Here is a 57,671-nt window from a genome sequence, read left to right on the forward strand (position 1 = left end):
GGCGCTGCGCGACCTGGTCGCCGCCTGCCGTAAGCGCGGCGTCAAAACCGTCTTCTGGCACTCGGGCGGATCGGTCTCGCGGGCGTTCCCGGCGGCCGAGCACTTCGAGTACGTGCTGACCACCTCCGAGGCCCGGGCCCGCGAGTGGCGGGCCGCGCTGCGGCACGACCGGGTGGGCATCCTCACCCACGCGATCCAGCCGCGCGTGCACAACCCGATCCCCGCGGTCGGCGGCCGCTCCGGGGATGTGGTGACGCTCGGCACGGTCGCCGCGCCCCCAGCGGCCTCCTGGGTGGTGCTGGCCGGACAGGACGAAGCCGACGAGACGTCCTACGACGATGTGCTGACGGCCTACCGGCGGCCTGCGCTGGTGGTCGCGGGCCCCGACGCCGACCCCAGGGCGATCGCCGAGGTCGCGGCCTGCGGGACGCCGGTGCTCCAGGTGCGGGCGGGCGCCCGTGGCGAGGAGATCGCCGCGGCCGCCGAGGTGTTGCTGGCCGATCCCGCCCGGCTGGCCCGTGAGGCGCACCTGGCGTGGCGGGCCCGAACGAGTGCGACCCCGCTGTTCGACCCGATCCTGGACACTCTCGGTGTGCCGAGCGTGCGCAACAACGCCGTGATCACCGCGGTCACCGCCGTCGCGAGCCGGGCCGAGCTCGATCACCTGCTCGCCCAGGTCGCCCGCCAGCGTCGCCGGCCGGGGCAGCTCGTCATCGTCGCCGACGGCCTCGACGCCGCCCTGGTCGAGAAGGCCGCCCGCGAGGCGCTCTCGAACCCCGACGCGGCGCCGCAGGCCGAGCCCGACCTCGTGATCCGCGCCGCGGACGGGCCCGTCACCCTCGGCGCCGGACTCGACCGCGCGCTGCGGCTCGCCGACGGCGACTACGTCGCGGTCCTCGATCCCCGCGACGTGTACGGCGAGCACTATCTGGCCGACCTGGTCCGGCATTTCGCCTCGACCGAGGCCGAGGTGCTCGGGAAGGCCGCGTTCTACGCCCACCTGCCGGAGGCGGGCGCCACGCTGCTGCGCCAACCGGAGGCCGAGCACCGTTTCCTGCCCGAGGTGGCCGGGGGGACGCTGCTGGCCCGCCGCCAGATCCTCACCGAGTTGGGGCTGGCCGACGTCTCCGAGGAGTGGGGCGAGGTCTTCATGCGGCAGTGCCGCACCGACGGCATCGGCGTCTACTCGGCCGATCGGTACTCCTATGTCTGCGTACGCGACTCCGCCGAAAGCCGGCTGCTCCGCTCGGCTCACCTGGCGGGATACGTGCCCGCCGAACCGCTCGCACTGATCTGAACCGATGCGCCCGGACCTGCCCTAGGCTGCCGGGATGACGCCCGTCCGGCTCGCGGAGATCCTCGGTGAGCTCCTCGGCATGCCGCCGAGAGAGCCGCCGGCGCCGTACGGATCCTGGGAGCGCGAGGCGGTGTACGCCTCACCGATCGCCCTGCGCGGTGCGCGCGGAACCGCACCGGCGACCAGGCAGGCCCGGGAGGTCGCGGAGGATCTGGCGGTACGGCTCCGCGCCCATGACGGCGTCGCCGGCGTACGGGTGCGGCCCGATGGTCTCCTCCTGATAGCCGTGACCTGCCCCGGCGAGGTGGTGCGGGAGATCGTGCAGGCGAACGGCATGCCCCGGTGGGCGGCGGTGACCGAGCCCGGCCGCGCGGCTCCGGATTTCCCCCGGACCTGGGACAACCCGGGCTTCGTCGTCAGGTACGCGCACGTGCGCGCCGTCGCCGTACGGCGCTGGGCTCGGGATCTGGGCGTGCCGGAGACGGGGCTGCGGCCCGAGGCGCTGGACGATCCGTACGACCGGGCGGTGCTCCGGCTGCTCGCCGAACTGCCCAGCCGGGCGGCGAGCCGCGCTCCCTCCTGGGAGACGTACGCCGAGCACCTCGCGCTCGCCTTCCACGACGCCCACGAACACGCGCCGGCCGTGCCGCGGGCGGACCAGCCGGTGACGGCCGTCCATACCGCCCGTCTCTGGCTCGCCATGGCCGTGCGAACCGTGCTCTCCGGAGTGCTGTCGACCCCACTTCCCGCCAGATTGTGAGCCGCCCGCAACTTTTTGGCCATTTCTTCCGCTGGAATCACCTGATTTCCGGATTTAATGTTGTCGTTGTCTCGCCAGATGGTCAGCTGTCTCTCGTGGGTGGCGAGGTCGGATAGCCTCGTTCGGGTGAGTCGCTTCGCCCACACCGCCGCGTCAGATGACGGACAGGCGGCCCCCGTCGCCGCGACGCCGGAAGGCCCGCCGCACGCTCCCGTCGACCTCAACGCGCTCGATCTCAACGCGCTCGACCCGGCGATCTGGCCCCGAACGTCCGGCCGGATCGACGGCGCCGTCGCGATCGGCGGCGTCGACGTCCGGGAGTTGGCGAAAGACCACGGCACGCCGCTCTACGTCGTCGACGAGGAAGATTTCCGCTCCCGCTGCCGCGACTACCGGTCCGCCTTCCACGACGGCGAGGTCCACTACGCCGGCAAGGCGTTCCTGTGCCGCGAGATCGCCCGCTGGGTCGACCAGGAAGGGCTCGGCCTCGACGTGTGCAGCGCGGGCGAGCTCGCGGTCGCGCTCAGCGTCGGGTTCCCGCCCGAGCGGATCACGATGCACGGCAACAACAAGTCGGTCGCCGAGCTGGAGAAGGCGGTCGAGGTCGGCGTCGGTCACATCGTGGTCGACTCGTTCGAGGAGATCGCCCGGCTCGGACGGCTCGCCGAGCGGTACGGCGCCCGCCCCAAGGTCATGATCAGGGTGACCGTGGGGGTGGAGGCGCACACCCACGAGTTCATCGCCACCGCGCACGACGACCAGAAGTTCGGCCTGTCGCTGAACAGCGGCGCCGCGGCGGAGGCCGTACGGCGCATCCTCGCGCTGCCGAGCCTCGAACTGGTCGGCCTGCACTCCCACATCGGATCGCAGATCACCGACACGGCCGGATTCGAGGTGGCGGCCCGCCGCCTCGCCGGCCTGCTCGTGGAGATCAAGGACGAGCACGGTGTGATCCTTCCCGAGCTGGACCTCGGCGGCGGCTACGGCATTCCGTACGTGGCGGGGGACGAGGCACCGGACATCAAGGTCATCGCGGACAGTCTCCACGAGATCGTCACCAAGGTGTGCGGGGCGGCCGGCCTGCCCGTACCGCGACTCACCGTCGAACCCGGCCGCTCGATCGCGGGACTCGCGGGCGTGACGGTCTACGAGGTCGGTACCGTCAAGGACGTGGAGGGCCTGCGGACCTACGTGAGCGTCGACGGCGGAATGAGCGACAATATCCGCACCGCGCTGTACGGCGCGCAGTACACGGCGGCCCTGGCCTCCCGGGAGAGCCGGGCCGAGCCCATGCTGTCGCGTCTGGTCGGCAAGCACTGCGAGAGCGGCGACATGGTGATCCGCGACCTGTGGCTGCCGGGTGATCTGACGCCCGGCGACCTGATCGCGGTTGCGGGCACCGGCGCCTACTGCCGCTCTCTGGCCAACAACTACAACTACCTGCCCAAGCCCGCCGTGGTCGCGGTGTCAGCGGGCCGCTCGCGGGTTATCGTGCGCCGGGAGACCGAGGACGACCTGCTGCGGGGCCAGCTGTGAGCATCAGCCGGGGAAATCGGCGGTGGGCGAAGCGAGGAGGACTCGTGGGTCGAGTCGAGGAGGGCTCGTGAGTAACGCTGGCGGTAAACCGGCGCTCAAAGTGGCGTTGCTGGGCTGCGGTGTCGTCGGATCGCAGGTCGTGCGCCTGCTGCGAGAGCAGGCCGATGACCTGGCCGCCCGGGTCGGCGCGCCCCTGGAGTTGGCCGGCGTGGCCGTGCGGAGGCTCGGACGCAAACGCGACACCGAGGTCGACCCCGCGCTGCTCACGACGGACGCCGAAGCCCTCGTCACCCGTGACGACGTGGACATCGTCGTCGAGGTGATCGGTGGCATCGAGCCCGCCAGGTCGCTGATCCTCGCCGCGATGGCGCGCGGCAAGTCCGTGGTGACCGCCAACAAGGCCCTGCTGGCCGAGGACGGCGCGACCATCCACGGTGCGGCCCGGGACAACGGCGCGGACCTCTACTTCGAGGCGAGCGTGGCCGGTGCGATCCCGCTGCTGCGTCCGCTGCGCGAGTCGCTGGCCGGCGACCGGGTACGCCGCGTGCTCGGCATCGTCAACGGCACCACCAACTACATCCTCGACAGGATGGACTCCTCGGGCGCGTCGTTCACCGAAGCGCTGGAGGAGGCGCAGGCGCTGGGGTACGCCGAGGCGGACCCGACCGCAGACGTGGAGGGCTTCGACGCCGCGGCCAAGGCCGCGATCCTCGCCGGGATCGCCTTCCACAGCAGGGTCACCGCCGCCGACGTCCACCGTGAGGGCATCACGGAGATCACCGCGGCGGACGTCGACTCCGCCAGGGGCATGGGTTATGTGATCAAGCTGCTGGCCATCTGCGCCCGTTCCGACGACGGGCGGTCGATCGGCGTCCGGGTGCATCCCGCGATGATCCCGAGGTCGCACCCGCTGGCCGGGGTCCGGGAGGCGTACAACGCGGTGTTCGTCGAGGCCGAGTCGGCCGGACGGCTGATGTTCTACGGCGCGGGCGCGGGCGGTGCGCCCACGGCCTCGGCGGTCCTCGGGGACATCGTCGCGGTGGCGCGCAACCGGCTCGCCGGCACCCGCGGCCCGGAGGAGTCGACCTACGCCGACCTGAAGGTCCACCCGATGGGCGACACGGTCACCCGCTACCACATCTCGGTCGACGTGGCGGACAAGCCCGGCGTGCTCGCCCGGGTCGCGGACATCTTCGCCAAGCACGACGTGTCCATCCAGACGGTCCTGCAGGAGGGGCGCGGCGACGACGCGCAGCTCGTCCTGGTCACCCACCGGGCGAGCGACGCCGCCCTGTCGGCCACCATCGAGGAGCTGCGCGACCTCGACATCGTGCGCGCGGTGGCGAGTGTGATGCGCGTCGAGGGTGACGAAACGCCCTGATCAGAAGAAACTGCATGACTCGACGGACCCGGTCGGCGATCACGGCCGGGCCTGTTGAATCGTGGAGTTCGATCGCGCCGCCTTGACCTTGTGCTCCTGGCTGGAGACACCGGCGGGATGGATGCCACCGGATGATTCGTTTCGGTAACAACGTCACCGTTTGCGGTTGAGCAAGGCGAAGTGTTTCCTTAGCCTGCCGGGATGGTCACTCTTGCGGGGGAGGGGTCGGCGGCCGTCCGTCACGGTTCCCATCGGCGCAGCCGGCCGGGGGATCGGGAGCCGGACGGGAAGCGCGGTCGGCGACGGCTCCCAAGATGGACCCCGGTGGCCGCCGGGGCCGTGGTCACCGGCGTGGCGATCTCCGGGACGTCCGCGTCGCTGTCCGGTGACGAACTGGCGACGTACAGCGCGGTGACCCGCTCGCTGAGCGGGCTCTGGCTGCTCGTGCAGCACATCGATGGGCATTTCCTGCCCTACTACCTGTTCATGCACTTCTGGGCGATGCTGAGCGACGCGGAGTGGTGGCTGCGGCTGCCTTCGGCGCTCGCCCTGGGCGTCGCGGCCGGGTTCCTGGCCGATCTCGGGCGCCGGCTGCACAGCGCGCGTGCCGGGCTGCTCGGCGCCGCGCTGTTCGCCGTGCTGCCCTCGGTGTCGTACCACGGCGCGAACGCCCGGCCGTACGCGTTCGCCGCGGCGGCCGCGGTGATCTCCGCATGGGCGCTGCACCGGCTGGTCGAGGCGCCGACCACCCGGAGGGCCTGCTGGTATGCGGGCGGCGTGGCCCTGCTCGGATGCACGCACCTGTTCTCGGTGCTGGTGCTTCCCGCGCAGCTTCTGGCCGCGGCCTGGCTGCTGCCGCGCCGCGAGATCCTGACCAGGGCGCTGCCCGCGATGGCCGCCGGGTGCCTGCCCGTGGCGGTCCTCGGACTGGTCGGGTGGGGTGAGCGCCACGCCATCAGCTGGATCAAGCCGCACGGCCCCGACGTGCTGCTCAAGTTCCCGAAGATGGTGACGGGATCGCCCACCCTGGGGCCGGCGTTGTTCGCGGTCGCCGTGGCCGGCGTCGTGATCCTGCTGCGACGCCCCGCAGACCGGGCCGACCGGGCCGACCGGACTGGCCGGACTGGCCGGGCCTGGGGGGCGCTGCTGGGCGGCTGGCTCGTGTTCCCGCCCGTTCTCCTGCTGCTCGTCTCGGCGGTGCTCACGCCGGCGTACGTGGACCGGTACCTTTTCGTGGCCGCGCCCGCGCTGGCCCTTACAGCGGGAGTCACGCTGGCCGCCGGCTACGACCTGCTGCGTTCCGGAGTCCTGATCCCCAGGCTCACCGCATGGGGAGCCGTGCTGATCGCCGCGGTGCTGGGCATGCCGGATCAGATCGACTACCGGCAGCAGAACGGCCACTACGACGATTTCCCCGGAGCGGTGCGGGTCGTCCAGTCGAAGGCCCGGCAGCGTGACGCGATCCTGTACGGCCAGAGCTGGTTGCGTACCGGATTCGGTTACTACGGCCGGGGCGTTCTCCCTGATGACGTCATGCGGGTGGGTACGGCCTCGGGCACGGCCTTCGAATATCCGGAACGTTCCGACGTCGCCGCCGCGTTGAAGGGCCGCACCCGGGTCTGGATCGTCTGGCGCGGCACCAAGCAGTCCGGCCTCACAGGCTCGAAGTTTCCCGAGGTCACGGCGGTGCGGGCGGTCGGATTCCGGCTCTCCTCCGCGTGGCACTCCGCGGAGCTTCCCGGCCTGACGGTGGCCCTGTTCTCCCGGACTGTTCCAAACCCGTGACGCTCTCCCGGAACCGGAGAGAACGAGGAAGCCATCCTGAACGGTTGCTGACAACGGAGTTAACCGGTTTGATCTGACAAGGGTCCACCACGACTCGAATGATCTTTGTGGGCGCGGGAGGTGCGGTGGCGACGGACATCTGCTCGCCGGTGGGGTTCACCCGATCTCCGGCCGAGGGAACCGCTGAGCTGTCCTGGAACGCCGGACAATGGATCGCCGATGGATTCTTGGAGCGCGCCCCGAAGGGCCCGGAAGGAGTGGAGCGCTCCGCTGGGCGGTCGCCGGGCCACCGGGTGACCAGGGAGGAGATCGACGCGCTCCGGCCGCTGCGCGGGCTGCGGGTCGGCTGGCCCGCCACGCCCACCCGCCAGGCGGAGGAGGCGCTGGCGGCCGTCACCGACCTCGCCGCCGCGGGAGTGCCGCTCACCTCCGGCCCGCCGCCGCCCTGGGTCCGCCGAGCCGATCCCGTCCTGGCCGACCTGGTCGCCAACTGGACCCCGGAGCCGGACGAGGGCACGCCGGACTCGGTCGGTGATCTGCGCAGGGAGGAGCACAGCGTGCGGCTGCGCCGGCACGCGCTGCGCGCGAGCGGCGTCGGCCGTACGGCACCGGCGGTGACGGTGGTCATGGCGACGCGCCGGCCGCACCTGCTGGACGCCGCGCTGCGGCAGATCGCCCGCCAGCGCGGGGCGGACCTCGAGGTGATCGTCGCCTCGCACGGTTTCTCCGCCGCGCTCGCCGAAAGGGCGGTGGCGGGCTTCCCCTGGCCCGTCATCGTGCTGGAGTCGGACCGGGCCACGCCGTTCGGGGAGGTGCTCAATCTGGCGGCGTCCCACGCCACGACCGACACCATCCTCAAGTGGGACGACGACGATTGGTACGGCCCCGAGCACATCGCCGATCTCCTGCTCGCCAAGGCGTACTCCGGCGCCGACGTGGTGGGCACCGCCCAGGAGTTCTTCTACCTGGAGCCGCTCGACGTCACGGTCCGGCGGACCGACTACGGCAGCGAGAGGTGGACCGACCACGTCGCCGGGGGCACGATCATGATCGGCAGCGAGCTCTTCCGGGAGGTCGGCGGTTTCGGACCGTACCCCCGGGGTGAGGACGCCCACCTGCTGCGCGCGGTCGTCGCCCGGGGCGGGCGGATCTACCGCACGCATGGGCTCGGGTACGTCCTGCGGCGCTCGCTGAGCGGCGAGAACACCTGGCAGCGGCCACTTGCGCACTTCCTGAGAGTTTCGGGCAAACAGTGGCGAGGCTTCCGGCCCAGTGTGATCCTGGAGGACGGTCAGGTCGCGGGGGACGGCGAGAGCGTGGAGGCGGGATGACGCCGCGAATCCGGGGAAACGACTACACCGTCCTCGACCCGCCCGCGCTGGGATCGTCGTGGACGCCACGGCTCCGGGTGAGCCTCGTCGTGCCGGCCCATGCGAACCAGTCCAAGCTCGACCTCACGCTGGCGGGTCTCGCCGTCCAGACATATCCGGCGGACCTGATCGAGGTCATCGTCGTCGACAACGGCAGCGAGCCGCCGCTGCGCCTGCCGGACATCCGGCCGGAGAACACCCGCCTGCTGGTCTGCCCGACCCCCGGCCGCGCCGCGGCGCGGAACATGGGGTTGGCCGCGGCCATCGGCGACGTCATCCACTGGATGGACTCCGACATCGTGCCGGAGCGGGAAGAGGTGGAGGCGCACATGCGCTGGCACCACCTCGCGCCCTACCTGTCTGTCACGTCCTATCTGCGCTTCACCACCGCGCCGCTTCCCGACGCGAAGGAGGTGGCCGAGGCCGAGGACCTCGCGAAGTTCTTCGAGCCGACCGAGCCGCACGCGTGGATCGAGGACATGGTCGACCGGACGGACGGGCTGACCCGCACCCACAGGGCGTTCAGCATCCATATCGGCGGGGCCACCTCGGTCGGGGCGCGGCTGTTCGAACGGGCCGGACCCATGGATCCCGACATGGTCCTCGGCCAGGACACGGAGATGGGATACCGCCTGGCTCAGGCCGGGGCGGTGTTCATCCCCGATCCCGAGGCGCGGGCCTATCACCTCGGCCCGTCGATGCGGATGCGGGACGCCGAGTCGATCAGCCGGGTCAGCCACCCGCTCGTGGCCGACCGCGTCCCCGTCTACCGGTGGCTGCGCAAACACCCCACCCGGCAGTGGAAGGTCCCCCTGCTGGAGGTGGTGGTCGACGCCGCCGGCGCATCGTGTGACGACGTCATGGCGACCGTGGACGCGGTCCTGGCCGGTACGCTGACCGACCTGTCGGTGCTCGTGACCGGTCCGTGGGACGAGGTCAGGCCGGAGCAGCGCGCACCGCTCACCGATCCCCATCTCGATCTCGTCCTGCTGCGCGCGCACTACGGTCACGAGGGCCGGGTCCGGCTGGTCTCCGGGCTCTCCGACAGCGTCGCGCCGTTCCGCCTGCGCCTGCCGCCGGGCTGGGCGCCCGGCGAGGACACCCTGTCCCAGATCCTCGGGCTGGCACAGGAGCAGGACCTCGGGCTGGTCAGCATCCTGCTGGCCGAGGACCCGGAGGGCATCACCGGGGCACGTCTGGAGAGCACCCAGGCGTTCGCCCGCGCCGCCCTGCTCGTCTCCCCGCACGAAGCGGACGGTGAGGGGGAGACCATGGCGCACGGTGACGGCGGTGACGGCGGGGACGTCGACGCCTTCGTCGACGAGGTCTTCGGCACGTTCTGGGCCGACGGCGAGACGTACGGTTTCACCTCGGGGTCCGAGGCCGGACCGTTCCCGAGCGTCCGGGCCGCCTACCGGGCCCGGGTGCAGGCACAGGCCGAGGTCGAGCGGCTCACCAAGGAGGTCGAGCGGATCCGCGGCCAGGTCGCCAAGTGGCGCGAGGAGGCCGGCCGGTGGCGCAGAACGGCCGTCGGCTACCGCCGGGAGGTCGGCGCTCTCCGGCGGCAGGTCTCGACGCTCCGGCGCACCCAGAGCCGGCGTGGCCTGCGGAGCCTCAGGCGAATCAAGGTCCTCGCCCGGGGCCTCACCCGCACGTTCAACGGCAGGAAGTCCTAAGTCGCTCCCTGGGGGAAACGACCTGAGTCACGAGCGGCGGAACAGGCCGCCGAGGCGCTGCCGCGGCCGCTCGGGTTGAGTCACGGGCGGTTGAGCCACGGGCTGCTGAACAGGCCGAGACGCTGGGGGAGTCGCCGGGGCAGGCTGCCGTTGGGGCGCAGTGAGGAACTCCTTCTCCGCGGCGTGCCGTATGCCGTGGGTCTCCTCGATGACGGCGGAGAGATCTTCACCGGGGCGGGCGAGCAGGCGGGCCCGGGCGGCGGCCTCCGTCCGTTCGAGGGCGGCGGTGCGGCCGTCCGGCAGTTCGACGACCAGCAGGCCGAGTCGCTCCTCCAGCATCGTCTTGGTCATCCGCTCCAGTTCGTCCGCGGCCGGAGGCGAGTCGATCGGCGTGGTGTAGCGGAAGGGCGCGGGAGCCGCGGTCGGCGCCGCCCGCTCGGCGAAGCGAACCCGCTGATCGTGGCGGAATGCCTCCCGCACCAGGGCGAGATCGAACGCCCTGCTCCCCGGCGCCTGGCTCGCCCGGTCGGAAAGGCCCGGCCAGGGCCCCACAAGCGTGATGGCGATGTCGGTGAGCCCGGCATCGGTTCCGGTGAGGATCGCGTCGACGGACGTGCGGATCAGCGTCTCGTCCGCGCCGGTCACGTCGAGCACGATCTCCACGTACGGCACCGGCCGCCGCCGGTCGCGCTCCTTGCGGAGATCCCGCCGCAGCGGCACCTTCTGCGCCAGATGGGTCTCGACCAGCCGGACGATCGCCTTGCCGTGCTCACCGCGCTGGGCCGGCAGCCCGAGATGCACGGCCCGCGCCGTCATGTCCGGCACGAACACCGCCCCGGCCTGGGCGAGCCGATAGGCGAACTCGGTGTCCTGGCCGCGCACGACCTCCGGGTCGAAGCCGCGCACCTCACGCAGCAGGGCACGGCGCAGCGAGACGGTGGGCCCGGTGCAGACCTGGTAGGGATTGCGGCTGGCCCGCAGCCCGCCGAGGCGGCGGATCGTCTCCTCGGTCGAGCTCGACACGAGCGCCGCCGGGTCGAACAGCGTTTCCGGCGTGCCGTGCCGCACCGCGTCGTACACCTGCTCGGGAGTCAGAGCGGGCTCCTCGGCGAACTTCTTGCCGCCGATCGTCACGAGATAGTCCGTGAGGTGGTGCCAGCGGAAGAGCGCCTCCAGGTGCTCCCGGCAGATCACCATGTCGGCGTCCAGACGTTGGACGATCTCGCCCGTCGCGACCTCGACGCCCGCGTTCATCGCGTGTCCGGCACCCCAGCCTCCTGGCGGGCTGGAGATGATCCGCGTGTTGTCCGGGCGGATCTCCGGGAGCCGCAGCGGCGGATCGCTGCCGTCGTCGACGACGATGACCTCGGTGAGGGAGGCGGGGTAGGTCTGCGCGGCGAGCGCGGCCAGCGTCAGGTTCAGACGGTGCTGCCGGCCGTGCGCGGGGATGACGACGCTGGCGGGCAGCGTCGGGACCCACTCCCCGACGGGCGGCGGGGCCAGCGGGGAATAGTCGTTGTGCCGGATCCTCGGCCTGACGTGGCCTCCCGTCACGATCGCCGCTCCTCACCTTGCGATACCTCGCGAGACCTTGCGATCTCCATCGGACGCCGTTCACCCTAACCAAGCCGGCCGACGGTTTCGCGGGGCGAGCGTGGGAATCCCCTGGAAACGGCGATGCCCGCCCAGATGTCCACCAGTTGGACGGCGCATCCCGGACGTCAGGCGGATGGCCGTAGACTCGTTGCCCGATACCGCAGGTGACACGCGCGTCGCGCGTGGGAGGAGCAAGCAATCATGTCCAGGGCTTGGCGTGGCCTGATCGAGGAGTACCGCGACCGTCTGCCGGTCTCCACGACGACGCCAGTGGTGACCCTGCTCGAGGGCGGCACACCGCTCCTGCCCGCCAGGCGCGTGTCCGAGATCACCGGCTGCGATGTCCACCTCAAAATCGAGGGCCTCAACCCCACCGGCAGCTTCAAGGACCGCGGCATGACCGTGGCCATCAGCAAGGCCGTCGAAGAGGGCGCCAAGGCCGTCATCTGCGCCTCCACCGGGAACACCAGCGCCTCGGCCGCGGCATACGCCGTACGCGCCGGGCTGCGCTGCGCCGTCCTCGTGCCGCGCGGCAAGATCGCGATGGGCAAGCTCGCCCAGGCGCTCGTGCACGGCGCGAAGCTGCTGCAGGTGGAGGGATCGTTCGACGACTGCCTGGAGATGACCAGGAAGCTCGCGGAGAACTACCCGATCGCGCTGGTCAACTCCGTCAACCCGCACCGCCTCCAGGGGCAGAAGACCGCGGCGTTCGAGATCGTCGACGCGCTCGGCGACGCGCCGGACGTCCACTGCATCCCCGTCGGCAACGCGGGCAACATCTCGGCCTACTGGATGGGCTACAAGGAGTACGCCGACGACGGCCTGGCCACCAAGCGGCCGCGGATGCTGGGCTTCCAGGCCAGCGGCGCAGCCCCGCTGGTGTCCGGCGCCCCGGTGACCCACCCCCAGACGATCGCGACGGCCATCCGGATCGGCAACCCGGCCTCCTGGCGGCTCGCGGAGGCGGCCCGCGACGAGTCCGGCGGCGGCATCCAGGCCGTCACCGACCGGCAGATCGCCGCCGCGTACAGGTTGCTCGCGCAGGAGGAGGGCGTCTTCGTCGAGCTCGCCTCGGCCGCGAGCGTCGCCGGACTGCTGACGGCGCACGAGCAGGGTCTCCTCACGCCGGGCGAGCGCGTGGTCTGCACGGTGACCGGCAACGGACTCAAGGACCCTGACTGGGCCATCTCGGGTGCTCCGTCTCCGGTGACGATTCCCATCGACGCGTATGCCGCCGCCTCCGCGCTCGGTCTCGCCTGACATCTCCCGCCCGGTGCCCGGCGTTTGCCCACGTCTGCCCGGCGCCTCGTCGGCATGCCCCGACTACGAGACGCCGTTCGTCCATCCGAGATGAATGGAAACCATGAATGACGGATAGTCACGGCGTCGTGGTCCGGGTGCCGGCGACCAGCGCCAACCTCGGCCCCGGATTCGACAGCCTCGGCCTCGCGCTCGACCTGTACGACGAGGTGGAGGCCGCCGTGCTCGACGCGGACGGCGCGCGGCTGCGGGACGTGCGGGTCGAGGTCGAGGGGGAGGGCGCGGGCACGGGCGAGCTGGACCGGGGCGAGAGCCATCTGATCGTCAAGGCCATGCGGACCACGTTCGACCGCATGGGCGTCGTCCAGCCGTCCGGCATCCGGTTGCGCTGCCGCAACCGGATCCCGCACGCGCGCGGCCTCGGTTCGTCCTCGGCCGCGATCTGCGCCGGCGTCCTCGCCGCCCGTGCCCTCGCGCCCGCACTCGCCGACGGCGCGGCGGGAGCCGTACGGCCCCTGCCGGACGACGAGGTGTTCGCCCTGGCCACCGAGTTGGAGGGGCATCCGGACAACGTGGCGCCCTGCCTGGCGGGCGGACTCACCATCGCCTGGACGGACCAGTCCGGAGCGTCGAGTATGGTGAAAGTGACTCCGCACGAGGATGTCCGCCCGGTCGTGTTGATCCCGGACTTCCGGTTGTCCACGGAAGAGGCGCGGGGGCTGCTGCCGAAGGACGTTCCACACGCGGATGCCGCGTTCAACGCGGGCCGCGCGGCATTGCTCGTAGCGGCGCTCACACAACGGCCGGAACCCGGCCTGCTGCTCGCCGGTACAGAAGACCGCCTCCATCAGGATCACCGTGCGTCGGCGATGCCGCGCACGGCGGAACTGGTACGCGGGCTTCGTGCGGCCGGTGTGCCGGCTGTGGTCTCGGGGGCCGGTCCCACGGTTCTCGTTTTCATGACACGGGACACCAAGGATTTGATCGCGCCTAAAGTGGGTAATGACTGGCACATCCAGCCAATGAACGTCGACCCACGTGGTGCGTACGTTCGGTTTCCCGAGACACGCTGATGCCTCTTCGACCTTCAGGGAATAGTTGTGCGCGCTGGTGATGTTAGGCTGATAGCCGCACCAGGTGCCCCCGTGTTGGGTGCGTGCTTGTCATTCGCACATCGCTGCACTTCGCTCCGCGTCCTTCGACGCGGGCATGGCGATTTTCCCGAAACCGTTACCTTCAGTCAGCTCACCTGCGAGTGGCCTGGCGAGAGGCGGGGTTCTCGGAGACATGCGCGTTCGATCCACCAAGACATCTGGTTGGTGACGGCAATCCGGGGGAAGTCCCCCGGGCACCTACCGCTTGCGAGTCCCGAGGGTCATCGACACATGAGACTCGTCAAGCCCGGCCCGGTCTGTCCCGCCGGGTCGCACCACCGGGACGCCTGGACGCACGATTCTGGCGCCCAACCCCTGGGAAGGACCCTTAGTTGAGCGACACCACCGAACTCCTCTCCGACGGCCAGGCCGCCGGCGACACCCCCACCAGCGCCCCGGCCCGACGTCGTCGCTCCGGCACCGGCCTCGCCGGCATGGTGCTCCCCGAGCTGCAGGCCCTGGCGTCCACCCTGGGCATCACCGGGATCGGACGGATGCGTAAGAGCCAACTCATCGCGGCCATCCAGGAGAAGCAGGGCGAGCAGGGACAGGCCTCCGCCGAGCCGAAGGCGGCCGAGTCCGCCGCCCCGGCCGAGGCGCCGGCCGCCGAACGTCCCACGCGCGGCCGCAGGGAACGTTCCCGCGCCGCGAAGCCCGCCGCCGCTGAGCAGACGACCATTGAGCAGGCGACGCCTGAGCAGCCCGCCGTCGAGCGTGAGGAGCGGCCCGCCGCGTCCGAGCCCGTGGTAAGCGCACCCGCTGCTGTCAGCGCTCCCGCCGACAGCGTGACCGCCGGATCGCCCGCCGCCTCGTCGGTGGCGCCGGCCGAGTCGCAGGCGGATGCCGCGCCGGGCGAGACGCGCACCGAGGGCCGGTCCGAGCGGGGCGGCGACCGGCGTGAGCGCCGTACCCGCGGTGAGCGCGGGGACCGGCGCGACCGCTCGGATCGTGATGGCCGTGACGGTCACAGTGGTCGTGACGGCCACAACGGCCGTGACAGCCGGACCGAGCAGCGCCCCGCCGCGGTCGACGCGGGCGACGGCCAGAGCCGCGGCCGCGACCAGCGCGGCGACGGCAGGAACGACCAGCAGGGCGATGACGGCCGCGGCCGGCGTGGCCGGTTCCGCGAGCGCAACCGCCGCGGCCGTGACCGGTTCGACAGCGGCGAGCCGGTGATCAGCGAGGACGACGTCCTCATCCCGATCGCCGGCATCCTGGACATCCTCGACAACTACGCGTTCGTGCGGACCAGCGGTTACCTGCCGGGGGCCAACGACGTGTACGTCTCGCTCGCACAGATCCGCAGGCATGGCCTGCGCAAGGGCGACGTCGTGACCGGCGCCGTACGGCAGCCGCGCGACGGTGAGCGCCGCGAGAAGTTCAACGCGCTCGTCCGTCTCGACTCGGTGAACGGCATGGAGTCGGATCAGGCCCGTCAGCGGCCCGACTTCAACAAGCTCACGCCGCTCTACCCGCAGGAGCGCCTGCGTCTGGAGACCGAGCCGAACATCCTCACCACGCGGATCATCGACCTGGTCTCGCCCATCGGCAAGGGCCAGCGCGGTCTCATCGTCTCGCCGCCCAAGGCCGGAAAGACGATGGTGCTGCAGGCCATCGCCAACGCGATCACCCGCAACAACCCCGAGTGCCACCTGATGGTCGTCCTCGTCGACGAGCGTCCGGAAGAGGTCACCGACATGCAGCGGACGGTGAAGGGCGAGATCATCCACTCGACCTTCGACCGGCCGGCCGAGGACCACACCACCGTCGCCGAGCTGGCGATCGAGCGGGCCAAGCGCCTGGTCGAGCTGGGCCACGACGTGGTCGTCCTGCTCGACTCGATCACCCGGCTGGGCCGCGCCTACAACCTCGCGGCGCCCGCGAGCGGCCGGATCCTGTCCGGTGGTGTCGACTCGACGGCCCTCTACCCGCCGAAGCGGTTCTTCGGCGCCGCCCGCAACATCGAGAACGGCGGTTCGCTGACGATCCTCGCCACCGCGCTGGTCGAGACCGGCTCGAAGATGGACGAGGTGATCTTCGAGGAGTTCAAGGGCACCGGCAACATGGAGCTCAAGCTCAACCGGTCGCTGGCCGACAAGAGGATCTTCCCCGCGGTGGACGTCGACGCGTCCAGCACCCGCAAGGAGGAGATCCTCATGGGCAAGGAGGAGCTGTCCATCGTGTGGAAGCTCCGCCGCGTCCTCCACGCCCTCGACATGCAGCAGGCGCTGGAGCTCCTCATCGAGAAGATGAAGGAGACCAAGTCCAACGCCGAGTTCCTGCTCCAGGTGCAGAAGACCACGGTCAGCAGCGACCGCGACTGACGCGCCGTCTGATCGGAAGACGAACGCCCCGTACGGCCCTGCCGTACGGGGCGTTCGCCTGTTCGGGCCGTGGCTCTGTGGGCGGGTCTTGTCGCCTGGAATAAGTCCATGGCCTGGGCTGGTTGAAGGATCTGGCACACTGGTAGCCGAACCGCCGCGGTACCGGTTCCCGCACGCGCGCATACAAGGTGTGCCGATGCGCGCCAGCCGTACGGCGCAGCCGTACGGGCAGAAGCGACCCGGCGACCGCACTCTAGCGTTAGGACTGAGGACATGAAGCCCGACATCCACCCGGAGTACGTGGCCACACAGGTGACCTGCACCTGCGGGAACTCCTTCACCACCCGTAGCACGGCGAAGAACGGCGTCATCCACGCCGACGTCTGCTCGGCCTGCCACCCGTTCTACACGGGCAAGCAGAAGATCCTCGACACCGGTGGCCGGGTGGCCCGCTTCGAGGCGCGCTTCGGCAAGAAGGCCCAGACGGGCAAGTAGCGCATCCCCGGACGCCGGCTCGGGTGCGGCTCTCTGTCAACGAGAGGCCGCGTCCGGGTCGGCGTTCTTGGTGATCGGGGTTGGGGACACCCCGGCGCCCGGCTGGATCCCGAGGATCGTGCGGAAAGGAGCGTGAGTTGAACCTCGACGAAATCATGGGTGAGTACGCGGACCTCGAACTGCGACTCGCCGACCCCGCTGTGCATGCCGACCAGGCCAGAGCGAGGACCTACGGCAAGCGCTACGCGGTGCTCACGCCCATCGTCACCACCTATCGGGAGTTGGAGGCCGTACGCCAGGACCTCGCCGCCGCCAAGGAGCTGGCGGCCGAGGACTCGGCGTTCGCGGAGGAGGCGGCCGAGCTGGAGGGCCGCATCCCGGGCCTGGAGGAGAAGCTGACGCACCTCCTCGTCCCCCGCGACCCGAACGACGACAAGGACATCCTCATGGAGATCAAGGCCGGTGAGGGTGGGCAGGAGTCCGCCCTGTTCGCCGGCGACCTCCTGCGGATGTACCTCAGGTACGCCGAGCGGGTCGGCTACAAGACCGAGATCATCGACGCCCAGCACTCCGACCTCGGTGGCTACAAGGACGTCACGGTCGCGATCAAGGGCAAGGAGGGCGTCTGGGCTCGGCTGAAGTTCGAGGGCGGCGTCCACCGTGTCCAGCGGGTGCCGGTGACCGAGTCCCAGGGGCGCATCCACACCTCGGCCGCCGGAGTCCTGGTCTACCCCGAAGCCGAGGAGGTCGACATCCAGATCGACCCGAACGACCTGCGGATCGACGTGTTCCGGTCCAGCGGCCCCGGCGGGCAGAGCGTCAACACCACCGACTCGGCGGTCCGGATCACCCACATTCCGACCGGTGTGGTCGTCTCCTGTCAGAACGAGAAGAGCCAACTCCAGAACAAGGAGTCGGCCCTGCGCATCCTGCGTGCCCGGCTCCTCGCGGTCGCGCAGGAGGAGGCCGAGGCCGCCGCCATGGCCGAGCGTAAGTCCCAGGTGCGTACGGTCGACCGTTCCGAGCGGGTTCGTACGTACAACTTCCCCGAGAACCGAATCTCGGATCATCGGGTCGGCTACAAGGCGTACAACCTCGACCAAGTTCTGGATGGCGATCTCGACACGGTGATACAGGCTTTGTTGGACGCGGAACTGGCGGAGAAGCTGGGGGATGTCACCGCCCCTTCGTGACTGCCCTTCGTGACTGATCCGAGCCGAAACATCAACCGAAGTCAGAATCCCGCAGAAGAACCCACAGAAGAACCCGCAGAAGACAGAAAAAGCCCGAGAAAGTCCCCGAGCCACAAGAGACCGTGCCGTAAGAGACCATGACCCTCCTGCTCGATGAGATCGCCCTCGCGACCGCCCGGCTTGCCGAGGCGGGCGTGCCGTCCCCGCGCACGGACGCCGAAGAGATCGCGGCCTTCGTACACGGTGTGTCCCGAGGGCGGCTCCACCTGGTCAAGGACGCCGATTTCGACGCGCGGTTCTGGGAGGGCATCGCCCGCAGGGAGGCCCGCGAGCCGCTGCAGCACATCACCGGCCGCGCCTACTTCCGCTATCTGTCGCTCGAGGTCGGGCCGGGGGTGTTCGTACCCCGCCCGGAGACCGAGGTCGTGGCGGGCTGGGCGATCGACCGGCTGCGTGAGATGGACGTGGCGTCGCCGATCGTCGTGGACCTCGGCACCGGATCCGGGGCGATCGCGCTGTCGATCGCACAGGAGGTCGCGCTCGCCCAGGTGCATGCCGTCGAGATCGACCCCTTGGCGTACGGCTGGGCGAAACGCAACATCCTCGAGCACGGCCAGGGCCGTACCACGCTCCATCCCGAGGACCTCGCCGACTGCCTGCCCGAGCTCGACGGGCGGGTGGATCTGGTGATCTCCAACCCGCCGTACATCCCGCCGGGCGCGATCCCGCGCGACCCGGAGGTGCGTGACTACGACCCGACGCGCGCACTGTACGGCTCGGGCGAGGACGGCCTGGACGAGGTCAGAGCCGTTGAGCGTACGGCACGCCGGCTGCTGCGGCCGGGCGGGTTCGTGGCCGTCGAGCACGCCGACGAGCAGGGAAACTCGGTGTACTGGCTGTTCCCGGAGGAGAACGGCTGGCGTGACGTACGCCTCCGCCAGGATCTGACCGGCCGGGACCGCTTCGTCACCGCCCGCCTGGAACAGGACTGATCGGCCCTCCAGGAGAGGGCGTGGATGGAAGGATGGGGTTGTGAGCCGACGGTATGACTGCGTGGACAAGGCCGGGCGGGCCGAGGGAGTCGCCGCCGCGAAGACGGCGGTGGGGAACGGGGACCTCGTGGTCATCCCCACCGACACCGTCTACGGCATCGGCTGTGACGCGTTCGTGCACGCGGCCGTGAACGACCTGCTCGAAGCCAAGGGCCGGGGCAGGGACATGCCGGTTCCCGTGCTCGTCGGCACCGTCAAGGCGGCCAACGCGCTGGTCGAGAGCCTCGGCATGTACGGCCAGGACCTCATGGACGCCTTCTGGCCGGGCCCGCTCACGCTGATCCTGCGGGCCAACAGGTCGCTGTCGTGGGATCTGGGCGACACCAAGGGCACGGTCGCGGTCCGCATGCCGTTGCACCAGATCGCCCTGGACCTGCTCAAGGAGACCGGCCCGATGGCCGTGTCGAGCGCCAACCGGTCGGGCATGCCGCCCGCGACCACGGTCGAGCAGGCCGAGGAACAACTCGGCGACTCGGTGTCGGTCTACCTCGACGGCGGCCCGTGCGACGAGAACGTGCCCTCCACCATCGTGGACCTGACGACGGCCGTGCCCCGGGTGCTGCGCAAGGGCGCGATCCCGATCGAGAAGATCCGCCCCGTCGTGGGCTATCTCGCCACCGAAGACTAGAACGAGCCCGAAGACTCAGCAGTGCAAGATCACGGGGGCGTGGGGGTTCGAGGGGGGTGGTTTATTTATGCCTTCTGGCTATCGGACTTCATTTACGCCGCCAGTCAGGCTACGGTGAAGTGCGCGGATATCTCTGTGGAGGCGCGCCTTGGCCAAGCTCGACGGAATGGATCCCAAGCTCGTACGCGAACTGCTGCGGGAGGTTCAGCAGGCCGGCAGGGAGATACAAGACGTCGAGGCCCGGGTCACGGGGGTGATGCGCCAGGCCGGAGTCGCGGCGCACGTGACCTACCGTCCGGCACAGGTCGCCGACGATTGCACGTCCATGGTCAAAGACGTGACCGGCCGGTTGGCCGTGCTGGAGAAGAAAGAGAAGCAGCGCGGCGGGAACGGCAAGCCGGCCGAGAACAAGGGCCAGAAGTTCTACCAGGAGCCCGACATCACCATGCCGGCGGATGATCCCAAGCCGGAGGATCATAAGTCGAACGGCGCCAAGCCGGATCACAAGCCGGAACCCAAGGGCGACCACAAGCCGGACCACAAGGCCGAAGCCAAATCGGAGCACAAGCCGGAACCCAAAGCCGACCACAAGCCGGATCCCAAGGCGGACGACCACCGGGCGCATGACAAGGCCGCCACCGGAAACGGGGCCGGCACGCACAGCGCGGCCGATGACGCGAAGCCGGCGAAGGGCGGCGAAAAGAATCCCCGCGTAGCCGAGGGCTCTCTGTCGCAACCTCCGCCAACTGCCGACGAGACAGCACGCACCGGCCAGGCAACGGTCGAGCCCGTCGGCCAGCCCGTCGGCCAGCCCGCCACGCAGCCATCCGTTCCGCCGGCCGACCCACATCAGGATGCGGCAGGTAACTCGAGCGCGTACGGCACCGGCACGACCGATGCGACGAGTCCCGCCACCGGAGCCGGCACTGGAGTCGGTGCGAGTGCCGACGGCGCCGGTAATGCCATGGGCAATCCCGGAGGCGACGCGAGCGCGGCGGGCGGTACGGCGACCTGCCAGTGCGTCGGCATGTGCCGCTGCGGCATGGCGAACGGCACGGGCACCGCCGCGATGACCGGAGCGGGGGGCGTGCACCCGGGCGGTGGCGGCGCCGACGCTGCCACGACGGGGGGCGTGGTCAATGCCTCCTATACCGATGCCGGCCAGGGCACGGCGCCCGCCCCGAGTTCGGGCACGGCCGCCGCGCCCGCCGCCGTCCCCAGCGCCAACCAGGTCCCTGACGCCAACCAGGTCAACCAGGTCCCCAACGCCACTGACGCCACGGCCGGGGGCGCACCTGGTACGGGCCATGTCGCGCAAGACGTGTCCGGAACTACCGGCGTCCCCGTCCGGGATGACTCCCAGATCTTCGACACGCTGGGAAAGGACCATCCCGACGACATCGACCAGACCGCGGGCCGCCAGGTGATGGTGGTGGACGGGGTCAAGGTCGTCAGCACGCCGATGAACATGCCCGGAGTCGCGGACACGCAGGGCGCGGGAGCGCAGCCGGCGAGCATGGTGACCGGTCCCCATCCCGACGGCCCGCCGGGTTTCGTCGAGCCGCTCGAACCCGCCCACTCCGGCTCCGGCCAGCACACAGGCTCCGGGCACGTCGGCGGCCCCCCCGTCGGGAACACGGGCTCCGCATCCACTGCCTCCGGGCACGCGGCATACGGAAACGCGATCTCCGGGAACTCCGGTCACTCGGTGCCGGCGCCCGGTCAGTCAGAGCTGGCGCCGGGAGACCCCATGGGCGACTACGTCGGCACGCCCGCTGACAACGTCACCGAGGATCCGTACGCCACGGGCGACGCGAGCTCGGCGCCGGGAACGCCCGAGGACCAGGACCGCCCGCTGGTGGTGGAGGTCCACCTGGCGACGCCGGATGACGCCGGCGGGCCCGGCACGTCCGGCGACCGCGGCCAGAGGGAGGTTACGCTGTGACGTTCGCCGACCCGCCGGCGCCCACGCCACGTCAACCCGGTGAGCAGCCGCCCACCACGTCGACCAGCGACCTGCTCTCTCCTGGGGGTCAGCCGACGGGCTGGGTGTTCAACCCGGAGTACCAGAAACTCGTCGACCTCTGGTTCCAGGTGCTCCCGCAGATGGATCGCCTCACCCGGTCGCTCGACAAGCCCTATGCGATGGCGCGCAGCAAGGACGTCTGGGACGCGCCGGTGTCCGGACGCTACGTCGAGGACCTGGCCGAATGGCGAAAGAGGCTGGCCATGTACCGCCAGGCCGTGCTCACCGCCATCAGCGATCAGGCGGCGGACACCCCGCGCTGGGTGCCCGGCGGCACGCGTGCGCCGCACGCGTTCTCCTGACACGCGTCGCCTCTGTCGGCACGGGAGTGACCGCGGGTGCGCTAACGTCTGTGCAAGGGTAAAGGGGCTGACCGCGGCGCCTCCGGCATATCCCCGTGGTGAGTATGGCGGTCCGTGTCGCTTTCCCGGCACAACGTGTCCGCTTATGCAGGGAAACTGGGTTCCGTGAAGGAATATCTCCTCTTGGCGCTCGTCACGGCGGCGGTGACGTACCTGCTGGTGCCGCCGGTGAGGGCATTCGCACTGCGGATCGGCGCGGCGCCGGAGGTCCGGGAGCGGGACGTGCACAAGGTGCCGACACCCCGCCTCGGGGGACTCGCCATGTTCGGTGGCATGGCGGCCGGGCTGTTCATGGCCACCCAGCTCCCGCATGTCGGCGGCGCGATAAGCAGCGGGCAGACCGGCAACACCGTGATCGCGCTGCTCGCCGCCGGTGGCCTGATCGTGCTGACCGGCTTCCTCGACGACTGGCTGGGGATGGACGCCCTGGTCAAGTTCGGCGGCCAGGTCGCCTCGGGCGGCATCCTCGTCTACTTCGGGATGAACCTGCCGTTCCTGCCGCTTCCCCAGTCATGGGGTGGTTCGACCGGGCTCGACGGCAACCTCCGCACCGTCCTCACGATCTTGATCGTGGTGGTCGTCATCAACGCGGTGAACTTCGTCGACGGGCTGGACGGTCTGGCGGCGGGGATCGTGGGAATAGCCGCGCTCGCGACGTTCGCCTACTCGATCGTGCTGTCGCAGACGAGTAGCGGCTCGCGCATCAACGTGACGGCCGCGGTCACGGCCATCCTCATCGGGATGTGTCTGGGCTTCCTGCCGCACAACTTCAATCCGGCGAAGATTTTCATGGGCGACACCGGCGCGATGTTGCTCGGGCTCCTGCTCGCCACCTCGCTGGTAACCGTCACCTCCTCGGTCGAGCCCGTCGCCGGGATCAACAAGTTCCCGGTCATTCTCCCGCTGGTGCTGCCGATCGCGGTCATGGTCCTGCCGCTGGCCGATCTGATCATGGCGGTGGTCCGCCGGACGTCGGCGGGGCTCTCGCCGTTCCATCCCGACCGCGGCCACCTTCACCACCGCCTACTGGATCTGGGCCACTCGCAACGTCGCAGCGTACTGATCATGTACGCGTGGACGTTCCTGTTCGCGTTCACCATCGTCGGATTGTCGATCGGCGGGGTTCCGCTCATCCTGTTCCCGCTGACGATCCTGCTGGCCGTGGCCGTGCTGGTCCTGATGGCGCTGCCGAAGTTGCGGTCGCGGCAGGACGCCACGCGCTACCACCGGAGCGTCGGCGCGCACGCGGCCTCTCCCACACGTCACCGGGATGTTACAACTCCCCGGTAACCCGACCGAACTCCCAGGACTCGTATGGACTCGTATGGACTCGCTGGAACTCGATAGAAACGGCAGGTAAAGGCGGCACTCCGGAGCTTGTGATAGCTTTCACTAGCAGGGGTTGCCCCGCCGCATCCCGCGAGGTACCAAACGCTCGCTTGACATCCGACACGTGGAGTTCCGATGCAGGCCAACGACATGCGCGTGCTCAAGAGCGCGGCGCTGCTCACTCTCGCAGTGGGACTGCCGGCCATCGTGGTCGCGATGCTCGCCGTCGGCGTGAAGGGGGCGATCGGCGCGGGCATCGGTCTCGCACTGGTGGCGGTGTTCTTCACCATCGGCCTGGTCTTGGTCTCCTGGGCCGGCCGGATCTCACCCGCGGTCATGATGATGGCGGCGGTTTCGGGCTATCTGGTCAAGGCTCTGCTCATCATGGCGTTCCTGAAGGCGTTCGAGAACACCACCGCGTTCCACCCCCGGGCCTTCGCCTGGACCGTGATCGTCTGCACCGTGGTATGGACCATTGGGGAGATGCGCGGTTTTGTGAAGTTGAAGATGCTGTACGTCGAGCCTGGCCGTGACGCGATTCCCGGTCGAGGTGGCTCCGATGTGGCCTAAAGTTGACGAGGGCGGGTCCGATATGACTAGCCCTGCTTCCGACTGCTATGGTCATGCCCGCGATGAGCGAAAAGGAGCGTCGGCCCGAGGACGACGGCCGCGACTTCGCCAACGCCGCCTGGTCGATTCCCAGCTACGTGCTCGCGGGGATCATTCTGTACGGCGGCGCCGGCTGGTTGCTGAGCCGTTGGACCGGCGTGGCCGTCTTCACGCCCATCGGGGTGATCCTCGGGGTCGTGCTCTCCATCTATCTGGTCTATCGGAAGTTCGGTCGCTGACCTCAGGCGACGGTCATCTTTCCGATGAGGCCTTCCTGATCCATTTCCACATCGAAGGGAACGCCGCGTGAACGCGCTGACGGTCCTCGCCGCCGATGAGTTCAAGGCTCCGGGGCTTGAACTGTTCGACATCCCTCCACTCTGGGACGGGGCGCCCTACTGGCTGACCAAGCCGGTCGTGCTCGCGGTGCTGAGCTCTTTGGTGATGGTGGTGCTGTGCTGGTCCGCCTTCTCCAATCCCAAACTGGTGCCGCGGGGGATCCAGAACGTGGCCGAGATGGGCTACATGTTCGTCCGCGACCAGATCGCCCGGCCGTTCCTCGGCAAGGAAACCGACCGCTGGATGGGCCTGCTGCTCAGCATCTTCCTCCTGGTCTGGATGTGGAATCTGATCGGCGTCGTCCCCTTCCTCCAGTTCCCGGTCGCCTCGCACATCGCTTTCCCCATCGTGCTGGCGGCCAGCGTCTACCTACTGAAGATCTACCTTGGCATCAAGCACCAGGGCGTGATCGGCTACTTCAAGAACATGATGTTCCCGCCGGGGCTGCCCAAGTTCATCTACTTCCTGCTGGCCCCGATCGAGTTCCTGTCGAACCTGATCATCGCGCCGTTCACGCACGCGGTCCGGCTGTTCGCGAACATGTTCGCCGGCCACATGATCCTGGCGTTCTTCAGCATGGTCGGCTTCTGGTTCCTCTTCGAGAAGCTCACCCCCCTCGGCGCACCGGTGGGCGTGGTGGGAGTGCTCATGACGATCGCCATGACCGGCTTCGAGCTGTTCATCCAGTTCCTCCAGGCCTTCCTGTTCGCGCTGCTGGCCGCGATGTACATCGGCGGTTCGCTGCACCCCGAACACTGAGGTCTCTCCCCCTAGTCCAGACCGGTGACAAGGGTCACCGGCCGTCCAGTGAAGGAAATTCCATGAACGTTCTCGCTGAGGTCGCGGGCAACATCGGTTCCATCGGTTACGGCCTGGCCACGCTCGGCCCGGGCATCGGCGTCGGCCTGATCTTCGGCCAGGGCCTGCAGGCGATCGCCCGCAACCCGGAGGCGTACGGCATGATCCGCCAGAACATGCTGCTCGGCTTCGTTCTCGTCGAGGCGCTCGCGCTGATCGGCCTTGTCGCGCCGTTCATCTACTGAGGTCAGACAACCCCTGACGGAAGGCTGCAGCCATGACAACGGCAGCTACACTTCTCGCGGTTGAGGGCGAGAGCCCGATCATGCCGCACGCTTATGAGCTGGTCGTCGGCGGCTTCGCGTTCCTCGTGGTCTTTCTCGTCGTCGGCAAGATCCTCACCCCGCGCATCCAGAAGACGCTGGCGGAGCGGACCGAGGCGATCGAGGGCGGCATCAAGAAGGCCGAGGATCTTCAGGCCGAGGCTAAGAGCACCCTTGAGGAGTACCGTACCCAGCTCGCCGAGGCCCGCCAGGAGGCGTCGAGGCTGCGGGAGGAGGCGCGCGAGCAGGGCGCCCAGATCAAGGCGGAGCTGCGCGAGGAGGCCCAGGCCGAGGCTCGGCGTCTCATCGAGGCCGCGCACGCCCAGATCGAGGCCGACCGGCAGCAGGCACTCGCCCAGCTGCAGAGCGAGATCGGCCGGCTGTCCACCGAGCTCGCCGGTCGCATCGTCGGCGAGTCCCTGGAGGACGAGGCCCGCCAGCGCCGGATCATCGACCGGTTCCTCGACGAGATCGAGGCCCGTCCGGAAGCGGTCCGCTGATGCGTGGTCTGAGCAGGACCGCCCGGGCGGAGGTCGAGGAGCGGTTCAACGCCGTCGCGGCGTCGGCCGACCTCGGCACGCTTGCCGAGGAGGTGTTCGCCGTCGTCGATCTGTTCGACCGCGAGCACGGGCTGCGGCGGAACCTGTCCGACCCCGCCCGTCCGGCCGAGCAGAAGGCGGAAGCCGTCCGCGCTCTGCTGACGGGCAAGGTCGGCGCGACCGCGCTCGAGGTCACGGTCGCCGCAGCCCGGGCCCGGTGGTCCAGGGCCGGTGACCTGCCCGACACCCTGGAGCGCGTCGGTGTCATGGCGGCGGCGGCCGAGGCTGAGTCCGCGGGCCGGATCGACGACGTCGAGGACGAGCTGTTCCGGTTCGGCCGCATTCTCGCGGCCAACCCGGCGCTGCGCCGCGCGCTCAGCGACCCGGCCGTCCCCTCGGAGCGAAAGCGGGACCTGCTCGTCGCGCTGCTCGGCGGCAAGGTCGCCCCGTCGACACTGCGCCTGGTCACGCAGCTCGTCGCACATCCGCGAGGACGTAGCCTGGAGACGGCCCTCGAAGAGTACGGCTTGATCGTGGCCCAGATCCGGGAGCGCCTGGTCGGGGTCGTACGCAGCGCCGTACCACTCGGGGAACAGCAGAAGCAGCGGCTCGCCGCCTGGTTGCGAGCCACCTACGGGCGAGAGGTCCACCTGAACGTGGAAGTGGACCCGAAGGCACTCGGTGGATTCTCCGTCAAGATCGGGGACGACTACATCGACGCCACGATCGCCGGACGCATCGAAGAAGTCCGCCGCCGGTTGGCCGGCTAAGGCGAATAGGGAGACAGAGAAGAGATGGCGGAGCTTACGATCCGGCCGGATGAGATCCGGGACGCGCTTGAGCGCTTCGTCCAGGCGTACGAGCCGGAAGGCGCCGCGCGGGAGGAGATCGGGACCGTCGTCGACGCCGGCGACGGCATCGCCCATGTCTCCGGCCTGCCCTCGGCGATGGCGAACGAACTGCTGGAGTTCGAGGGCGGCACCCGCGGCCTGGCGCTGAACCTGGACGTCCGGGAGATCGGCGCGGTCATCCTGGGCGACTTCAGCAAGATCGAGGAAGGGCAGCAGGTCCGCCGTACGGGCGAGGTCCTGTCGGTCCCCGTGGGCGACGCCTTCCTCGGCCGCGTGGTCGACCCCCTGGGCAACCCGCTGGACGGCAAGGGCGCGATCGAGGCCGAGACCCGCCGCGCCCTGGAGCTGCAGGCGCCCTCGGTGGTCCAGCGCCAGCCCGTGAAGGAACCGCTGCAGACCGGCCTCAAGGCGATCGACGCGATGACGCCGATCGGTCGCGGCCAGCGTCAGCTGATCATCGGCGACCGTGGCACCGGCAAGACCGCGATCGCCGTGGACACGATCCTCAACCAGAAGGAGAACTGGCTCTCCGGCGACCCCAGCAAGCAGGTCCGCTGCGTCTACGTCGCCGTCGGCCAGAAGGGCTCGACGATCGCACAGGTGCGCGGCCGCCTGGAGGAGGCGGGCGCGATGGAGTACACCACCATCGTCGCCGCCCCGGCCTCCGACCCGGCGGGCTACAAGTACATCGCCCCCTACACCGGTTCGGCCATCGGCCAGCACTGGATGTACCAGGGCAAGCACGTGCTGATCGTCTTCGACGACCTGACCAAGCAGGCGGACGCCTACCGCGCGGTCTCCCTGCTGCTGCGCCGCCCGCCGGGCCGTGAGGCCTTCCCGGGCGACGTGTTCTACCTGCACTCCCGGCTGCTGGAGCGCTGCGCCAAGCTCTCCAGCGAGATGGGCGGCGGCTCGATGACCGGTCTGCCGGTCATCGAGACCAAGGGCAACGACGTGTCGGCGTTCATCCCGACCAACGTCATCTCCATCACCGACGGGCAGTGCTTCCTGGAGACGGACCTGTTCAACGCGGGTGTCCGCCCGGCGATCAACGTCGGTGTCTCGGTCTCCCGAGTCGGTGGCTCCGCCCAGATCAAGGCCATGAAGAAGGTCGCCGGCACGCTCCGTCTGGCGCTGTCGCAGTACCGCGACCTGGAGGCGTTCGCGGCCTTCGCCTCGGACCTGGACGCGGCCTCCCGCGCCCAGCTCGAGCGCGGCGCCCGCCTGGTGGAGCTGCTCAAGCAGGCGCAGTACAGCCCGTTCCCGGTCGAGAAGCAGGTCGTGTCGGTGTGGGCCGGCACCACCGGCGAACTCGACGAGGTCCCGATCGAGGACGTCCGCCGCTTCGAGACCGAGTTCCTGGAGCACCTGCAGCACGAGCACAAGGGCATCTTCGACGGCATCCGGGAGACCAAGGACCTGTCCGACGACGCGGTCACCGTGCTCAAGGGCGCCATCGCGGAGTTCAAGAAGGGCTTCACCACCTCCAGCGGTGAGCTGCTGGTCAAGGACATGCCCGTCGAGGCTCTGGAGGCCGGCGAGGTCGGCCAGGAGACGGTCGTTCGGCGCGTCCGCAAGACCGAGAAGAAGTAGCGCATGGGTGCCCAGCTGAGACTGCTGCGCCGACGGATCAAGTCGGTCAAGTCGACCGCGAAGATCACCCGTGCGCAGGAGCTGATCGCCTCGTCACGTATCGTCAAGGCGCAGCAGCGGATGCAGGCGGCCGTGCCGTACGAGCGCGAGATCACCAATGCGGTGTCGGCGGTCCTGTCGAACTCGACGACCGTGGACCACCCGCTGATGGCGGCCAAGGAGCAGCCCGCCTCCGCGGGCGTGCTCATCGTCACCAGCGACCGTGGCTTCTGCGGCGGCTTCAACGCCAACATCCTCCGCGAGGCCGAGGCGCTCAAAGGCCACCTGACCGAGCGGGGCCTGACGATGAAGCCGTTCGTGGCGGGCCGCAAGGGCCTCACCTGGCATCGATTCCGCGGCCGCGAGATGGTGGGTGAGTGGGACGGCTCCTCCGACAACCCCGCTTACTCCGACGCCAAGGAGATGGCGGACGCGCTGATCGGGTCGTTCACGGACGACAACGGGATCGACGAGATCCACATCGTCTACACCGAGTTCGTCTCGATGCTGACGCAGCGCGTCGTGGTCAAGCGGATCCTTCCTCTGGAGGTTCAGGAGGAGGCGGAGGAGGCCGCGGAGGGCCCGGTTCCGTACTACGAGTTCGAACCGGACGCCGGTGAGGTGCTCGACTCGCTGCTGCCGCGGTATGTCGAGTCGCGCATCTACAACGCGCTGCTTCAGTCGGCCGCCTCCGAGCACGCGGCCCGGCGCCGGGCCATGAAGTCGGCCACGGACAACGCCAACGAGCTCATCGGGGTCTTCACCCGCCAGATGAACCAGGCGCGCCAGGCCGAGATCACCCAGGAAATCAGCGAGATCGTCGGTGGCGCGAACGCGCTGGCTGACGCCGCAGCGGGGAAAGAGTGAAATGACCGCACAGACTGTTGAGACCAGCGTGGGCCGGGTCGCCCGCGTCACCGGTCCGGTCGTCGACGTGGAGTTCCCCGTCGAGGCCATGCCGGACATCTACCAGGCCCTCACCGTCGACGTCACGCTGGGCGGTGAGACCAAGACCCTGACCCTTGAGGTCGCCCAGCACCTCGGGGACAACATCGTCCGGGCCATCTCGATGCAGCCCACCGACGGCGTCGTCCGCGGCACCGCCGTCGTCGACACCGGCGCGCCGATCTCGGTGCCGGTCGGCGACGTCGTCAAGGGCCACGTGTGGAACGCCCTGGGCGAGCCGCTCGACACCGACAAGGCGTCGCTGCAGGTCAGCGAGACGTGGCCGATCCACCGGCCGTCCCCGGCGTTCGACCAGCTCGAGTCGCGCACCGAGATGCTGCCCACCGGCATCAAGGTCATCGACCTGCTCACGCCGTACGTGAAGGGTGGAAAGATCGGTCTGTTCGGCGGCGCGGGCGTCGGCAAGACCGTTCTGATCCAGGAGATGATCCGCCGCGTCGCGCTGAAGTTCTCGGGCACCTCGGTGTTCGCGGGCGTCGGCGAGCGCACCCGTGAGGGCAACGACCTGTGGCTGGAGATGGATGAGGCGGACGTCCTCAAGGACACCGCGCTCGTCTTCGGCCAGATGGACGAGCCGCCGGGCACCCGTCTGCGGGTGGCGCTGTCCGCTCTGACCATGGCGGAGTACTTCCGCGACGTGCAGAAGCAGGACGTGCTGCTGTTCATCGACAACATCTTCCGGTTCACCCAGGCGGGTTCCGAGGTGTCCACGCTGCTCGGCCGTATGCCGTCCGCCGTGGGTTACCAGCCGACCCTCGCCGACGAGATGGGTGTGCTCCAGGAGCGCATCACCTCGACCCGCGGTCACTCGATCACCTCGATGCAGGCGATCTACGTGCCCGCCGACGACATCACCGACCCGGCGCCGCACAACGCGTTCGCGCACCTCGACGCGCAGACCGTTCTGTCCCGGCCGATCTCGGAGAAGGGCATCTACCCCGCGGTGGACCCGCTCGACTCCTCGTCGCGGATCCTCGACCCGCAGATCATCGGTGAAGAGCACTACGCGGTGGCCCAGGAGACCAAGCGGATCCTGCAGAAGTACAAGGAACTGCAGGACATCATCGCGATCCTCGGCATCGACGAGCTCTCCGAGGAGGACAAGGTCACGGTCAACCGGGCCCGCCGGATCGAGCGGTTCCTCTCCCACCCGATGTACGCCGCCGAGGCGTTCACCGGCCAGCCGGGTGAGTTCGTACCGCTGGACGAGACCATCGCCTCCTTCAAGGGCCTGTGCGCCGGTGAGTACGACCACCTGCCCGAGCAGGCGTTCTTCATGGTCGGCGGCATCGAGCAGGCCATCGCCAAGGCGAAGGAACTCGAGCGCTGACCAATCGGCTCGGAGGGAGCTGAAAGTGGCGAAGCTACACGTTGGTTTCGTGTCGCCGGAGCGTGAGCTCTGGTCCGGCGAGGCCGACATGGTGATTGCCAAGACGGTAGAGGGCGAGATCGGTATTCTGCCTAATCACGCTCCTGTTCTCGGCGTGCTCGTCGAGGGCGGCGTGTTGCGCGTGAAGCGCGACGGCGAACTCGACCTCGTGGCCGCGGTGCACGGTGGATTCATCTCGGTCGCCAACAACGAGGTGGCGGTTCTGGCGGAGGCGGCGGAGCTCGGCTCCGAGGTCGACGTCGAGGCGACCAAGGACGCGCTGCAGCGTGCCCAGGCCTCGATCGAGGCGGGTCAGGCCGGCGCCGACGCGAGGCTGGAGGCCAAGCGTGCGGCGGCCCGGCTGCGCGCGGCCGGCGAAGAGGTCTGATACAGCGAAGGGGAGGGCGGCGATGACGGCGCTTGGGATTCTTCTCGGGATGCTCGTCGTGGCCGCCCTCCTGTTCGTACGTGCCTTCGCCCTGGCCCACAGCCGGGGCGCCATCATCTGCCGGGTACGCGTACGGGACGGGGACTGGAAGAACGGAGTCGCCCGCTATGTCGGGGGAGAGCTCCGCTGGATCCCGTTCCTTGGACTGCGACTGAGGCCGCGCCGCGCGATCGCGAGGCGCGGCCTCATCGTTTCCGACCGCAGGAGGCTCGCCACGGGCGAGGGGCCGGCGGGCTACTGGGCGGTCGTCTGCTCCGACGGGGGCGGCCCGGTGTCCCTGGCGATGAGCGAGGACGCGCTGACCGGCTTCCTCGCCTGGCTCGAGTCCGCCCCACCCAGCGCCTATTTGGATCTCGACGCCGCCTAGCCTCCCTAGCGGGTGCCGCCGGGTTTCCAGAGGATCTCGTCGCCGCCGGACACGATCCGGCAGAGGATGAACATGAGGTCCGACAGCCGGTTCAGGTACTTCGCGGTCAGCGGGTTCACGTCGTCATGGGCCTCCATCGCGGCCCAGGCTCCCCGCTCGGCACGCCGTACGACCGTGCGGGCGACGTGCAGCAGGGCCGTGCCCGGCGTGCCACCGGGCAGGATGAAGCTGCGCAGCGGCTTCAGTTGCGCGTTGAACCGGTCGCACTGGGACTCAAGCCAGGTGATGTACGTCTCCTCGACCCGCAACGGCGGGAACTCGGGATTTTCTACGACCGGGGTGCACAGGTCGGCGCCGACGTCGAACAGCTCGTTCTGGACGCGCACCAGGACCTCCGCGACCTCGTCGCTGAACTCCTCGGTCGCCATGGCGGCGCCGATGAAGGCGTTGGCCTCCTCCACGTCCGCGTAGGCCGCCAGCCGGGCGTCGGTCTTGCGGGTGCGGCTCATGTCACCGAGCGCGGTCGTCCCGTCGTCGCCCGTCTTCGTGTAGATCTTCGACAGCACAACCGGCTTGTCCTTGTCAGCTCGTGTCATGGTCGTCAGCGTATCCAGTGGCCGTCCCGGGCGAGTTGACAGATGTCATCTGCAAGCGCTGATATCGGCGACTTCTGGCCGCGGGCGGACTGGCGGGATGATCGTCGCATGTTGCAGATAACGGACCTGCGCAAGACATTCGGCGCGGCGAAACGGGCGCTCGACGGGGTGAGCTTCGCGGTACGTCAGGGCGAGATGTTCGGATTCGTCGGCGCGAACGGCGCGGGCAAGACCACGACGATGCGGATCGTGATGGGCGTCCTGCAGACCGACGAGGGGGAGGTCCGCTGGAAGGGCAGCCCACTGGATTTCACCGAGCGGCGGCGGTTCGGCTACATGCCCGAGGAGCGCGGCCTCTACCAGAAGATGAAGGTGGCCGAGCAGATCGGCTACTTCGGACGGCTGCACGGGCTCTCCCCGGTGGGAGCCCGCAAGGCGGCCGACGAACTGATCGAGCGGCTCGGGCTGACCGAGCGCGTCGGCGACGCGGTCGAGGCGCTGTCGCTCGGCAACCAGCAGCGGGTGCAGCTCGCGGTGGCCCTGGTCCACGACCCCGACGTGCTCGTCCTGGACGAGCCGTTCTCCGGGCTCGACCCGCTGGCCGTCGACGCCCTCGCCGAGGTGCTGCAGGAGCGTGCCCGCGGCGGCGTACCGGTGATCTTCTCCAGCCACCAGCTTGAGCTGGTGGAGCGGCTGTGCGACTCGGTGGGCATCATCTCGGCCGGTCAGATGGTCGCCTCCGGCACCGTCGACGAGTTGCGGTCGTCGGTCGGGCGGCGGCTGCGGGTCGTGGTGGCCGAAGCGAAGTCCGGCTGGGCGGACGGGCTGCCCGGCGACCTCAGGGTGGAGAACGGCCGGGAGGTGCTGATCGCCACTGATGGGGACGATCAGCACATCCTGCATGCCGCCGTACAGGCGGGGCGGGTCGAGCACTTCGGCGTCGAGCAGCCGACGCTGACCGAGATCTTCAGGGGGGCCGTGGCGTGAACGGCATGCTGTTGGTGGCCGGACGTGAGATCCGGACGCAGGTGCGGACCAAGGGGTTCTTCGTCGGGCTCGCCGTCACGGTGGTGCTGATCGTCGGGATCACGCTCGCGCCCAAGCTGTTCGGCGGGCCCGACTCCTACACGATCGGCCTGGTCAACAGCCAGGAGCTGGCGGTCCACGGAGGCGGCGACACCGAGATCGAGTGGCGGACCTTCTCCGACGAGGCGACCGCCAGGCGCGCGGTGCTCGACGGGGACGTGGACGCCGCCATGATCGGCGGGACCGCGGGGATCAGGGTGCTGTCCGACGGGGAGATCGACAGCGAGCTCGGCCTGATGCTGCAGGCGGCCCACCGGGAGGCCCAGATCCAGGCGGCCGGAGTGCGGACCACGCCGCTGAGCATGGAGTCGATCGGCGCGGACACGCGTTATGAGGAGACCCGCTCCCAGATGGCGTTCATGCTGGTGCTGATCCTGTTCATGCTGGTCGTCGGGACTCCCATGATGGTCGCGATGGGCGTGGTCGAGGAGAAGGGCAGCCGGATCGTCGAGATCCTGTTCACGTCGGTGCGGCCCTGGCAACTCCTCGGCGGCAAGGTCCTCGGCCTCGGGGTGGTCGGCCTGATCAACCTGGTCGTCGTCCTGGCGGCGGGACTGGGCGCCGCGTTCGCCTCGGGTCTGGCGGTCGACTTCCCGCCGGGGATGGCCGGCATCGTGGCCGGGATCGTCGTGTGGTTCGTGCTCGGCTACGCGTTCTTCGCCGCGGTCGCCGCCGCGCTGGCCTCGCTCGTCTCCCGGCAGGAGGAGGTCGGCAACGTGCTGACGCCGATGACCATGACGATGTTCGCGTCGTACGGCGTCGCCTTCTTCGCGGCCAAGGAACCCACGAGCCTGGTGGCGACGATCGCGTCGTACGTCCCGCCGTTCTCGTCGATGGTGATGCCGGTCCGGGCCACGGCGGCGGCGACCCCGGCCTGGGAGATCCTGCTCTCGGGTGCCCTGATGGTCGTGGCGGTCGCCGCCATGGTGCTCTTCGCCGGCCGGGTGTACGAGCGCGCCGTGCTCCGCACAGGGGCCAGAGTACGGCTTCGCGAGGTCGTCGGATCTCGATAAGCTGAGCAAGATCTCGCTAAAAGACGGGCTGAGCGGTGGATGACGGGCTGAGGCGGGCGCGCAGAGTCGTCAGGTGGACGATGTACGTTTCGCTCACCCTTCCCTGGTTCTTCGTCGCCATGGCGACGCCGGCGGGGCTTGAGGCCGGGACGACGACATGGTTCCGGACGCTGGCCGCGGGGGCCGGGCTGGTGGTGTTCAGCTGGCTCTACGTCCGCATCGTTCGCGCGGTCCTGGATTATGAGTACGCCCGGCGGGACGTCGTGGTGGCCGCTGCCGTCTCCCTGGCGGTGGCGCTCATCGGGGGTTCTCAGATGATGGGCTGGGGGTTCGTGCCCATCTCGTGGCTTTCGGTGGCCGCGCTGGGGGTCTCCCGGCGGTCCGCGTTCCTGCTCGGCGCGGGCACGGCCGTCGTCGTGACCCCGCTGACCTTGATCGCGACGCTGCGGGGTCATGACCCCACGGTGTCGACGGACGATCTCGCCCAACCCGGCGTCACCGCGGGCGTCATCGTCAGCATCATCGTCTACCACCTGGCGATGAGCGGTCTCTTCCCCTGGACCAACCGGCTGTGGGTGTGGATCTGGCGCCTCGCCGAGGAGGCGCACGCCGGGCGGGAGGCGCAGGCGCGGCTGGCCGTGGCCGAGGAACGGTTGCGCTTCGCCCGTGATCTGCACGACCTCGTCGGTCACCAGCTCTCGGCCATCGCGGTGAAGAGCGAGGTCGCCGTCCGGCTGAGCGCCGCCGACGTGGTCGCCGCCAGGGAGGAGATGAGCGCCGTGCGGGGCCTGGCCCGTACGGCTCTGCGTGAACTTCGGGAGGCCGTCAGGGGCTATCGCAGGCTCGACCTCACGGCGGAACTGGGCGCGGTGCGCGGGGTGCTGGAAGCCGCCGGGGTGAGCTGCCACCTTCACCTGCCCTACCGCGAGATGCCGCGGGAGGTCGCCCCGGTGTTCGCCTGGGTGGTCCGCGAGGCGGTCACGAACGTGCTGCGGCACAGCTCGGCCTCCCGATGCGACATCGTGCTGCGGCATTCCGAAAAGGAGGCGGTGCTCGAGGTGCGCAACGACGGGGTCGCCCCGGTCGCTTCCAGGGATGCGGACGGCGGGGGGAACGGCCTGGCCGGGCTGACCGAGCGGATGGCGGAGATCGGCGGGACGCTGACCGCGCAGCCGACCGGATCGGGGGAGTTCACACTGCGCGCGGTCGCCCCGCTGCCCGTCGCGTCCGCCGGCGCAGTCGAACGTGCCAAGGGCGGCGAGCAGGTCGAGGTGACGACGTGATCCGGGTCCTGCTGGCCGACGACGAGCGGCTGATCCGGGTGGCGATCGCCACGCTCCTCGGGCTCGAACCGGACATCGAGGTCGTCGCACAGGTCGGGCGGGGGGACGAGGTCGCGCAGGCCGTACGGGAGCACGAACCGGACGTGATCGTGCTGGACGTCGAGATGCCGGGCATGAACGGGCTGTCCGTGGCGGAGAGCCTGCCCGGGCGGGCCATGCTGATCCTGACCAGCTTCGCCCGACCCGGATATCTGCGGCGCGCCCTCGCGGCCGGGGTGCGCGGCTTCATCCCCAAGGACGCGTCCGCCGACGAGCTGGCGACGGCGATCCGGAAGGTGCACGCGGGCAGTCGCTATCTCGACCCGGAGATGGCGGCGGCGGCCATGACGGCGGGGGAGTGCCCGCTGACCCAGCGCGAGCGCGACGCGCTCGCGCTGGCGGCCGAGGGCGCACCGATCGCCAGGATCGCCGCGACCCTGCACCTCTCCGAGGGCACCGTGCGCAACTATCTGTCCAACGCGATCAGCAAGCTGGGTGCGGGGAACCGGATCACCGCGATCCGCGCCGCCCGGGAGATGGGCTGGATCTGAGATTCTCCGACCGTTCGGGTTGCGGGAGCCGGCGCCCGGAGGAACATCGGCAGGAGAGGGGGCTCCGGGCCGGGCCGTATTCTCAGGTCTCCGGTTGGAGCGAGCGGTGGAAGACGTGGGTGGCCGTCTCGATCAGCCCGTCGACGGGAGGTGCCGGGTCGGCGAGCACCCACTCGATCAGTAACTCGGTGATCGCTCCCGTCAGGCCGAGCGAGAGCAGGTGCAGGTCCGGGGGCAGGGCGTGCGGCACGTCGCCCACCGCGTTCTGGATGACCTGGCTGAACCCTTTCACCGCGAGTTGCCGCGCGCTGCTGAGGACGTCGCCGGCGCGGCGTACCTCGAGGTGCATGAGTCGCGCCCGCCGTACGTCCATGGTGACGAACCGGATGTATTCCCCTACCCCCGCCAATATCCGGTCGTTCAGGGTGGGGGCCGCCTTCTCGACTGCCCGGCTCACCGCGTCCAGGGTCTCCTCGACACAGCGCTCGTAGACCGCGCACATCAGCTCGTCGCGATTGGTGAAGCACTCGTAGAAGGCGCGGTTCGAGATGCGGGCCGTGGAGCAGAGCCGTTCGATGGTCGTGTCATGGAAACCCGGCTGAGCGAACAATGTGTACGCCGCCGTGATCAGCCTCTCCCTTCGATCGGCGAGCCTCTGCTCCGCCGTCATCCCCCGATATTCACGCCCCGCCACTTGTTCACCTCATCATGTCAGGACCCCCCCAAGTACATCATTATGACCCCAAGATCCTTTTTATGGAAGTATCGGCAAATCCGTACTTTCCAGTCATGCCAAAGACGCCGAAAGGGTTGACAGCGCGGTCAAGTTGACACTCTGCTACCGCAGCAGGCCTCGTTCCAGGGCGGTCGTGACGGCGGCGGTGCGGTCTGAAACACTCAGCTTGGTGAAGATCCGCAGCAGATGCGTCTTGACGGTGGTCTCACTGATGAAGAGCGCCTTGCCGATGTCGGCGTTGGTCAGCCCCCGGGCGACGAGCGCCAGCACCTCCGTCTCGCGCTTGGACAGCGACCCCGTGACGGGGCTGCGCAGGTGGGTGACCAGCTTGGTGGCCACGGAGGGGGACAGCACGGTCTCGCCGCGCGCGGCCGAGGCGATGGCGGCCAGCAGGTCCGCCCGGGAGGTGTCCTTCAGCAGGTAGCCCGTCGCGCCCGCCTCGACGGCCCGCACGATGTCCTGGTCGGTCTCGTACGTCGTCAGCACGATGATGCGGCTCGCCGGCCGGTCGGCCAGGATCCGCCTGGTCGCCGCCACGCCGTCCCCGCCGGGCATCCTGAGATCCATCAGGATCACGTCGGGCGTCAGTACGGCGGCGAAGGCCACCGCCTCGTCGCCGGACCCGGCCTCGCCGACGACGGTGACATCCGGATCGGACTCCAGCATGCCCCGCAGACCCTCCCGTACGACGGGGTGGTCGTCCACGATCAGCAGACGAATCACGGCAAGATCACACTCCAGTTTTGCGGCGCATGGTGACGGTGAGGACGGCGCCCCGGCCGGGGGACGACTCGATGGCGAACGTGCCGCCTTCCTGCTCGACCCGGGTGCGCATCGACCGCAGGCCGAATCCCTGAGCGTCGTCGCCGGCGTGGAAGCCCACACCGTTGTCGTGCACCGTCAGCGTCGCACCGGCCTCGCCGTACCGCAGGGACACCGCGACCGACGAGGCCGTCGCGTGCTTGCGCACGTTCGCCAGGCCTTCCTGGGCGGCCCTGATGAACACGACCTCGGTGCTCGGCGACAACGGCACGGAGGCGCCCTCGACCGTGAAGGAGGTGTTGATGCCCAGCTCCTCGCCGAGCCTCCCGGTGACCCGCCGCAGCGCCTCCTCCAGTGAGGACCCGTCGAGCGGCACGGGAGCGAGCTCCGCGATCAGGGCACGGGCCTCGGCCAGATTCTCCCGGGCGGTCCGCACGGCCAGTGCCAGGTGACGTGACGGGTCCGCCTGGGCCTCGGCGGCCTGGATGAGCATGATGATGCTGGTGAAGCCCTGGGCGAGGGTGTCGTGGATCTCCCCGGCCAGCCGTGCGCGTTCGGCCAGTGCGCCGCGTTCGGCCGACAGCCGGGCCACCTCGATCCGGCTCGCCCTGAGCTCCTCGATCAGATGGGCGCGTTCCGCGCTCTGCTTGATGATCCGGACGATCCACGGGCCGAAGATCAGCGCGAACGTGGCGCCGATCGCCGCCGTCACCACGAAGATCGCCAGCTCCGTCACGCTCGTCTCCCCCCGGACCGCGAACTGCACCCCGGGCGCGAAGTTGAGCAGGAGCACCGCGATGACCGCGGTGCGCAGGCGCAGCATCATGAACGCCTGCGGGCAGAGGGCGAACAGCGTGAACGAAGCGGGCTGGGAGATGACCGAGGCCGGGACGAAGGCCAGGAGGATCAGCGCCCAGTAGAGGAGGCTCCGCCCGCTGTCGTCGTCGTCGCCCTCCCTGATCGCGGGACGGCCGAGCAGCAGATAGGCGATGGTGCACAGGAGCAGCAGTGTGATCGTGGTCGCCCTGGCCCAGGCCGGGACGTCAGAGTCCAGGATCACGGAGAAGATCGCCACGGCCAGGGCGACGGCGAAGAGCGCCTCCCACCCGCGCGAGGCCTGCCACGCGTGCGAGCCGGACGCTTCGGCGCCCGGCTCGCTGTCCGCCGTGCCGTACGGAGTCATCCGTCGCGACGGCCCTTCCAGCGGAACGTCGTCAGGCACAGTACGAGACCTCCGATGAGCCAGGCGGCGAGGATCAAGGCTACGCGATCCAGTTCGTACGACTTCGTCAGCTCCAGGGCGGCCCCCGCATCGCCCAGGAACACCGACCGGAAGCCCTGGCACATCCACTTCAGCGGGAAGATCGACGCGATGTTGATCAGCCACTCGGGCATCTGGGTGAACGGGATGAAGACCCCCGAGATGAACTGCAGCACCACGAACGGCATGCTGATCACAGCGGCCGCGCTCTTGGCCGAACGCGGCAGGCTGCTCGCCGCGACGCCGAGCAGGGCCGCCCCCGACACGCCGAGCAGGAACACCCAGGAGAACGTCACCCAGCTCGACGCCTTCGACGGCAGGTCCAGGTCGTACAGAAAGACGCCGATGGCGAGCAGGATCACGGTCTCGAGCAGCGCGATGACCAGCACGTTGATGACTTTGCCGATGAAGTAGGCGGCACGCGGCATGGGCGTGCCCGCCAGCCGCTTGAGCGTGCCGTCCTCGCGGTCGCCGGCGATGCCGATGCCGAGGTTCTGGAAACCGGCGCCCATCACGCCGGCGCCGATCAGGCCCGCGGTGTAGAGCTGGGAGACCGTGATCCCGGTCCCCTCCATGCTGCCGGAGAAGATCGATCCGAACAGCACGAGGAGGATGATCGGGAAGGAGAAGGTGAAGATGACGGCGTCCTTCTCGCGGAAGAACATCTTGTTCTCGAGGGCGCCGCGGGCCAGGCCGAGTCTCAGGACGGACGGCATCGGGCGGTCGGCGGCCGCCGTACGGGTGACGGCGGTGGCGGTTCTGGTCATGGGGGGCCTCAGCAATCGGGACGAGAAGATTTCGGGTCAGTTGGCGGAGGGCTCGATGAGCCGCAGGTAGATGTCCTCCAGCGTCGGGCGGGTGACGGTGAGGCCGGGGACCTCGCCGCCGAACCGCCGGGAGAGCTCCAGCACGGTCCTGGTCGGGGTGTCGGTCTCCACCGAGCCGTCGGCCCAGGTCACCCGGGCCTTGGCGGCCTCCCGGCCGCCCAGCGTCGCGGGCGTGCCCTCGGCGACGATCCGGCCTCGCGCGACGACCGCGACCCGGTCGGCGAGCGCCTCGGCCTCGTCCAGATAGTGCGTGGTCAACACGATCGTCGTGCCGTCGTGCGCCAGGCCCTCGATCAGCTCCCAGAACTGCCGCCGCGCCTCCGGGTCGAAACCGGTGGTCGGCTCGTCGAGGAACAGCAGCTCGGGGGAGCCGACGATGCCGAGCGCGACGTCCACCCGCCTGCGCTGACCTCCGGACAGCTGGCGTACCCGCTTGCCGGCCTTCGCGGTGAGCCCGACCCTCTCGATGACCTCGTCCGGATCGTGCGGATTGGGGTAATAGCCGGCGAAATGCCGTACGGTCTCCCGGACGGTCAACTCGGCCGCGTCGTTGGCCGTCTGCAGGACGATGCCGACCCGCGACCGCCACTGCCTGGTCGGCCGGGCCGGGTCCACGCCGAGCACGCTGACCTCACCCGAGTCGCGGGAGCGGTACCCCTCGAGGATCTCCACCGTCGTCGACTTGCCCGCGCCGTTCGGGCCGAGGATGGCGAACACCTCGCCCTGCCTGATGTCCAGGTCGAGGCCCGCGACCGCTTGGACGTCGCCGTACCGCTTCGTCAGGCCGCGCACTTCAATCGCGTTTGTCATGCCTCAAGCGTCCACGCCGTACGGCTCCCGCGACACCACCGGCGGAATGAACCTCGATGTCCTCCGACCGGTGGACAGCGCCCTCGGCCGTCCTCGGCCGTTTGACGTACGCCGAAACGCCCATCAAGGGCTTAGGCCGTGTCCCTGGAACGCCTTAGAACAGGGTGTCGGTGCGCTCGATGCCGCGCAGGGCGTCGTAGTCGAGGATGACGCAGTCGATGTCCCGGTCGGCGGCGAGGACGCGGGCCTGCGGCCTGATCTCCTGCGCGGCGAAGATCCCCTTGACCGGGGCCAGGCGGGGATCGCGGTTGAGCAACTCCAGATAGCGGGTCAACTGCTCAACACCGTCGATCTCGCCACGCCGTTTGATTTCGACGGCGACGGTGCCGCCGAGCTCGTCGCGGCACAGGATGTCCACCGGCCCGATCGCCGTCATGTACTCCCGGCGGATCAGCGTCCAGCCGTCGCCGAGCGTGGTGATGTGCTCGGCGAGGAGTTCCTGCAGATGCGCTTCGACGCCGTCCTTCCGCAGCCCGGGGTCGACGCCCAGCTCGTGGCTGTAGTCGTGCAGGATCTCCTCGATGGTCAGCACGAGCTTCTCGCCGGACTTGCTGTGCACGACAGACCACGTGAGCACGCCGTCGATGGCCTCCTCGCGGAGCTTGCAGGGCGGGCTCATCCAGTTGAGCGGCTTGTACGCCCGGTCGTCGGCATGCACACTGACCGATCCGTCCGCTTTTATCAGGATCAGTCGGGGCGCCATCGGTAGATGGGCCGTCAGCCTTCCCACGTAATCCACGCTGCACCGAGCGATGACCAGCCGCATGAGCGCCAACACTACCTGGGTTACGGGCGCCGGGGGGTGCTCTGCGAGACTGACTGGCATGACACGGACGTTCGAGACGGTCGGAGTCGTCGGGCTCGGGACGATGGGCGCCGGGATCGCGGAGGTGTTCGCCCGTGCCGGGCTGCGCGTGATCGGCGTCGAGGCCGACGAGAACGCGCTGTCCAGAGGCCGCGGCCATCTGGAGAGCTCGACGGGCCGGGCCGTCGCCCGGGGCAGGATGACCGCCGAGCAGCAGCGGGAGGTCCTCGAGCGGATCGCCCTCACCACCTCCCGTGAGGATCTGGCCGACGCCGACCTCGTGGTCGAGGCCATCCCGGAGATCATGGAGTTCAAGCGCGATCTGTTCGCCGACCTCGACCGCATCTGCAAGCCGTCGGCGGTGCTGGCGACCAACACGTCCTCCCTGTCGGTGACCGCGATCGCCGCCACCACCTCCCGCCCCGGGCAGGTGATCGGCATGCACTTCTTCAACCCGGCGCCGGTCATGCGGCTGGTCGAGGTGATCAAGACCGTCGTCACCGAGGAGGGGCTGCCCGCCGAGATCGCGGAGCTCGCCCGGCGGCTCGGCAAGACGCCCGTCGTCGCGGGCGACCGGGCCGGGTTCGTCGTCAACCGGCTGCTGCTCGGCTACCTCAACCACGCGTGTCATCTGCTCCAGTCCGGGCTGGCCGACCGGGACGACATCGACACGGCGATGAAGCTGGGCGTGGGCCTGCCGATGGGGCCGTTCACGCTGCTCGACCTGATCGGCCTGGACACCTCCTACGAGGTGTGCGAGGTGCTGTTCCGGGAGAGCCGCGACCGCCGTCACGCGCCCGCGCCGATCCTCCGCGAGCTCGTGACCGCCGGGCTGCTGGGCCGCAAGACCGGGCGGGGGTTCCACTCCCACGCCGGCGAGGGTACGGCTCCCGCCCCCGAGGCGCTGTCGAAGCCGGCGATCTCGCTGGTCGGCGTCGTCGGCGACGGGCCGGCCGCGGCGTCATTCGCCGCCGGTCTCGACACCGCCGGGTTCAAGGCCGTGCTCGCCGAGGCGTCCGACATCGGCCCGGTGGCCGATGCCGACCTCGTCGTCGCGCTGTCGGACGCCCCCGTCGTCGAGTTCGCCGTACGGCTCCCGCGTCCCGATCGGCTCGTGGGCCTGCACCTCGTGGGCGAGAGCGTGGCCGAGGTGGTGTCGACCGTGCTCACCTCCGCGGAGGCGGTGACCGCGGCGTGCGATCTCGTGACCGTGCTGGGGCGTACCCCGGTGCGTTGCGCCGACCGGGCGGGGCTCGTGGTCGACGCGCTGCTCTACCCGTACTTGAACGACGCGGTGCGGATGCTGGAGTGCGGGTACGCGACCGCGGCCGACATCGACGAGGCGATGCGGCTCGGTTGCGGCTACCCGGCCGGGCCGTTCGAGATGCTGGACGAGATCGGCCTGGCGAAGGTCAGGGACGGCCTACGTGCGCTCTACGCCGAATATCGCGACCCCGCCTTCGCACCCGCGCCCCTGCTGGATCAGCTCGTGACCGCCGGGGTGCCGAGCATCCGGTCGGCCGGGTAGGCCAGCACGTCGCCGGTGACGGTGAGCCGGACCAGCTCGCCGGGCACCGGCAGGTCCTGGCCCAGGACCCGGGCGGTGACCCGCGGCCCGTCCGGCAGGAGGTCCAGCCGGACGGCGGCGTCGTGGCCGAAGAAGCTGACGTCGGCGACCTGCGCCCCGACTCCGGCGGCGTCGGCGAAGGGATGCAGCCGGATCTGCTCCGGACGGATCAGCACCGCGCCGCGCCGCGGCTGCGCCGACGCTTCGGCGGCATCGTCCGAGTCGCGGAGCGGGAGGACGCCGAGAGCGCATTCGGCTTCGCCGTCCCGCAGGTCCGCCGGGAGGAGCACGGACTCTCCGACGAAGCCGGCGACCCCGGTGTCGCACGGGTACCTGTAGAGCTTCGCCGGGGCGTCGAGCTGGATGAGACGGCCCTGCCGCATCACGGCCACCTGGTCGGCCAGCGACAACGCCTCGGCCTGATCGTGGGTGACCAGCACGGCGGTGGCCGAGATCTCGCGGAGCGCCTGGACCACGGCCCGCCGGGTCCCCTCGCGCAGGCCCGCGTCCAGGGAGGAGAAGGGCTCGTCGAGGAGGACGACCGAGGGCCCGGGGGCCAGCGCCCGGGCCAGCGCGACCCGCTGCTGCTGACCGCCGGAGAGCTCGTGCGGGAACCGGGTGGCGAGCCGCCGGTCCAGGCCGACCAGGTCGAGCAGCTCTGGCACGCGCTCACCCGCCCTGCGTGCGGAGCGGGACAGCCCGAAGGTGATGTTGGCGGCCACGGAAAGGTGCGGGAACAGGGCGCCCTCCTGGGCCACATAGCCCACCCGCCGCCGCTGTGGCGGGACCGACCTTCCCGGGGCGAACACCGTCTGGTCGCCGATGGCGATGGCGCCGGCGTCCGGATCGGCGAAGCCGGCGATCAGCCGCAGCAGGGTGGTCTTCCCGCAGCCCGAGGGGCCGAGCACGGCGGTGAGGCTCCCAGCGGGGACGTGCAGGTCGATTCCTTCGAGCACGGATGTGGTCCCGAAAGACTTGGTGACCCCGATGATGGTCAGCGCTGTCATGCACGCGCTCCTTTCCTCGCCTCTCGGGTGAGCAGGTAGGTGGCCGGTGCCGAGATCAGCACCATGAGCGCCGCGTAGGGAGCGGAGGCGGCGTAGGCGATGCTGTCGCTGTGGCTCCAGAACTGGGTCGCGAGCGTGTGCGTGCCGATGGGCGCGAGCAGCAGCGTGGCCGTCAGTTCGGTGACGATGGCGATGAAGACCAGGGCGGTTCCCGCGCCCAGGCCCGGGGCGATCAGCCGCAGTGTGACCCGCCGGAAGGTGGCCGACCGCCCGGCGCCGAGGGCGTGCGCGACGTCCTCGAGCACCGGGGGCGCCTGGGCCAGCGCGGACCGGACGTTCACCATGGTCCGGGGCAGGAACAGGATCGCGTAGGCCGTCAGCAGCAGCGCCGTCGTCTGGTAGAGCGCGGGGGTGAGCCGGATCGCGATCGTCACCAGCGCGAGCGCCACGACGATGCCGGGCAGCGCGTTGCCGAAGTAGGTGCTGCGCTCCAGGATCACACTGAGCCGGCCGGGCCGGCGGACGCACAGCCAGGCCACCGGCAGCGCGATGACCGTGGTGAGGATCGCGCCGGCCGCTCCCAGCCCGACCGAGGTCAGCGTGGTCGTGACCAGCATCCCGACCGGGAAGGCCGACGAGGTTCCCATCGTCAGCCAGTAGCCCAGGCTGCCCAGCGGTACGCCGAGCGCGAGCGCGATCAGCACGCCCAGGCCGAGCAGTACGGGAGCGGTGCCGCGGCCGAGCCGCGTCCGCGGGGAGGGGCGGGCCGATCCGGCCCCCAGACGCGCGTAGCGGGCCCGCCCGCGCAGTCTCAGTTCGGCCAGGAGGAGCAGCAGGCACAGCACCACCAGCACCCCCGCGAGCATGTTGGCGGCGGGACCGTTGAACGTCGACTGGTACTGGTCGTAGATCGCCGTTGTGAAGGTGGGGAAGCGCAGCATCTGCAGCGCTCCGAACTCCGCCAGCAGGTGCAGGCTGATCAGCAGCGAGCCGCCGAGCAGGGCGGGCCGCAACTGGGGCAGGACGACCCGCAGGAAGGTCCGCCAGGGGGAGTGCCCGAGCGCGTGTGCGGACTCCTCCAGCGCCGGGTCGAGACCGCGCAGCGCGGCGGCGACCGGGAGGTAGACCAGCGGGAAGTACGAGAGTGTGACGATGAGCAGGGCGCCGCCATATCCGGTGGCCCCGGGCATGAGCGACACCCAGCCGAAGCTGTTGACGAACGCGGGGATGGCCAGCGGGGCCACCAGCAGCACGTTCCACACCCGGAGGCCGGGGAGTGCGGACCGCTCGACCAGCCAGGCCGCGCTCACTCCGATCACCGCGCAGAGCAGCACGCAGCCGGCCGCGAGCCGGACGGTGTTCCACAGCAGTTCCCCTGTGCGCGGCCGGAAGACGAGCCGGGCCGCCTCCGTCGGGCCGATGCTCGCCGAGTAACCGACGACGAAGCACAGCGGGATCAGCGCGATCAGCGACACGGACACGGCGGCGGCCAGCATCAGCGGCGGGTAGGACCGCTCCGTCCGGCCTGTCCCCGTTCTGCGCTTCATGCGCTTCATGTCGGGAAAGCGTACGGCGGGGCTCTCCCCGTTGACGCCGCGGGGGGCGCGCTCTGGGGAGGGCCGGACGGGTGCGTGGCGCATCTGGAACCCGAAGCCTTAGAGCAGCCCGGCCTGCTGCATCAACTCGACCACCTTGGGGCCGTTGAGGGTGGCCACGTCGATGGCGGGCGGGTCGAGCTCGCTGAGCGGCTTGAGCGCGGGGTTGGCGGGCACTCCGCTGGCGATGCTGTATTCCAGTGCCTTGCTGTCGGACAGGATCCGCTGGCCGTTCTCGCCGGTGAGATACTTCACCAGCTGCTGGGCCTGCGCCTGGTGCTTGCTCGACTTCAGCACGCCCGCGCCGGAGATGCTCACGAACGCTCCGGGGTCCTTGCCGTCGAAGAACTTCAGCTCGGTGTCGGCGCTGTTCGCCCCGGACTCCGCCCGGTCCTTGTACCAGTAGTAGTGATAGATCACCCCGGCCTGGATCTCGCCGGCGTTGACCGCTTTCATGACGGCGCCGTTGCCCTGGTAGATCTTCGCGTTGGCCTTCAGGCCCTTGAGCCAATCCGCCGCCGCCTGCTCCCCCTTCACGGCGACGACCGCGCTGACGATCGCCTGGAAGTCGGCGCCGCCGGCCGCGACGCCGACCTTGCCCTGCCACTCCGGCTTGGCGACATCCATGATCGATTCGGGGAGCCGGTCGGGAGTCAGTGCCTTGGAGTTGTACGCGAGCACGGTCGCCCGGGCGGCGAACCCCACCCAGTTATGACTCGACGGGACATATTGGGCGGGCACCTGGGCCACGGTCTCGTCGTCGACCTTCGCGAACCTCCCGTTGCCGTCCACCAGCGTCATGGCGGGGGAGTTCTCGGTCAGGAACACGTCGGCGGGTGAGGCGTCCCCTTCCTGGACGAGCTGGTTCGCCAACTCGAAGTCCTTGCCGGAGCGGATGTCGACCTTGATGCCGGTCTCCTTGGTGAAGCCCGCCACCATGGCCGCCACGAGGTCGTCGTGCTGGGCGTTGTACAGCGTTAGCGTGCCGGCGTCCGACTCCGAAGAGTCGTTCCCGCAGGCCGCCGCCAGCATGGTGAGCGCGGCGATTCCCGCCACCACCGGAGCCAGTCGCTTCAAACGTCGCATCATCGTCCTTGCCTCTCGGAGGGAGAGCGTCGGCTGGGCCCGCCGATCAATATCTTAGGTTAGGCATACCTTATACATACCTCTGGGCGCTTCGACGGGGACCCCCTGTAAGAATGAGGACCGGAACAATGAGGATCGATCCGCCGTTGCCCCCCCCGCACATGAAGCTCACCCGAGGACCGTTAGTTGCCATGAGCCCCCGCCGTGCCAGACGCCGTGACCCGTTCCAGCGCCCGGACGGGCGCGGTGCCGTACGGCCGATAACCTCGGTTCCGGGAGTGGACCGGATCGAGTCCGCGTCCGACGGGGACTGGGTCGTACGGGACGTGCCGGGCGCCGCTCCGGCCAGGACCTATCGCTGCCCTGGATGTGAGCAGGAGCTCCGGCCCGGTCTGCCGCACATCGTGAGCTGGCCCGCCTGGCCGGGCGGCGAGGAGGAGCGACGGCACTGGCACACCGCCTGCTGGCGGAACCGGACCAACCGGGGCCCGGGGCGTCGCCGTTACTGAGCAGTCAGCCGGTAATCACAGGAACATCAAGCAAGGGGTTCGCGTGGGTACGGACATCAGAGCGTCCACGGTGCTGGCGGCTCGGCGGGAGAACATCGAACTGCACACGGCCGACGGGCTGACGCTGGTCGGCGAGCTGGCGCTGCCGGCGAGCCGGCCGCCGGTCGCGACGCTGGTCTGTCTGCACCCGCTGCCCACGCACGGCGGCATGATGGACAGCCATGTGCTGCGCAAGGCGTCCTACCGCCTGCCGGCGCTGGCCGATCTGGCCGTGCTCCGCTTCAACACGCGGGGCACGACCTCCGAGCGCGGGACCTCGCAGGGGTCCTTCGCCGAGGGGGAGGGCGAGCGGTGGGACGTGGCCGCGGCCCTGGAGTACGTCGACTTCCACGATCTGCCGAACCCGTGGCTGGTGGGCTGGTCGTTCGGCACCGAGCTGGCCCTGAAGTGGGGACGCGACCCGATCGTGGCCGGCGCCATCCTGCTCTCGCCTCCGCTGCACCGGGCGACCGACGAGGATCTCGACGCCTGGGCGGCCTTCGGCCGACCGATGGTCGCGCTGGTGCCCGAGTTCGACGACTACCTGCGGCCGACGGAGGCCGCACCGCGCTTCGCGCGGGTGCCGCAGGCGGAGGTCGTCGGGGTCGAGGGGGCCAAGCATCTGTGGGTCGGTGAGCCGTACGTGCGGATCGTGCTCAACGAGATCGTCAAGCGGGTGAACCCGGCGGCGGTCCCACTGCCCACCACTGTCTGATCCCACCACTGTCTGATCCCGCCACGGTCTGATCCCGGACCGCCGGCGTCGTCACCCCGAGGATGTCACGATCCAACGATGAAGCAGGGCCCGGCGATGATGTCCGCCGGGCCCTGCTCAGTCAGCCGTCACGAATTTTCCACCTGCCGCTTCGGCGCGGCGGTTACTCCTGCCACCACTCCGAGTCGTCGTCGCTCTTGGCGGCCGGTGCGGGCGCCGGGGCCGACGACACGGACGGCGTCTCGCTGACGGACGGCGCGGCCGACAGGGCCGGCTTGGCCGGGGCGGCCGCGACGGGAGCCGGCTCGGAGTCCATGCCGGGCAGCGGGGCGCCGCCGAGCAGCTGCCGGAGCTGGGCGAGGTGGCTGGTGATGCTGTCGCGCTGACGGGTGAGCTCGTCCACCTGACGCTGCATCGAGGTGCGGGTGCGCTCGGCCTCGTTCTTGGAGTCGGTCACGATCGACTCGGCGCTCGCCTTCGCCTCGGCGACGAGCTGATCCGCGTTCTTGCGCGCGTTGGCGAGCAGCTGCTTGGCGTGGGTGTCGGCCTCGCGGCGGGTCTGCTCGGCCTGCTGGGTGGCCTTGGCCGCGCGCTGCTCGGCGGTGGCGGCCCGCTGCTCCGCCTCGGCGACCAGCTTCTGGGTGTTGGCCTGGGCGGTGGCGTGGCGCTCGGCCTCCTGGCGCTCGGCCTCCTCGCGGCGGGCGGCGAGCTGGATCTCGAACTCCGCCTCGTCCTGCGCCCGCTTGGCCTCGGACTCCTCCAGGATCCGCTGCGCCTGGGCCCGCATCTCGTCGGCCTGCCGCTTGGCCGTGGTGAGGACCTCGTCGCGCTCGCGCTTGGTGGAGGCCCGCAGCTGGGCGACCTCGCGCTCCGTCGTGGTGCGCAGCTTGGCGATCTCCCGCTCGGCGTCGGCCCGCTTCTCCGCGACCTCGTGGTCGGCGGTGGCGCGGATCTTGGCGACCTCGCGCTCGGTGGTGGCGGTCAGTTCGTCGGCCTCACGCCTCGCGGTCGAGCGGATCTCCTCGGCGTCGCGGTCCGCGCTGGTCCGCATCTCGTCGACCTCGCGGGCGGCGAGCGCCCGCTTCTCCGCCGCCTCGTTCTCCGCGGCGGCCCGCAGGTCGGCGGCGTCCACCTTGGCCGCGGCCCGGATCTCGTTCGCCTCGGACCTGGCCGCCTGCACGAGCTCGGTGGCCTGCTCCTCCGCCAACCGCAGCAGCTGCTCAATCCGGGCGCCCAGTCCCGAGTAGGTCGGGCGCTCCTGCTCCTGGAGCTGGCGCTTCGTTTCGGACAGCTCCCGCTGAAGGGTGCCGACCTGCTCCTTGGCCTGACGCAGGTCGGTGTCGATTGTCTTCAGGTGGTCGTGGACCTGGTGCCGGTCATAGCCCCGGAGCACCACGTCGAATTCGCGAGAAGGGGCGTCTTCGAAGAAGTTGTTGAGCTGGGCGTCGATGTCGGACTGCATGGGGCTCGATCCTGGGTTGTCGAGACGGCTACAGAGGGCCGGACGGGAGGTGGATATCCGAGGCGGGGGAGCCTATGAGCACCCACGTCCGGTGATACGCCAGCGTACTCCGGTGCTGCGGGATTGGAGGCTCCCTCCGACTTTCTGCGCGAGTTGTTACGTATGAACGTTTCTTGCGTTACGTGTTACAGGTTCGAGTCAGTGCCGGGCTGTCTGCACAAGTTCCGTAAGGACTCCGCCCACGTCCTTGGGGTGCAGAAACGCGATCGATGCCCCCATCGACCCATGCCGGGGTCGCTCGTCGATCAGCCTGACGCCCTTCGCGCCGACCTCCTCAAGGGCCTTGGCGACGTCCGCGACGCCGTACCCGATATGGTGCACGCCTTCGCCCCGCTTGGCGAGGAACTTCCCCACCACCGTGTCGGGGTGCAGCGGCTCCATCAGCTGGACGTACGAGGCGCCCTGCGCGCCGTCCGCCACGTGCAGCATGGCCTCGCGGACCCCCTGCTCCTCGTTGATCTCCCGGCTCACCACCGTCAGCCCGAACGTGGACTCGTAGAACTCGATTTTCTCTTCGAGGTCATGGCACGCGATGCCGACGTGATCGATCCTGAGCAGCATGTCTCTCCATTCGCGCATGATCGGGCCGGGCTGCCGCGGGCCGCCCGAATACTCCCTGGGTATCGTGACACGGTCGCCCTGATCCTCGTCATGGAGGTCCCGATGTCTGGTTCCGTCATCGTCGCCGGAGCTCGTACGCCAATTGGACGGCTGCTGGGCTCGCTCTCCGGCCTGTCCGCCGCCGAACTCGGCGGCATCGCCATCAAGGCCGCCCTGTCGCGGGCAGGCGTCACACCCGACCAGGTGCAATATGTGATCATGGGACAGGTGCTCCAGGCAGGCTCTGGGCAGCTCCCGTCCCGGCAGGCCGCGGTGCACGCGGGCATCCCCATGTCGGTCCCGTCCCTGACGATCAACAAGGTCTGCCTGTCCGGCCTGGACGCGATCGCGCTGGCCGACCAGCTCATCCGCGCCGGGGAGTTCGACATCGTCGTCGCCGGTGGCATGGAGTCGATGACCAACGCCCCGCACCTGCTGCCCGGCCTGCGCAAGGGCGTCAAGTACGGCAACGCCGGCGTGCTGGACTCGATGGCCTTCGACGGGCTCACCGACGCGTTCGACCAGGTCGCGATGGGAGAGTCCACCGAGTGGCACAACGCGCGACTGGGCCTGACCCGCGAGGAACAGGACGAGTACTCGGCCAGGTCGCACCGGCTCGCCGCCGAGGCGACCGAGAAGGGCCTGTTCGACGACGAGATCGTCCCCGTGCCCGCGCCCGGGAAGCGGGAGCCGGTCACGGTCACCGCTGACGAGGGCATCCGACCGGACACCACCGTCGAGACCCTGGCCAAGCTGCGCCCCGCGTTCACCAAGGACGGCACGATCACGGCCGGGTCCTCCTCGCAGATCTCCGACGGCGCCGTGGCCGTGGTGGTCATGTCCCGGGCCAAGGCCGAGGAGCTGGGCCTGGAGTGGCTGGCCGAGATCGGCGCGCACGGAAACGTGGCCGGCCCGGACAACTCGCTGCAGTCGCAGCCCGCCAACGCGATCAAGCACGCCCTGGCCAAGGAGGGCCGCACGACGGGCGATCTCGACCTGGTGGAGATCAACGAGGCGTTCGCGCAGGTCGTGCTGCAGTCCGTCAAGGAGCTGGGGATCGATCTCGACAAGGTCAACGTGAACGGCGGCGGCCTCGCTCTCGGCCACCCGATCGGCGCGTCCGGCGCCCGCATCGTGCTGACGCTGGCGCACGAGCTCCGGCGCCGCGGCGGTGGTCTCGGCGCGGCCGGCCTGTGCGGCGGCGGCGGCCAGGGCGACGCCCTGATCATTCGCGTGCCCTCCCGGTAGTGGTGATCCGGCTCCATGGGAATGACCCGGTCGTGGACGGGTCGAACGCGGGGAGCCGGAAGCTCGCGGCCGAGGCGATGCTGGGCCGGCCGCGGGCCGTCGCGCGGCTGATCTCGCTGATCGAGAACGCCGTCGCCGGTCCCGATCGCGCGCCGGACGCGGGTACGGCCCTGCGCGAGGTCATGGCCGAGCTGGCCACCGGGACGCGCGAGCCGTACCGGGCGTGGGTGATCGGCCTGACCGGCGCTCCCGGCGTGGGCAAGTCCACGACCACGAGCATGCTCATCCGGACGTTGCGCGGCCGCGACGCCCGGGTGGGCGTGCTGGCGGTGGACCCGTCCAGCCCGTTCACCGGAGGGGCCCTGCTCGGCGACCGCGTACGGATGCAGGAGCACGCGACCGATCCGGACGTCTTCATCCGCAGTATGTCCAGCCGGGGTCACCTCGGCGGGCTGGCCTGGGCCACGCCGCAGGCGCTTCGGGTGCTGGAGGCGGCCGGGTGCGACGTGATCCTGGTCGAGACGGTCGGGGTGGGTCAGGCCGAGGTGGACATCGCCAAACTGGCCGACACCACCGTCGTGCTGCTCGCTCCCGGCATGGGGGACGGCGTGCAGGCCGCCAAGGCGGGCATCTTGGAGATCGCGGACGTGTTCGTGGTCAACAAGGCCGATCGCGAGGGCGCTCGGGCGACCGTACGCGAACTGCGGAACACGGTGAGCCTCGCGACGGCGCCGTGGCGGCCCCCTGTCGTGACCACCGTCGCCGTCAGGGGCGAGGGCGCCGACGAACTGTCGACCGCGCTGGACGGGCACCTGGCGTACCTGGAGGAGTCCGGCGAGGCGCGCCGCCGCCGACTGGCCCGCGCGAGGGACGAGATCGAGGCCATCGCGCTGGCCCGGCTCCGGTCCCGGTTCTCCGGACTCCACGGTGACCGGCTCGACGCCCTGGCGGAACGTCTGCTGGCCGCGGAGATCGACCCCTACACCGCCGCCGACGATCTCGTCGCCGCCGTCGCCCACGCTGAGAGGTAGATCAGGGTTTGGCGGCGTGGTCGATGACGACGGTCGTGAAGCCGAGGGACTTCAACATGCCCTCGAGCATGGCCCTGGTGTTCTTGTCGGCCCGGTCACGCAGGTCGCTGGCCGCGGCGGCCTCAGAGATCTTCCGCTCGGCCAGCAGGTAGAGCTCCTGCTGGTCCCGCGGCGACGACGACAGCAGGTCGGAGATGCGGTCGAAGAGCCCCCGCTGCTGGGCGAAGACGTACGACCGCTTGTTGTCCAGATTGGCCTTCTCCAGTTCGGCGTGCGGCAGTCGTACGGTCACGGCCGAGCGGTCAGGAGAGACCGTGACGGCGCCCTTGGGCAGGCCGGAGAAGTCGACGTAGGCGTCGACTCTGCCCGCGCCGATGAACAGGGTCCTGCTGCCCTTGATGGCGTCGGGGAGGAAGGCGGCGTCCTTCTCCAGGTCGACCACGACCTGGAAGTCGCCGGTCGCGGCCTCGAAACGACTCAGATCCTGCATCGACCGCAGCAGCACAGGGCCGCTGCGGTCGACGATCCGCTCCCCGAGAGGGTCCAGCCAGGACCAGGTGAGCCGCGCGCCGACCACGACGAGGAGGACCGCGAAGAGGAGGCCGGCCAGCCACCGCCAGGCCCGGCGGGAACGCCGGGCGGCGGTGCCGGGCGGCGGCTGCGGCGGCTGCGGAGGCTGCGCGGAAGGGGATGGCGTCTGGCGGGCCCCGGTTTGCCGAGCCCCGGTTTGGCCGGCAGGAGTTCGGCGGGCTGGAGTTCGGCGGGCTGGAGTTCGACGGTCCACGGGGGGAATCTTCCCGCTATTCCGCCGATTGCACCCCTCCGCCGAGCCCGTCCAGCAGCCCGAAGCCAGGGGAGGGGCTGGGAGCAGGGGTCGACCGGGTTCGTCCGGGCCCTGTCGACCCGGGCCCTGTCGACCCGGGCCCTGTCGACCCGGGCCCTGTCGACCCGGTGCCTGCCGGTAGGGGAGCTGTGCCGGGAGGACTCTCCGGTCCTCGCGAGGCCCGCTGGGTCCGCCCGCGGTACGGGCCTTCGCCGCGGTCCTCGTTCCCGCCCGCTCCGCTCGCCGAGGGGGGATCCGAACGGCGACCGGAGCTCCGGTCCGGGAGATCGAAGCCGCGGCCGGGGCGGTCCCTACGGTGTGCCGAGACGGGGCCGCGGCGCCGTCCGGGGTTGCGTGCGGAGTCGCCGTCCCGCCGCCGGGGCTCACGCGGTCCCGATTCGCGTGATCCAGACTGGCGTGATCCGGACTGGCGTGACCCGGACTCGCGGGGCGCGGGCCCGCCCCGAGCCGGATCGCGAGGTGCCGGATCGCGAGGGGTGGCGGCGGTCGTCGTCGGTCCGGCTGACGCGGGGACGGGTGACGCGGGCACGGGCGAAGCGGGGACGGGCGAAGCGGGGACGGGTGACGACGGTCCGGGAGAAGGAGGGAGGGCGGGCGAGTCGGGGAGCCCGGGGGTCGCGGCCGGGGTCGGCGCTGGAGATAAGCCGGCCCGGGGCGGTAGCGCGGCGCCCGGTGTCTCGTGGTGCTCCGGCTCCGGATCCAGGTGGTAGCTCGGATTGACGGGATAGGCGGGCGCGTACGCGGGGGTCGGATTCACCGGATAGCTGATCAGGTTGGGGTCCGCGGGCCGGGTGCCGCCGCCGAAGTGCCTGCTCTGCAGCCGGCAGGAGGCGAAGTCGGAGTAGAACATCCGCAACCAGTTGTGTCGCTGGTCCTCGGTCAGGCCGGAGAACCACACGGCGGCGTACCGGTGCTCGGGCAGCGGACCGGCGGGCAGCGGCTCGCCGCGCAGCCAGGAGGCGACGATGGACCGGTAGCCGTTGGAGATCGTGCCGGGGCACGGCCGGGCCAGGCGGTCGAGGAACTCGGTCACCGCCCGCCGGGAGAACCCGGCGCTGAGATCGTCGAGATGCACGACCGCCACGCCGGGAGGAACCGGGGCGTGGTCGGCGCGGTCCCGCTGCTCGACCCGGTCGAAGGCGGCGGGAGTGTCGGCCAGTCGCCGCGCGAGCATGGTGAACACCCCGGCCAGTTCGGTCAGGCCGTCCCGCATCGAGGGGCGGACGCACACGGGGAACGGCCACGACTGGCAGGAGGACGCGAGCCGTTCGGTGGCGGCCACCGTCCGCGGCTCCGCCACCAGCCGTGCCGCCCCCGTGCCCGCGGCCAACATGGCGATGACCGTGGCGACCATCGCCAGCATGCGCCTGGTCACCAGGGCGATCCAGCCGAGCAGCAGCGCCGTGCTGAGGCCCATGAGCCAGAGCGTCTGATCCGTGAACGCCGCCTCGCCGGCCCCGGCGAACAGGTCGTACGGCCTGCGTGTCGCCGGGGTCAGCCGGTCCGCCCAGGACGAGCCGACCGCCACCCATGTGAACAGCCCGTAGGTGCCGATCCCGGCGATCACGGGTGTGACGGCGAACGGCAGCACCCAGCCCGCCGTCCAGCCGATCATCACGTACAACGCCAGGCCGGCCACGCACATGGCCAGCCCGCCGATCGGCAGATGGCCCGACTGGTCGGCCAGCGCGGCGCGCAACCCGAGCAGCAGCACGGTCACCGCGAACGAGCAGATGACGACCGCGAGAATGCCGAGCGGCGCCTTCGCGGCCCGCCACGGCGTCAGTGCACGGCCGCGGTTCGCGCGGCGTCTGCGCAGCGCGACCCATGCGGTGAACATGGCCGCGACCGGACCCGTCAGCCGAAGCGATCCGATGACGGCGGTGACCATGTCATCCCAGTCCATGAAGCCGGGAATGAGGACGCTCCACGCGATGATGAGTCCGAGCGCGAGCAGCACGGCCATCGCGACGACCGCGCCGTGTCTCAGCTCTCCGCGTGGAACGCCCCTGTGGTCACCCACAGCACGGCGCGGCCCCTGGCCACGCCGACGGCGATATCCGGCGCGTACGGTGCGCCGGGACAGGCATGCTGCCCATCAAGTCAACCCCCCGTGCCTGTGTGAGCAGCGTGCGCCGGACCGCGTCCCCCGACGCCGTCCGCCGGCCGGCCTCGCCACGCCTGCGTTCGACTTTCCTGGTCGGGCTTCCCCACTGAGCTTTCCCAGTGGGGCGCCTAGCAGACATGGTTCCCCGTGGCGTCCGGTGTTTGCCGCCGCCTCACCTTTCGACGTGGCAACCATAACGGAGCGTGACCCGTGGGGAGGGAGTTCTGGGGTCAAGGAATGAATCCGGTTACGCTCGGTTCCCAGGTTGATCATGTTCGGCGTCGCGATAGCGTATAGCGCTGTGTCCGTTTCGCCGAATGTCCCGCCCAGCTCAGGCCCACTGCCGTCCGGCTCGGCCAAGCCGCTCGGCCTGCCGTTCGACCCGATCGAGCGCGCCGCGGAAACCTGGCGTGCTAGGTTCGGCCCGTCGTCCGCGATGGCCGCCGTCACTTCGATCATGAGAGCCCATCAGATCCTGTTGGCGCAACTGGACACGCTGCTCAAGCCGTACGATTTGACCTTCGCCCGTTACGAGGCGCTGGTGCTGCTCACGTTCAGCCGGGATGGCTCGCTGCCGCTGTCGAAGATCGGTGAGCGGCTCATGGTCCACCCGACGAGCGTGACGAACACCGTGGACCGCCTGGAGCGAGCCAAACTGGTCCGCCGGATGCGCAACCCGAGGGACGGCCGCGGCGTGCTCGCCGAGATCACCGATGAGGGCCGCGAGATCGTACGGCGGGCCACCGCCGATCTGCTGGACGCCGGTTTCTGTCTGGGAATGTACGGCGACGAGGACCTTGAGCGGATGTTCGACCTGCTCAGGACCCTTCGTGTCGCGGCCGGCGACTTCACCCCCTGACCGGCCCGCTCTCGTGAGCAGGCCGGACAGGAGTGCCTTTACGGGTGCTTCATCGCGTTGTCCGCCTGAGGGGATTCACCGGCCCGGGGAATCTCCGCCGCCAGGAATCCCACCTGCGGGGCGAGCGCCCGTAGCCTGCGGTCGAGTTCCTTCCGGCTCGTCGGCGCCGGCCGGTTCTCGATCGTGAACAGGAGGCCTCCGATCTTCCCGTCGGCGTCCACTGAGATCGCGAGCCGCAGCTGGCCCTGGCCGGTCGTCACGATCCCGGTCAGGGCGGGTGGGTGTCGTGTTCGAACGGCGCGTCGGAGGCGGCCAGGGCCGATGGGTGGATTTATTAGGACGTCCTAGTATTTTCTCGGGGAACTGAGACGGGGGAGGGACGTGACGTATGGACCAGCACGCGACGAGTGGCGTCTCGCTCGAGGCGGGCGCGATCGAGGCGGGCAGGGCCCGCTGGCAGGCGCGGTACGACGCCGCCTACAAGCGCGACCGCGAGTCCAGGACCCTGTCCGGACTGGAGGTGGACGCGGTCTACGGGCCGCCCGGCGACGACCCGCGCTTCGAGCGCATCGGCTGGCCGGGGGAGTTCCCGTACACCCGCGGCCTGTACCCGACGGGTTATCGAGGGCGGCCGTGGACCATCCGGCAGTTCGCGGGCTTCGGCAACGCCCGGCAGACGAACGAGCGCTACAAGATGATCCTCGAGGCGGGCGGTGGCGGCCTGTCGGTGGCCTTCGACATGCCGACGCTGATGGGCCGCGACTCCGACGACCCGCGCTCGGCGGGCGAGGTCGGCCACTGCGGGGTGGCCGTCGATTCGGCGCTCGACATGGACCTGCTGTTCGCCGGGATCCCGCTGGGCGAGGTGACCACGTCCATGACCATCAGCGGGCCGGCCGTACCGATCTTCTGCATGTACGTGGTCGCCGCGGAACGGCAGGGCGTACGGGCCGGGAAGCTGAACGGGACGTTGCAGACCGACATCTTCAAGGAGTACATCGCGCAGAAGGAGTGGCTGTTCGCCCCCGAACCGCATCTGCGGCTGATCGGCGACCTCATGGCGTTCTGCGCCGCCGAGATCCCCGCCTACAAGCCGCTGTCGGTCTCCGGCTACCACATCCGTGAGGCCGGCGCCACGGCGGCGCAGGAGCTCGCGTTCACGCTCGCCGACGGGTTCGGGTACGTCGAGCTCGGGCTGTCGCGCGGCCTCGACGTGGACGTCTTCGCGCCCGGCCTGTCGTTCTTCTTCGACGCCCACATCGACTTCTTCGAGGAGATCGCGAAGTTCCGCGCGGCGCGCCGGATCTGGGCCAGGTGGCTGCGCGACGTGTACGGCGCACGCACCGAGAAGGCGCGGTGGCTGCGCTTCCACACGCAGACGGCGGGGGTGTCACTGACCGCGCGGCAGCCGGACAACAACATCGTCCGCACCGCGATGGAGGCGCTGGCGGCCGTGCTCGGCGGCACGAACTCGCTGCACACCAACGCCCTGGACGAGGTGCTCGCGCTGCCCTCGGAGAAGGCCGCCGAGATCGCCCTGCGCACCCAACAGGTGATCATGGAGGAGACCGAGGTCGCCAACGTGATCGATCCGCTGGGCGGATCGTGGTACGTCGAGGCGCTCACCGACCGGCTGGAGTCCGAGGCG

Annotated in this window: 54 protein-coding genes and 1 pseudogene (1 of these 55 running past the window's edge); 39 read left to right on the forward strand and 16 right to left on the reverse strand. The window is 70.0% G+C overall.

Annotation, left to right across the window (positions count from 1 at the left end):
* The 7 genes and pseudogenes from Mth01_RS13755 to Mth01_RS13785 all read left to right on the forward strand — a co-directional run.
* Positions 1–1,297, forward strand: a pseudogene (locus tag Mth01_RS13755) (hypothetical protein); the annotation flags it as partial.
* 34 nt (positions 1,298–1,331) lie between these two features.
* Positions 1,332–2,057 (forward strand): DALR anticodon-binding domain-containing protein, encoded by a 726-nt coding sequence (locus Mth01_RS13760; RefSeq protein ID WP_204016230.1) that lies wholly within the window; start codon positions 1,332–1,334, stop codon positions 2,055–2,057.
* A 126-nt stretch (positions 2,058–2,183) separates the two neighbouring features.
* Positions 2,184–3,593, forward strand: coding sequence for a diaminopimelate decarboxylase (gene lysA / locus Mth01_RS13765; RefSeq protein WP_239089638.1), 1,410 nt, complete (start codon positions 2,184–2,186; stop codon positions 3,591–3,593).
* Positions 3,594–3,693: 100 nt separating this feature from the next.
* On the forward strand, positions 3,694–4,974 hold the full coding sequence (locus tag Mth01_RS13770) for a homoserine dehydrogenase (protein ID WP_204016323.1): 1,281 nt from the start codon (positions 3,694–3,696) through the stop codon (positions 4,972–4,974).
* Positions 4,975–5,298: 324 nt separating this feature from the next.
* On the forward strand, positions 5,299–6,759 hold the full coding sequence (locus Mth01_RS13775) for a glycosyltransferase family 39 protein (protein ID WP_239089639.1): 1,461 nt from the start codon (positions 5,299–5,301) through the stop codon (positions 6,757–6,759).
* A 125-nt stretch (positions 6,760–6,884) separates the two neighbouring features.
* A complete protein-coding gene (locus Mth01_RS13780; RefSeq protein ID WP_239089640.1) occupies positions 6,885–8,090 on the forward strand; it encodes a glycosyltransferase family 2 protein in 1,206 nt (401 codons plus the stop codon).
* Positions 8,087–9,805 (forward strand): glycosyltransferase family 2 protein, encoded by a 1,719-nt coding sequence (locus Mth01_RS13785; protein WP_204016234.1) that lies wholly within the window; start codon positions 8,087–8,089, stop codon positions 9,803–9,805. The genes Mth01_RS13780 and Mth01_RS13785 overlap by 4 nt, the downstream gene beginning before the upstream one ends.
* 27 nt (positions 9,806–9,832) lie before the next feature.
* Here Mth01_RS13785 and Mth01_RS13790 read toward each other — a convergent pair whose 3' ends face one another.
* Entirely contained in the window at positions 9,833–11,359 is a 1,527-nt protein-coding gene (locus tag Mth01_RS13790; protein ID WP_239089641.1) for a glycosyltransferase, read from the reverse strand.
* Positions 11,360–11,602: 243 nt separating this feature from the next.
* Between Mth01_RS13790 and thrC the strand changes: the two genes are divergently transcribed.
* The 21 genes from thrC (at position 11,603) to Mth01_RS13895 (ending at position 31,465) form a co-directional block, all read left to right on the forward strand.
* Positions 11,603–12,661: a threonine synthase gene (thrC, locus tag Mth01_RS13795; RefSeq protein WP_204016235.1), complete on the forward strand. Its 1,059-nt coding sequence runs from the start codon at positions 11,603–11,605 to the stop codon at positions 12,659–12,661.
* 107 nt (positions 12,662–12,768) lie between these two features.
* Entirely contained in the window at positions 12,769–13,734 is a 966-nt protein-coding gene (gene thrB, locus Mth01_RS13800; RefSeq protein WP_204016236.1) for a homoserine kinase, read from the forward strand.
* A gap of 413 nt (positions 13,735–14,147) precedes the next feature.
* Positions 14,148–16,139, forward strand: coding sequence for a transcription termination factor Rho (rho, locus tag Mth01_RS13805; RefSeq protein WP_204016237.1), 1,992 nt, complete (start codon positions 14,148–14,150; stop codon positions 16,137–16,139).
* Between the two features lie 273 nt (positions 16,140–16,412).
* On the forward strand, positions 16,413–16,634 hold the full coding sequence (gene rpmE / locus Mth01_RS13810; RefSeq protein WP_204016238.1) for a 50S ribosomal protein L31: 222 nt from the start codon (positions 16,413–16,415) through the stop codon (positions 16,632–16,634).
* Between the two features lie 137 nt (positions 16,635–16,771).
* Positions 16,772–17,827, forward strand: a complete 1,056-nt coding sequence (gene prfA, locus Mth01_RS13815) for a peptide chain release factor 1 (RefSeq protein ID WP_204016239.1) — start codon at positions 16,772–16,774, stop codon at positions 17,825–17,827.
* 137 nt (positions 17,828–17,964) lie between these two features.
* Complete coding sequence (gene prmC, locus Mth01_RS13820) at positions 17,965–18,819, forward strand: peptide chain release factor N(5)-glutamine methyltransferase (RefSeq protein WP_204016240.1); 855 nt, start codon at positions 17,965–17,967, stop codon at positions 18,817–18,819.
* A 40-nt stretch (positions 18,820–18,859) separates the two neighbouring features.
* Positions 18,860–19,507, forward strand: coding sequence for an L-threonylcarbamoyladenylate synthase (locus Mth01_RS13825; RefSeq protein ID WP_204016241.1), 648 nt, complete (start codon positions 18,860–18,862; stop codon positions 19,505–19,507).
* Between the two features lie 148 nt (positions 19,508–19,655).
* A complete protein-coding gene (locus Mth01_RS13830) occupies positions 19,656–21,452 on the forward strand; it encodes a hypothetical protein (protein WP_204016242.1) in 1,797 nt (598 codons plus the stop codon).
* The gene (locus tag Mth01_RS13835) at positions 21,449–21,835 is read left to right on the forward strand and encodes a hypothetical protein (RefSeq protein ID WP_204016243.1); all 387 of its coding nucleotides are present in this window, start codon (positions 21,449–21,451) and stop codon (positions 21,833–21,835) included. The genes Mth01_RS13830 and Mth01_RS13835 overlap by 4 nt, the downstream gene beginning before the upstream one ends.
* A 165-nt stretch (positions 21,836–22,000) precedes the next feature.
* Positions 22,001–23,185, forward strand: a complete 1,185-nt coding sequence (locus tag Mth01_RS13840; RefSeq protein ID WP_204016244.1) for a glycosyltransferase family 4 protein — start codon at positions 22,001–22,003, stop codon at positions 23,183–23,185.
* A gap of 174 nt (positions 23,186–23,359) precedes the next feature.
* Positions 23,360–23,794 (forward strand): hypothetical protein, encoded by a 435-nt coding sequence (locus Mth01_RS13845; RefSeq protein ID WP_204016245.1) that lies wholly within the window; start codon positions 23,360–23,362, stop codon positions 23,792–23,794.
* A 62-nt stretch (positions 23,795–23,856) separates the two neighbouring features.
* A complete protein-coding gene (locus tag Mth01_RS13850; protein ID WP_239089642.1) occupies positions 23,857–24,072 on the forward strand; it encodes an AtpZ/AtpI family protein in 216 nt (71 codons plus the stop codon).
* A gap of 67 nt (positions 24,073–24,139) precedes the next feature.
* Positions 24,140–24,931 (forward strand): F0F1 ATP synthase subunit A, encoded by a 792-nt coding sequence (gene atpB / locus Mth01_RS13855; protein WP_204016247.1) that lies wholly within the window; start codon positions 24,140–24,142, stop codon positions 24,929–24,931.
* A gap of 62 nt (positions 24,932–24,993) precedes the next feature.
* Positions 24,994–25,215, forward strand: coding sequence for an ATP synthase F0 subunit C (gene atpE / locus Mth01_RS13860; RefSeq protein WP_204016248.1), 222 nt, complete (start codon positions 24,994–24,996; stop codon positions 25,213–25,215).
* A 32-nt stretch (positions 25,216–25,247) separates the two neighbouring features.
* The gene (locus tag Mth01_RS13865; protein WP_204016249.1) at positions 25,248–25,793 is read left to right on the forward strand and encodes a F0F1 ATP synthase subunit B; all 546 of its coding nucleotides are present in this window, start codon (positions 25,248–25,250) and stop codon (positions 25,791–25,793) included.
* A complete protein-coding gene (locus Mth01_RS13870) occupies positions 25,793–26,602 on the forward strand; it encodes a F0F1 ATP synthase subunit delta (protein ID WP_204016250.1) in 810 nt (269 codons plus the stop codon). The genes Mth01_RS13865 and Mth01_RS13870 overlap by 1 nt, the downstream gene beginning before the upstream one ends.
* A 24-nt stretch (positions 26,603–26,626) precedes the next feature.
* The gene (atpA, locus tag Mth01_RS13875; protein ID WP_204016251.1) at positions 26,627–28,276 is read left to right on the forward strand and encodes a F0F1 ATP synthase subunit alpha; all 1,650 of its coding nucleotides are present in this window, start codon (positions 26,627–26,629) and stop codon (positions 28,274–28,276) included.
* A gap of 3 nt (positions 28,277–28,279) precedes the next feature.
* A complete protein-coding gene (locus tag Mth01_RS13880; RefSeq protein ID WP_204016252.1) occupies positions 28,280–29,182 on the forward strand; it encodes a F0F1 ATP synthase subunit gamma in 903 nt (300 codons plus the stop codon).
* Between the two features lies 1 nt (position 29,183).
* Entirely contained in the window at positions 29,184–30,611 is a 1,428-nt protein-coding gene (gene atpD, locus Mth01_RS13885; protein ID WP_204016253.1) for a F0F1 ATP synthase subunit beta, read from the forward strand.
* Between the two features lie 25 nt (positions 30,612–30,636).
* Positions 30,637–31,038: a F0F1 ATP synthase subunit epsilon gene (locus Mth01_RS13890; RefSeq protein WP_204016254.1), complete on the forward strand. Its 402-nt coding sequence runs from the start codon at positions 30,637–30,639 to the stop codon at positions 31,036–31,038.
* 22 nt (positions 31,039–31,060) lie between these two features.
* Entirely contained in the window at positions 31,061–31,465 is a 405-nt protein-coding gene (locus Mth01_RS13895) for a DUF2550 domain-containing protein (protein ID WP_204016255.1), read from the forward strand.
* A gap of 5 nt (positions 31,466–31,470) precedes the next feature.
* Here Mth01_RS13895 and Mth01_RS13900 read toward each other — a convergent pair whose 3' ends face one another.
* A complete protein-coding gene (locus tag Mth01_RS13900; RefSeq protein WP_204016256.1) occupies positions 31,471–32,061 on the reverse strand; it encodes a cob(I)yrinic acid a,c-diamide adenosyltransferase in 591 nt (196 codons plus the stop codon).
* Positions 32,062–32,169: 108 nt separating this feature from the next.
* Here Mth01_RS13900 and Mth01_RS13905 point away from each other — a divergent pair, with 108 nt between their 5' ends.
* The 4 genes from Mth01_RS13905 to Mth01_RS13920 all read left to right on the forward strand — a co-directional run bounded on the left by Mth01_RS13905 (position 32,170) and on the right by Mth01_RS13920 (position 36,033).
* Positions 32,170–33,048 (forward strand): ABC transporter ATP-binding protein, encoded by an 879-nt coding sequence (locus tag Mth01_RS13905; protein ID WP_204016257.1) that lies wholly within the window; start codon positions 32,170–32,172, stop codon positions 33,046–33,048.
* 5 nt (positions 33,049–33,053) lie between these two features.
* Positions 33,054–34,160, forward strand: coding sequence for an ABC transporter permease (locus Mth01_RS13910; protein WP_239089654.1), 1,107 nt, complete (start codon positions 33,054–33,056; stop codon positions 34,158–34,160).
* 80 nt (positions 34,161–34,240) lie between these two features.
* Positions 34,241–35,443 (forward strand): sensor histidine kinase, encoded by a 1,203-nt coding sequence (locus Mth01_RS13915; protein WP_204016259.1) that lies wholly within the window; start codon positions 34,241–34,243, stop codon positions 35,441–35,443.
* A complete protein-coding gene (locus tag Mth01_RS13920) occupies positions 35,440–36,033 on the forward strand; it encodes a response regulator transcription factor (protein WP_204016260.1) in 594 nt (197 codons plus the stop codon). Before Mth01_RS13915 ends, Mth01_RS13920 begins: the two co-directional genes overlap by 4 nt.
* An 82-nt stretch (positions 36,034–36,115) precedes the next feature.
* On the opposite strand, the gene Mth01_RS13925 is transcribed toward Mth01_RS13920, so the two are convergent.
* The 6 genes from Mth01_RS13925 to nucS form a co-directional block, all read right to left on the reverse strand.
* Entirely contained in the window at positions 36,116–36,703 is a 588-nt protein-coding gene (locus Mth01_RS13925; RefSeq protein WP_204016261.1) for a TetR/AcrR family transcriptional regulator, read from the reverse strand.
* 168 nt (positions 36,704–36,871) lie between these two features.
* Positions 36,872–37,492: a response regulator gene (locus Mth01_RS13930; RefSeq protein WP_204016262.1), complete on the reverse strand. Its 621-nt coding sequence runs from the start codon at positions 37,490–37,492 to the stop codon at positions 36,872–36,874.
* A 7-nt stretch (positions 37,493–37,499) separates the two neighbouring features.
* A complete protein-coding gene (locus Mth01_RS13935; protein ID WP_204016263.1) occupies positions 37,500–38,753 on the reverse strand; it encodes a sensor histidine kinase in 1,254 nt (417 codons plus the stop codon).
* A complete protein-coding gene (locus Mth01_RS13940; protein WP_204016264.1) occupies positions 38,711–39,559 on the reverse strand; it encodes an ABC transporter permease in 849 nt (282 codons plus the stop codon). Before Mth01_RS13940 ends, Mth01_RS13935 begins: the two co-directional genes overlap by 43 nt.
* Positions 39,560–39,595: 36 nt before the next feature.
* Entirely contained in the window at positions 39,596–40,429 is an 834-nt protein-coding gene (locus Mth01_RS13945) for an ABC transporter ATP-binding protein (RefSeq protein ID WP_204016265.1), read from the reverse strand.
* A gap of 154 nt (positions 40,430–40,583) precedes the next feature.
* Entirely contained in the window at positions 40,584–41,255 is a 672-nt protein-coding gene (nucS, locus tag Mth01_RS13950; RefSeq protein WP_204016266.1) for an endonuclease NucS, read from the reverse strand.
* A 58-nt stretch (positions 41,256–41,313) separates the two neighbouring features.
* On the opposite strand from nucS, the gene Mth01_RS13955 reads away from it, so the two are divergent.
* Entirely contained in the window at positions 41,314–42,822 is a 1,509-nt protein-coding gene (locus Mth01_RS13955) for a 3-hydroxyacyl-CoA dehydrogenase family protein (RefSeq protein ID WP_204016267.1), read from the forward strand.
* Here Mth01_RS13955 and Mth01_RS13960 read toward each other — a convergent pair.
* The 3 genes from Mth01_RS13960 to Mth01_RS13970 form a co-directional block, all read right to left on the reverse strand.
* Positions 42,777–43,868, reverse strand: coding sequence for an ABC transporter ATP-binding protein (locus tag Mth01_RS13960; RefSeq protein WP_204016268.1), 1,092 nt, complete (start codon positions 43,866–43,868; stop codon positions 42,777–42,779). The genes Mth01_RS13955 and Mth01_RS13960 overlap by 46 nt on opposite strands.
* Positions 43,865–45,424 carry an ABC transporter permease gene (locus Mth01_RS13965; protein WP_204016269.1) on the reverse strand — a complete coding sequence of 520 codons (1,560 nt, stop codon included), beginning with the start codon at positions 45,422–45,424 and terminating at the stop codon, positions 43,865–43,867. Before Mth01_RS13965 ends, Mth01_RS13960 begins: the two co-directional genes overlap by 4 nt.
* A 99-nt stretch (positions 45,425–45,523) precedes the next feature.
* Entirely contained in the window at positions 45,524–46,549 is a 1,026-nt protein-coding gene (locus Mth01_RS13970; RefSeq protein ID WP_239089643.1) for an iron ABC transporter substrate-binding protein, read from the reverse strand.
* A gap of 191 nt (positions 46,550–46,740) precedes the next feature.
* Between Mth01_RS13970 and Mth01_RS13975 the strand changes: the two genes are divergently transcribed.
* Together Mth01_RS13975 and Mth01_RS13980 are read left to right on the forward strand one after the other, a co-directional pair.
* A complete protein-coding gene (locus Mth01_RS13975; protein WP_204016270.1) occupies positions 46,741–47,058 on the forward strand; it encodes an ATP/GTP-binding protein in 318 nt (105 codons plus the stop codon).
* 43 nt (positions 47,059–47,101) lie between these two features.
* Positions 47,102–47,812: an alpha/beta hydrolase gene (locus Mth01_RS13980; protein ID WP_204016271.1), complete on the forward strand. Its 711-nt coding sequence runs from the start codon at positions 47,102–47,104 to the stop codon at positions 47,810–47,812.
* 163 nt (positions 47,813–47,975) lie between these two features.
* On the opposite strand, the gene Mth01_RS13985 is transcribed toward Mth01_RS13980, so the two are convergent.
* Positions 47,976–49,274, reverse strand: a complete 1,299-nt coding sequence (locus tag Mth01_RS13985) for a DivIVA domain-containing protein (protein WP_204016272.1) — start codon at positions 49,272–49,274, stop codon at positions 47,976–47,978.
* Between the two features lie 198 nt (positions 49,275–49,472).
* Positions 49,473–49,895 carry a methylmalonyl-CoA epimerase gene (mce, locus tag Mth01_RS13990; RefSeq protein WP_204016273.1) on the reverse strand — a complete coding sequence of 141 codons (423 nt, stop codon included), beginning with the start codon at positions 49,893–49,895 and terminating at the stop codon, positions 49,473–49,475.
* Between the two features lie 102 nt (positions 49,896–49,997).
* Between mce and Mth01_RS13995 the strand changes: the two genes are divergently transcribed.
* A complete protein-coding gene (locus Mth01_RS13995; RefSeq protein ID WP_204016274.1) occupies positions 49,998–51,182 on the forward strand; it encodes an acetyl-CoA C-acetyltransferase in 1,185 nt (394 codons plus the stop codon).
* Positions 51,183–51,259: 77 nt separating this feature from the next.
* Positions 51,260–52,213 (forward strand): methylmalonyl Co-A mutase-associated GTPase MeaB, encoded by a 954-nt coding sequence (meaB, locus tag Mth01_RS14000; RefSeq protein WP_204016326.1) that lies wholly within the window; start codon positions 51,260–51,262, stop codon positions 52,211–52,213.
* A 1-nt stretch (position 52,214) separates the two neighbouring features.
* Here the strand turns inward: meaB and Mth01_RS14005 are convergent, their stop codons facing one another.
* Entirely contained in the window at positions 52,215–52,997 is a 783-nt protein-coding gene (locus Mth01_RS14005; RefSeq protein ID WP_239089644.1) for a DUF4230 domain-containing protein, read from the reverse strand.
* 16 nt (positions 52,998–53,013) lie between these two features.
* The gene (locus Mth01_RS14010) at positions 53,014–55,080 is read right to left on the reverse strand and encodes a hypothetical protein (RefSeq protein WP_204016275.1); all 2,067 of its coding nucleotides are present in this window, start codon (positions 55,078–55,080) and stop codon (positions 53,014–53,016) included.
* A gap of 424 nt (positions 55,081–55,504) precedes the next feature.
* On the opposite strand from Mth01_RS14010, the gene Mth01_RS14015 reads away from it, so the two are divergent.
* Complete coding sequence (locus Mth01_RS14015; RefSeq protein WP_239089655.1) at positions 55,505–56,023, forward strand: MarR family winged helix-turn-helix transcriptional regulator; 519 nt, start codon at positions 55,505–55,507, stop codon at positions 56,021–56,023.
* Positions 56,024–56,061: 38 nt separating this feature from the next.
* Here Mth01_RS14015 and Mth01_RS14020 read toward each other — a convergent pair whose 3' ends face one another.
* Positions 56,062–56,283, reverse strand: coding sequence for a hypothetical protein (locus tag Mth01_RS14020; protein ID WP_204016277.1), 222 nt, complete (start codon positions 56,281–56,283; stop codon positions 56,062–56,064).
* Positions 56,284–56,411: 128 nt separating this feature from the next.
* Between Mth01_RS14020 and Mth01_RS14025 the strand changes: the two genes are divergently transcribed.
* Positions 56,412–57,671 carry the 5' portion of an acyl-CoA mutase large subunit family protein gene (locus tag Mth01_RS14025; protein WP_204016278.1) on the forward strand. It continues 435 nt past the right edge of the window, so 1,260 of the gene's 1,695 nt are visible here — the first part of the coding sequence; the start codon lies at positions 56,412–56,414; the stop codon falls past the right edge of the window.

Origin of the sequence: Sphaerimonospora thailandensis, assembly GCF_016863115.1 — a bacterium.
Lineage (GTDB): Bacteria > Actinomycetota > Actinomycetes > Streptosporangiales > Streptosporangiaceae > Sphaerimonospora > Sphaerimonospora cavernae.

Coding starts and splice junctions, on each gene's coding strand:
- Mth01_RS13760 (WP_204016230.1), top strand. CDS start 1,332: ATGACGCCCGTCCGGCTCGCGGAGATCCTCGGTGAGCTCCTCGGCATG.
- Mth01_RS13785 (WP_204016234.1), top strand. CDS start 8,087: ATGACGCCGCGAATCCGGGGAAACGACTACACCGTCCTCGACCCGCCC.
- thrC (WP_204016235.1), top strand. CDS start 11,603: ATGTCCAGGGCTTGGCGTGGCCTGATCGAGGAGTACCGCGACCGTCTG.
- thrB (WP_204016236.1), top strand. CDS start 12,769: ATGACGGATAGTCACGGCGTCGTGGTCCGGGTGCCGGCGACCAGCGCC.
- rpmE (WP_204016238.1), top strand. CDS start 16,413: ATGAAGCCCGACATCCACCCGGAGTACGTGGCCACACAGGTGACCTGC.
- prmC (WP_204016240.1), top strand. CDS start 17,965: ATGACCCTCCTGCTCGATGAGATCGCCCTCGCGACCGCCCGGCTTGCC.
- Mth01_RS13845 (WP_204016245.1), top strand. CDS start 23,360: ATGCAGGCCAACGACATGCGCGTGCTCAAGAGCGCGGCGCTGCTCACT.
- Mth01_RS13850 (WP_239089642.1), top strand. CDS start 23,857: ATGAGCGAAAAGGAGCGTCGGCCCGAGGACGACGGCCGCGACTTCGCC.
- atpE (WP_204016248.1), top strand. CDS start 24,994: ATGAACGTTCTCGCTGAGGTCGCGGGCAACATCGGTTCCATCGGTTAC.
- Mth01_RS13865 (WP_204016249.1), top strand. CDS start 25,248: ATGACAACGGCAGCTACACTTCTCGCGGTTGAGGGCGAGAGCCCGATC.
- Mth01_RS13870 (WP_204016250.1), top strand. CDS start 25,793: ATGCGTGGTCTGAGCAGGACCGCCCGGGCGGAGGTCGAGGAGCGGTTC.
- atpA (WP_204016251.1), top strand. CDS start 26,627: ATGGCGGAGCTTACGATCCGGCCGGATGAGATCCGGGACGCGCTTGAG.
- Mth01_RS13880 (WP_204016252.1), top strand. CDS start 28,280: ATGGGTGCCCAGCTGAGACTGCTGCGCCGACGGATCAAGTCGGTCAAG.
- atpD (WP_204016253.1), top strand. CDS start 29,184: ATGACCGCACAGACTGTTGAGACCAGCGTGGGCCGGGTCGCCCGCGTC.
- Mth01_RS13895 (WP_204016255.1), top strand. CDS start 31,061: ATGACGGCGCTTGGGATTCTTCTCGGGATGCTCGTCGTGGCCGCCCTC.
- Mth01_RS13900 (WP_204016256.1), bottom strand. CDS start 32,061: ATGACACGAGCTGACAAGGACAAGCCGGTTGTGCTGTCGAAGATCTAC.
- Mth01_RS13905 (WP_204016257.1), top strand. CDS start 32,170: ATGTTGCAGATAACGGACCTGCGCAAGACATTCGGCGCGGCGAAACGG.
- Mth01_RS13910 (WP_239089654.1), top strand. CDS start 33,054: ATGCTGTTGGTGGCCGGACGTGAGATCCGGACGCAGGTGCGGACCAAG.
- Mth01_RS13915 (WP_204016259.1), top strand. CDS start 34,241: ATGTACGTTTCGCTCACCCTTCCCTGGTTCTTCGTCGCCATGGCGACG.
- Mth01_RS13925 (WP_204016261.1), bottom strand. CDS start 36,703: ATGACGGCGGAGCAGAGGCTCGCCGATCGAAGGGAGAGGCTGATCACG.
- Mth01_RS13940 (WP_204016264.1), bottom strand. CDS start 39,559: ATGACCAGAACCGCCACCGCCGTCACCCGTACGGCGGCCGCCGACCGC.
- Mth01_RS13945 (WP_204016265.1), bottom strand. CDS start 40,429: ATGACAAACGCGATTGAAGTGCGCGGCCTGACGAAGCGGTACGGCGAC.
- nucS (WP_204016266.1), bottom strand. CDS start 41,255: ATGCGGCTGGTCATCGCTCGGTGCAGCGTGGATTACGTGGGAAGGCTG.
- Mth01_RS13955 (WP_204016267.1), top strand. CDS start 41,314: ATGACACGGACGTTCGAGACGGTCGGAGTCGTCGGGCTCGGGACGATG.
- Mth01_RS13960 (WP_204016268.1), bottom strand. CDS start 43,868: ATGACAGCGCTGACCATCATCGGGGTCACCAAGTCTTTCGGGACCACA.
- Mth01_RS13965 (WP_204016269.1), bottom strand. CDS start 45,424: ATGAAGCGCATGAAGCGCAGAACGGGGACAGGCCGGACGGAGCGGTCC.
- Mth01_RS13970 (WP_239089643.1), bottom strand. CDS start 46,549: ATGCGACGTTTGAAGCGACTGGCTCCGGTGGTGGCGGGAATCGCCGCG.
- Mth01_RS13975 (WP_204016270.1), top strand. CDS start 46,741: ATGAGCCCCCGCCGTGCCAGACGCCGTGACCCGTTCCAGCGCCCGGAC.
- Mth01_RS13985 (WP_204016272.1), bottom strand. CDS start 49,274: ATGCAGTCCGACATCGACGCCCAGCTCAACAACTTCTTCGAAGACGCC.
- mce (WP_204016273.1), bottom strand. CDS start 49,895: ATGCTGCTCAGGATCGATCACGTCGGCATCGCGTGCCATGACCTCGAA.
- Mth01_RS13995 (WP_204016274.1), top strand. CDS start 49,998: ATGTCTGGTTCCGTCATCGTCGCCGGAGCTCGTACGCCAATTGGACGG.
- meaB (WP_204016326.1), top strand. CDS start 51,260: ATGCTGGGCCGGCCGCGGGCCGTCGCGCGGCTGATCTCGCTGATCGAG.